47 protein-coding genes are annotated in these 57671 nt (G+C 64.2%); 24 read left to right on the forward strand and 23 right to left on the reverse strand.

The window, feature by feature from the left end:
• The coding region (locus tag BX592_RS20430) for an ATP-binding cassette domain-containing protein (RefSeq protein ID WP_134193873.1) at positions 1-306 on the reverse strand (306 nt) is incomplete at its 3' end.
• Positions 307-328: 22 nt separating this feature from the next.
• Complete coding sequence (locus tag BX592_RS20435; protein ID WP_134193875.1) at positions 329-2086, reverse strand: ABC transporter permease; 1758 nt, start codon at positions 2084-2086, stop codon at positions 329-331.
• Between the two features lie 645 nt (positions 2087-2731).
• Between BX592_RS20435 and BX592_RS20440 the strand changes: the two genes are divergently transcribed.
• Complete coding sequence (locus tag BX592_RS20440; protein ID WP_134193877.1) at positions 2732-4411, forward strand: sensor domain-containing diguanylate cyclase; 1680 nt, start codon at positions 2732-2734, stop codon at positions 4409-4411.
• A gap of 244 nt (positions 4412-4655) precedes the next feature.
• Positions 4656-4922, forward strand: a complete 267-nt coding sequence (locus BX592_RS20445) for a double-stranded DNA-specific endonuclease (RefSeq protein ID WP_134193879.1) — start codon at positions 4656-4658, stop codon at positions 4920-4922.
• A gap of 99 nt (positions 4923-5021) precedes the next feature.
• Here BX592_RS20445 and BX592_RS20450 read toward each other — a convergent pair whose 3' ends face one another.
• Together BX592_RS20450 and BX592_RS20455 are read right to left on the reverse strand one after the other, a co-directional pair.
• A complete protein-coding gene (locus tag BX592_RS20450; protein WP_134193881.1) occupies positions 5022-6344 on the reverse strand; it encodes an ATP-binding protein in 1323 nt (440 codons plus the stop codon).
• Positions 6328-7053: a response regulator gene (locus tag BX592_RS20455; protein ID WP_134193884.1), complete on the reverse strand. Its 726-nt coding sequence runs from the start codon at positions 7051-7053 to the stop codon at positions 6328-6330. The genes BX592_RS20450 and BX592_RS20455 overlap by 17 nt, the downstream gene beginning before the upstream one ends.
• Positions 7054-7280: 227 nt before the next feature.
• Here BX592_RS20455 and BX592_RS20460 point away from each other — a divergent pair, with 227 nt between their 5' ends.
• The 6 genes from BX592_RS20460 to BX592_RS20485 all read left to right on the forward strand — a co-directional run bounded on the left by BX592_RS20460 (position 7281) and on the right by BX592_RS20485 (position 12773).
• Positions 7281-7823 (forward strand): Spy/CpxP family protein refolding chaperone, encoded by a 543-nt coding sequence (locus BX592_RS20460; protein WP_134194131.1) that lies wholly within the window; start codon positions 7281-7283, stop codon positions 7821-7823.
• A 501-nt stretch (positions 7824-8324) separates the two neighbouring features.
• A complete protein-coding gene (locus BX592_RS20465; protein ID WP_134193886.1) occupies positions 8325-8546 on the forward strand; it encodes a hypothetical protein in 222 nt (73 codons plus the stop codon).
• Positions 8547-8790: 244 nt separating this feature from the next.
• Positions 8791-9480 (forward strand): ABC transporter permease, encoded by a 690-nt coding sequence (locus tag BX592_RS20470; protein ID WP_134193888.1) that lies wholly within the window; start codon positions 8791-8793, stop codon positions 9478-9480.
• The gene (locus BX592_RS20475; RefSeq protein ID WP_134193890.1) at positions 9477-10190 is read left to right on the forward strand and encodes an ABC transporter permease; all 714 of its coding nucleotides are present in this window, start codon (positions 9477-9479) and stop codon (positions 10188-10190) included. Before BX592_RS20470 ends, BX592_RS20475 begins: the two co-directional genes overlap by 4 nt.
• Before the next feature lie 71 nt (positions 10191-10261).
• A complete protein-coding gene (locus BX592_RS20480; RefSeq protein WP_134193892.1) occupies positions 10262-11041 on the forward strand; it encodes an ABC transporter ATP-binding protein in 780 nt (259 codons plus the stop codon).
• A gap of 583 nt (positions 11042-11624) precedes the next feature.
• Positions 11625-12773 carry a porin gene (locus BX592_RS20485; RefSeq protein WP_134193894.1) on the forward strand — a complete coding sequence of 383 codons (1149 nt, stop codon included), beginning with the start codon at positions 11625-11627 and terminating at the stop codon, positions 12771-12773.
• Positions 12774-12960: 187 nt separating this feature from the next.
• Here the strand turns inward: BX592_RS20485 and glnK are convergent, their stop codons facing one another.
• Positions 12961-13299 (reverse strand): P-II family nitrogen regulator, encoded by a 339-nt coding sequence (glnK, locus tag BX592_RS20490; RefSeq protein WP_061179489.1) that lies wholly within the window; start codon positions 13297-13299, stop codon positions 12961-12963.
• Between the two features lie 156 nt (positions 13300-13455).
• Positions 13456-15144, reverse strand: a complete 1689-nt coding sequence (locus tag BX592_RS20495) for an NAD+ synthase (protein ID WP_134193896.1) — start codon at positions 15142-15144, stop codon at positions 13456-13458.
• A 69-nt stretch (positions 15145-15213) separates the two neighbouring features.
• Here BX592_RS20495 and BX592_RS20500 point away from each other — a divergent pair, with 69 nt between their 5' ends.
• A complete protein-coding gene (locus tag BX592_RS20500) occupies positions 15214-16383 on the forward strand; it encodes a GNAT family N-acetyltransferase (RefSeq protein WP_134193898.1) in 1170 nt (389 codons plus the stop codon).
• Between the two features lie 9 nt (positions 16384-16392).
• Positions 16393-16713: a GIY-YIG nuclease family protein gene (locus BX592_RS20505; RefSeq protein ID WP_134193900.1), complete on the forward strand. Its 321-nt coding sequence runs from the start codon at positions 16393-16395 to the stop codon at positions 16711-16713.
• A 38-nt stretch (positions 16714-16751) separates the two neighbouring features.
• Here BX592_RS20505 and BX592_RS20510 read toward each other — a convergent pair whose 3' ends face one another.
• Positions 16752-18101 carry a type II toxin-antitoxin system HipA family toxin gene (locus BX592_RS20510; protein ID WP_134193902.1) on the reverse strand — a complete coding sequence of 450 codons (1350 nt, stop codon included), beginning with the start codon at positions 18099-18101 and terminating at the stop codon, positions 16752-16754.
• Position 18102: 1 nt separating this feature from the next.
• The gene (locus BX592_RS20515) at positions 18103-18366 is read right to left on the reverse strand and encodes a helix-turn-helix domain-containing protein (protein WP_134194133.1); all 264 of its coding nucleotides are present in this window, start codon (positions 18364-18366) and stop codon (positions 18103-18105) included.
• 219 nt (positions 18367-18585) lie between these two features.
• Here BX592_RS20515 and BX592_RS20520 point away from each other — a divergent pair, with 219 nt between their 5' ends.
• Positions 18586-19065: an RDD family protein gene (locus BX592_RS20520; protein WP_134193904.1), complete on the forward strand. Its 480-nt coding sequence runs from the start codon at positions 18586-18588 to the stop codon at positions 19063-19065.
• A gap of 73 nt (positions 19066-19138) precedes the next feature.
• On the opposite strand, the gene ppa is transcribed toward BX592_RS20520, so the two are convergent.
• The gene (gene ppa / locus BX592_RS20525; RefSeq protein ID WP_134193906.1) at positions 19139-19666 is read right to left on the reverse strand and encodes an inorganic diphosphatase; all 528 of its coding nucleotides are present in this window, start codon (positions 19664-19666) and stop codon (positions 19139-19141) included.
• Between the two features lie 474 nt (positions 19667-20140).
• Here ppa and BX592_RS20530 point away from each other — a divergent pair, with 474 nt between their 5' ends.
• The 3 genes from BX592_RS20530 to BX592_RS20540 all read left to right on the forward strand — a co-directional run bounded on the left by BX592_RS20530 (position 20141) and on the right by BX592_RS20540 (position 23998).
• Complete coding sequence (locus BX592_RS20530) at positions 20141-21580, forward strand: aldehyde dehydrogenase family protein (RefSeq protein ID WP_134193908.1); 1440 nt, start codon at positions 20141-20143, stop codon at positions 21578-21580.
• Positions 21581-21742: 162 nt separating this feature from the next.
• Complete coding sequence (locus tag BX592_RS20535) at positions 21743-22501, forward strand: SDR family oxidoreductase (protein ID WP_134193911.1); 759 nt, start codon at positions 21743-21745, stop codon at positions 22499-22501.
• Between the two features lie 177 nt (positions 22502-22678).
• Positions 22679-23998: an MFS transporter gene (locus BX592_RS20540; protein WP_134193913.1), complete on the forward strand. Its 1320-nt coding sequence runs from the start codon at positions 22679-22681 to the stop codon at positions 23996-23998.
• Between the two features lie 80 nt (positions 23999-24078).
• Here BX592_RS20540 and BX592_RS20545 read toward each other — a convergent pair whose 3' ends face one another.
• Genes BX592_RS20545 through hemC form a run of 3 tightly spaced genes read right to left on the reverse strand, consistent with a single transcriptional unit; the run spans position 24079 to position 28381 of the window.
• Positions 24079-25269, reverse strand: coding sequence for a heme biosynthesis protein HemY (locus BX592_RS20545; RefSeq protein ID WP_134193915.1), 1191 nt, complete (start codon positions 25267-25269; stop codon positions 24079-24081).
• Positions 25270-25271: 2 nt separating this feature from the next.
• A complete protein-coding gene (gene hemDX, locus BX592_RS20550; RefSeq protein WP_134193917.1) occupies positions 25272-27398 on the reverse strand; it encodes a fused uroporphyrinogen-III synthase HemD/membrane protein HemX in 2127 nt (708 codons plus the stop codon).
• Positions 27398-28381, reverse strand: a complete 984-nt coding sequence (hemC, locus tag BX592_RS20555) for a hydroxymethylbilane synthase (RefSeq protein ID WP_134193919.1) — start codon at positions 28379-28381, stop codon at positions 27398-27400. The genes hemDX and hemC overlap by 1 nt, the downstream gene beginning before the upstream one ends.
• 361 nt (positions 28382-28742) lie before the next feature.
• Here hemC and ppc point away from each other — a divergent pair, with 361 nt between their 5' ends.
• Positions 28743-32030: a phosphoenolpyruvate carboxylase gene (gene ppc, locus BX592_RS20560; protein ID WP_134193921.1), complete on the forward strand. Its 3288-nt coding sequence runs from the start codon at positions 28743-28745 to the stop codon at positions 32028-32030.
• Positions 32031-32133: 103 nt separating this feature from the next.
• On the opposite strand, the gene BX592_RS20565 is transcribed toward ppc, so the two are convergent.
• A complete protein-coding gene (locus BX592_RS20565; RefSeq protein ID WP_134193923.1) occupies positions 32134-32886 on the reverse strand; it encodes a class I SAM-dependent methyltransferase in 753 nt (250 codons plus the stop codon).
• A 175-nt stretch (positions 32887-33061) separates the two neighbouring features.
• Here BX592_RS20565 and BX592_RS20570 point away from each other — a divergent pair, with 175 nt between their 5' ends.
• Together BX592_RS20570 and argH are read left to right on the forward strand one after the other, a co-directional pair.
• Entirely contained in the window at positions 33062-33886 is an 825-nt protein-coding gene (locus tag BX592_RS20570; RefSeq protein WP_134194135.1) for a helix-turn-helix transcriptional regulator, read from the forward strand.
• Positions 33887-34072: 186 nt separating this feature from the next.
• Positions 34073-35479, forward strand: a complete 1407-nt coding sequence (gene argH / locus BX592_RS20575) for an argininosuccinate lyase (RefSeq protein WP_134193925.1) — start codon at positions 34073-34075, stop codon at positions 35477-35479.
• 102 nt (positions 35480-35581) lie between these two features.
• On the opposite strand, the gene BX592_RS20580 is transcribed toward argH, so the two are convergent.
• From BX592_RS20580 to apbC, 5 genes are all read right to left on the reverse strand, one after another.
• Positions 35582-36316 carry a lysozyme inhibitor LprI family protein gene (locus BX592_RS20580; protein WP_134193927.1) on the reverse strand — a complete coding sequence of 245 codons (735 nt, stop codon included), beginning with the start codon at positions 36314-36316 and terminating at the stop codon, positions 35582-35584.
• A gap of 46 nt (positions 36317-36362) precedes the next feature.
• Entirely contained in the window at positions 36363-38645 is a 2283-nt protein-coding gene (locus tag BX592_RS20585) for an arginine/lysine/ornithine decarboxylase (RefSeq protein WP_134193929.1), read from the reverse strand.
• Positions 38646-38746: 101 nt separating this feature from the next.
• Complete coding sequence (dcd, locus tag BX592_RS20590; protein WP_134193931.1) at positions 38747-39316, reverse strand: dCTP deaminase; 570 nt, start codon at positions 39314-39316, stop codon at positions 38747-38749.
• 245 nt (positions 39317-39561) lie between these two features.
• On the reverse strand, positions 39562-40107 hold the full coding sequence (locus BX592_RS20595; protein ID WP_134193933.1) for a superoxide dismutase family protein: 546 nt from the start codon (positions 40105-40107) through the stop codon (positions 39562-39564).
• A 206-nt stretch (positions 40108-40313) separates the two neighbouring features.
• Positions 40314-41402 carry an iron-sulfur cluster carrier protein ApbC gene (gene apbC, locus BX592_RS20600; protein WP_134193935.1) on the reverse strand — a complete coding sequence of 363 codons (1089 nt, stop codon included), beginning with the start codon at positions 41400-41402 and terminating at the stop codon, positions 40314-40316.
• Positions 41403-41705: 303 nt separating this feature from the next.
• Between apbC and BX592_RS20605 the strand changes: the two genes are divergently transcribed.
• Entirely contained in the window at positions 41706-42362 is a 657-nt protein-coding gene (locus BX592_RS20605; RefSeq protein ID WP_134193937.1) for a YiaD family glycine zipper/OmpA-like lipoprotein, read from the forward strand.
• A gap of 499 nt (positions 42363-42861) precedes the next feature.
• Here BX592_RS20605 and BX592_RS20610 read toward each other — a convergent pair whose 3' ends face one another.
• A complete protein-coding gene (locus BX592_RS20610; RefSeq protein ID WP_134193939.1) occupies positions 42862-43635 on the reverse strand; it encodes a hypothetical protein in 774 nt (257 codons plus the stop codon).
• 470 nt (positions 43636-44105) lie between these two features.
• On the opposite strand from BX592_RS20610, the gene metG reads away from it, so the two are divergent.
• On the forward strand, positions 44106-46280 hold the full coding sequence (gene metG / locus BX592_RS20615) for a methionine--tRNA ligase (protein ID WP_134193941.1): 2175 nt from the start codon (positions 44106-44108) through the stop codon (positions 46278-46280).
• Between the two features lie 66 nt (positions 46281-46346).
• Here metG and BX592_RS20620 read toward each other — a convergent pair whose 3' ends face one another.
• A complete protein-coding gene (locus BX592_RS20620) occupies positions 46347-50858 on the reverse strand; it encodes a translocation/assembly module TamB domain-containing protein (RefSeq protein ID WP_134193943.1) in 4512 nt (1503 codons plus the stop codon).
• 35 nt (positions 50859-50893) lie between these two features.
• Positions 50894-52753: an autotransporter assembly complex protein TamA gene (locus tag BX592_RS20625; protein WP_377681494.1), complete on the reverse strand. Its 1860-nt coding sequence runs from the start codon at positions 52751-52753 to the stop codon at positions 50894-50896.
• A gap of 280 nt (positions 52754-53033) precedes the next feature.
• On the opposite strand from BX592_RS20625, the gene BX592_RS20630 reads away from it, so the two are divergent.
• The 4 genes from BX592_RS20630 (at position 53034) to panD (ending at position 55655) form a co-directional block, all read left to right on the forward strand.
• A complete protein-coding gene (locus BX592_RS20630) occupies positions 53034-53219 on the forward strand; it encodes a DUF3460 family protein (protein ID WP_134193945.1) in 186 nt (61 codons plus the stop codon).
• A gap of 44 nt (positions 53220-53263) precedes the next feature.
• Positions 53264-54145, forward strand: a complete 882-nt coding sequence (locus BX592_RS20635; RefSeq protein WP_134193947.1) for a segregation and condensation protein A — start codon at positions 53264-53266, stop codon at positions 54143-54145.
• Positions 54146-54395: 250 nt separating this feature from the next.
• On the forward strand, positions 54396-55229 hold the full coding sequence (gene panC, locus BX592_RS20640) for a pantoate--beta-alanine ligase (protein WP_134193949.1): 834 nt from the start codon (positions 54396-54398) through the stop codon (positions 55227-55229).
• Between the two features lie 39 nt (positions 55230-55268).
• The gene (gene panD, locus BX592_RS20645) at positions 55269-55655 is read left to right on the forward strand and encodes an aspartate 1-decarboxylase (protein ID WP_134193951.1); all 387 of its coding nucleotides are present in this window, start codon (positions 55269-55271) and stop codon (positions 55653-55655) included.
• Positions 55656-55755: 100 nt separating this feature from the next.
• On the opposite strand, the gene BX592_RS20650 is transcribed toward panD, so the two are convergent.
• Entirely contained in the window at positions 55756-56388 is a 633-nt protein-coding gene (locus BX592_RS20650) for a ParA family protein (RefSeq protein WP_134193953.1), read from the reverse strand.
• 187 nt (positions 56389-56575) lie between these two features.
• On the opposite strand from BX592_RS20650, the gene BX592_RS20655 reads away from it, so the two are divergent.
• Positions 56576-56995 (forward strand): PaaI family thioesterase, encoded by a 420-nt coding sequence (locus BX592_RS20655; protein WP_134193955.1) that lies wholly within the window; start codon positions 56576-56578, stop codon positions 56993-56995.
• 187 nt (positions 56996-57182) lie between these two features.
• On the opposite strand, the gene BX592_RS20660 is transcribed toward BX592_RS20655, so the two are convergent.
• Complete coding sequence (locus BX592_RS20660; RefSeq protein WP_134193957.1) at positions 57183-57626, reverse strand: DoxX family protein; 444 nt, start codon at positions 57624-57626, stop codon at positions 57183-57185.
• Positions 57627-57671 lie beyond the last annotated feature (45 nt).

The following is a 57671-nucleotide window of genomic DNA, read 5'->3' on the forward strand; positions in this document are numbered from 1 at the left end:
CATCGCGACGCCTTCGGCCGGCCCTTCGAGCGGCTTGCCCATATACGTGACTTCGCCGTCAGTCGGCTCGATCAGCCCCGCGATGATGCGCAATAACGTCGACTTGCCCGAGCCCGAACGGCCCAGCAGCCCGACGATTTCGCCTTCGCGCAGCGACAGGTTCGCATCTTCCAGAACCAGCAGTTCGCCCTGCGTCTTGTTGAAACCGCGGCAGACATCCTTGACGCGCAGGATCTCGTCGCCGAGGCGCGGCGGCATCGGCGGCGTCTGGATCGGCGCGGAAGTGGCGGCTTTAGGGTTTTGCATCGCGTTTTGCCTTCAGTTGCAATCAATCGAGCCGCAGTCGCGATTCGGCATGCGCGTACAGCGGACGCCACAATAGCCGATTGAACAGGGTCACGAACAGGGACATCACCGCGATGCCCAGGATGATCTTCGGATAGTCGCCGGCTTCGGTGTTCTGCGCGATATACGCGCCCAGCCCATGCGCGGCGAGCCGGGTGTGCCCCCACTGCACGAACTCCGCGACGATGCTCGCGTTCCACGCGCCGCCCGACGCGGTAATCGCGCCCGTGATGTAGTACGGGAACACGCCCGGCAGCATCGCCTGACGCCACCATTGCCAGCCGCGAATGCGGAAGTTTTTGGCCGCTTCGCGATAGTCGTTCGGATAGGCGCTCGCGCCCGCAATCACGTTGAACAGGATATACCACTGCGTGCCGAGCACGATCAGCGGCGACAGCCAGATATCCGGGTTCAGGTTGAAGCGCACGATCACGATCACGAACACCGGAAACAGCAGGTTCGCCGGGAACGCGGCGAGGAACTGCGCGACCGGCTGGATCTTTTCCGCGAGCGCCGGGCGCAGCCCGATCAGCACGCCAAGCGGCACCCAGATCACCGACGCAATCGCAATCAGCACGATCACGCGCAGCAGCGTGATCAACCCCATCGCAAGCACATGCCCGATTTCATCGAGCGTCACGCCGGTGCGGACATAGGCAATCACGCGATAGAGCACATAGACGGTGACCACCAGCACGAGCAACGCCCAGATCGCGTCGCCGATGCGGCGCGTGGTGGCGCCAGGCGCGACCGGGAAACGCACCGGCCCGACCGACGACGACAGCCGGATCGGCACCCGCGCCGCGCGCGCGAAGAACCAGCCGAGCGGCACCAGCAACTGGTGAATCAGGCGCGTGCGGCGAATCAGGTCGAGCAGCCACGACTCGGGCGCATCGCCCGAGCTGGTGTTTTCCATGCGGAACTTGTCGGCCCATGCGACGAGCGGCCGGAACAAAAGCTGGTCGTAAAGCAGGATCACGATGGTCATCGTCAGGATGACCCAGCCGATCGCGCGCAGGTTCTGCATCGCGATGGCCTGCGCGAGATACGCGCCGACGCCGGGCAGCGTGATCGTATGGTTGCCGACCGTGATCGCCTCCGATGCGACGACGAAGAACCAGCCGCCGGACATCGACATCATCATGTTCCAGATCAGGCCGGGCATCGAGAACGGCACTTCGAGCTTCCAGAAGCGCTGCCAGGACGTCAAATGAAAGCCGCGCGACACTTCGTCCAGATCGCGCGGCACCGTGCGCAGCGACTGATAGAAGCTGAACGTCATGTTCCAGGCCTGGCTCGTGAAAATTGCGAAGATCGCCGCGAGCTCCGCGCCGAGCACGCGCGACGGCACGAGCGCCAGAAAGAACGTCACCGTAAACGAAATGTAGCCGAGCACCGGTACGGACTGCAGGATATCGAGAATCGGCACCAGCACCTGCCCGGCTCGCCGGCTCTTCGCGGCGAGCGTGCCGTACACCAGTGTGAACAGCAGCGATGCGGCCATCGCCGCGAGCATGCGCAGCGTCGTGCGCATCGCATACTCGGGGAGGTTCGCCGGATCGAGCGAGATCGCCTGGGTTTGCAGCGTCGAGATCGGCGCCAGCGTCTCGTGAAAACCGATCGCCGCCATCGCGATCGCGCAGATGATCAGCGGGAACGCGACGAAATCCCAGCGATTGGGTAGTACCCGCCACGCCGATGCGTTCGCAGTGCGATTCAGATTGAAGCTGAAGAGATCCATCAGGCCCCCTTGCGATTCGCGACGGCCTGGGTCGCGTCGGCGCTCGAGCGGCGATGCGTGGCGCGAAATGACGGGAAGCGGTCCGGAAAGCTGGAATCGAGCATGGCAAAACGCATGTGCGCGGTGATCGTTGGCGTTTGGTGACGCGTCGTGCCCGAGTGCAGACCGCGTCGGCCGCCGCGCTCGTCGCGCGTGCCTCGCCGATGACTGCAGGGTGCCTCGGGGACGCGCCGCCGCTGGCGCCGGCCACCGGAATCCGAAGGCTGGCGAGCTTTCCCTATTTTGGACCGCACGACAGTACACCAACCAGCATGACGGGCACAACCATCCGCACGTGAAACCCGCCGGTGCGGCGCGTGATCAGTCGCCAAATCGTCGCGCGCAAGCCACAGCGGCGCGCGATCCACCCTATTCAGAAACGCGCTGCCAGGCCGATAAGAATTCAGTCAAGGTCCGTGTATGCAAATTACAGGCTGGCACACAGCCGCGCGGCGGTTAAAATCTGAAAGCGCTCCGGCGGCATACTGCCCCGTGGACCTGGGACTGGCCGGGCCGCACGGCACATCACGAGGAAAGCGGCCCGGTGCCGGCGCGTTGCAACGAATGACCTTGCCGCATGTAACACATAGACGGATCTGAGGGTCGATGAAACGGACAACTTTGCGCCACGCGGTCGGGCCGGCCAGTTTCGTACTGGTCGCGCTCGTTTGCTGGTTCGTGTCCGGCCTCGTCGCTGACCGCATGGTTCAGCAGGAGCTGGACGGGGCGCTGCGCCAGCAACGCCAGATGTCGTCATCGATCGTCTACAACATGGCCGAGGTGATTGCGAGCGATCTCGCGATGTCGCGCGCCATTCCCGCGACCATGGCCGAACTGGGCGTGATACAGCAGGCGCTGTCGCATGCGGGCAATTTCGCCGCGCTCGGCCCCGACGCGGAACCGTCGCATCGCAACGAACTGCTGACGATGCCCGAACTTGCCGCCGTCAACAATTTCCTGCATGACGCGCAAGGCTTCTCCGGACTCGACATCATCTGGCTCGTCAATGCGAACGGGCTATGCGTCGCCGCGAGCAACGCACATAGTCCGCAATCGTTTATCGGTCTCGATATGCGTTCGCGCAGCTATCTGACCAACGCGCTACTTGGCGCATTCGGCGAGGCGTATGGCGTCGGTCGCATGAGCGGCGAGCCGGGCATTTTCATCTCGGCGCCGGTCTATGACGACGGGCTGCTGGTCGGCGCGATCGTCGCCAAGGTGGGTATCGCCCGCTTGCGCCACTGGGTCGCGCACGCCGGCACGTTCGTCACCGACGACAACGGCGTGATCATCATGGCGCATAACGCGGCGCTCGAAGGCGAGGCGATGCCGAATTCGCGCGTGACGCAGATGAGCGCGGCCGAACGCATGGCGACTTACCACCGCGAGGTATTTCCGGCGGTGCAGATCCAGCCCGTTACGCGCCGAGGGCTGCGCGACGCGCGATGGGTGCCCGACAATATCGCCGCCCAACTGTTCGAGATGCCGGGGCAAACGGTGCCGACGCTGTATCAGTCGCGCAGCGGACTGAACTCGGGGCTCTCCGCGCATCTGGTGGATCCGCTCGCCGCATGGAGCGAACTGCTGCGCAATCACCGGCGCGATCACATGCTGGTGTTTCTGACGCTCGCGGGCACGGTGTCGCTCGCATGGGTGATTACCGTGTCGTATCTGCGCGAGCGCCGCCATCATCGCGCGACACGCGATCTGGCCGAACAGCTGCAGGCGGCCAATACGCTGCTGTCCGCTGAAGCACGCCACGACGCGTTGACTGGCGCGCTATCGCGCCGCTACTTCCTCGATCTGCTGCGGCATGAGATCGATCGCGCCCACGCAACCGGCGAACCGTTGTGCATGGCGATCGCCGACCTCGATCACTTCAAGCAGATCAACGACCGCTTCGGCCACGCGGCAGGCGACCGCGCGCTCGAACATTTCGTCGACACCTGCCGCACCGAGCTGCGCGGCAGCGATGCGATCGGTCGTCTGGGCGGCGAAGAGTTCGGCATTCTGTTGCCGGGGACCGCGCTCGGCGCGGGGCTTGAAGTCGTCGAACGGCTGCGCGTCGGTCTGAAGGCGATGCCGTGCGCGAAACTGCCGGCTACCGCGGGCTTGAGCGTGAGCATCGGCATCACCGAGCTATCGCCGGACGACTTGCCCGAGCGTATCGTCAGCCGTGCCGATCTCGCACTTTATGCGGCAAAATCCGGCGGGCGCGATCGCAGCGCGGCGGTTCCACCGGACGATACCGCGCCGCCGGCGCGCACTCCGGCTACTGCGCTTTGAAGCCAGGCGCTTCGATGTACCGCCTGCAAGCCGGCGCTTCGATCCCGGCGCTTTGATGCACGCGCTTCGATTCCAACCCATCGAACCCTTCGCTCGCCCTGCCGCGGCAAACCTGACGCGGCAAGCGCGACGCATTCTCACCGCCCGATGTACGCTAACCGCTGTCGTCACTGGAACGAAGCGGTATCATCGACTGGAAACTTACATCCGAAGATAGTTACCGCCGTTCTACCGGGAGGTTCGCATGAAGGGAAATCTGGTGATCGTCTGCCGCGATCAGGATGCTGACGCGTTCGACCATCTGCTCGCCGAATACGGCTCGTTTCAGACGCGGTTGTCGTCGACCACGTGGTATCTGAAGCTCGACGCGTCGCCGGAGACCCTGCAGGAGGAAATCCTCGCGCGCCTCGGCAAATACACGACGCACTATATTTTCGAAGCGGAAACCGTAACGTGGAATACCGTCGATAGCGAGGCGGCCGCCGCACTCAACACGTTGTTCACCGAATAGCAGGCAGCCCGTTAGCGGCCAGTGGGCGTTCGTTCCATCGCTGATGCGGCACGCACCGCATGCCACTGCCACGCGAGTAGCGTGCGTGCCGCCACGCGCTCAACTCAACCACACGCTTTCCGACGCGGCCGTCGTGCGCGCTACCGACTCGAACGGAAAGGTCATCAACACACGCAAGCCGCGTCCATCGTGATTGCCGATTTCCCACGTGCCGCCCGCGCGGCGCACGAGCCGCTCGACGATCGCGAGGCCCAGCCCGCTATGGCCATTGCCACCACGCGCCGGATCGAGCCGGACGAACGGCCGCGCCGCATTGATCAGGTCCTGTGCGGCAATCCCTCTACCGTTGTCGCTAATCGATAGCGAATAGCCGGCGACCGTGCGCGCCGTCGCGACAATCACCGGCGGCGCGCCATACGCATGCGCGTTATCGAGCAGGTTCGACAGGATGCGATCCAGCGTCGCGGCCGGCAGCCTGAAGCCGGGGCCTGCGGTCAGATCGGTCTGCACGCCGCACGAGTCAGGGGAAACCGCCCGGTAGCTGCGCACGACACGCTCGCATTGCGCGTCGACTTCGACCGGTTCGCTGCGATCCGCACCGTCATGCGCGAACACGAGAAACTGGTCGACGATATGGGTCATCGAGTCGACATCGCGCACGACGCCATCGCGCATTTTCGGCTCTTCCATCATCTCGGCGCGCAGACGCAATCTCGCGAGCGGCGTCTTCAGATCATGCGCGACACCCGCGAGCATTACCGCGCGGTCGTTCTCCGTGCGCGCGACTTCCTGCACCATCTGGTTGAAACCGTGCGTGAGTTGCCGCAATTCGCGCGGCCCACGTTCGCGCACCGGCGGCACTGGCAAGCCGCGGCCGAAACGCGCGACCGCCTGCGCAAGCGAGCGCAGCGGTTGCTGCAGCTGCCAGGCGGCAAATAGCGCGGCCATCACGCCGGCGGAAAAAATGATGGTCAGCCACAGCACCATCCGGTCGAGCGACCTTGGCGGGCGCAGCGGCTGCACCGGCACGACGATCCAGTTGCGGTCAGTCGCGGCCTTCACCCATAGCGTGGGCGGCTTGCCCGGCATACCGACGCGCACCTGCGTCGAATCGGGCATCCGGTCGCGCACATCTTCGACAAAGCGGTCCAACGGCACCGGCAGATTGGCCGTCTCGCGCGGCACGTCCGGACTCGCCGGGTCGACGAGGCGTACGCGCGACGGCAGCGGCTGATCGGGAGAACGTGCGACGTGCTGACGCACCGCGTCGACGAGAAACGCGGCTTCTTCGACTGCATAACGGGTTTGCAGATTGCTGCGCTCGAGGCGGATCAGCGCATACCACGCGAAATGCGACAGCAGCAGCACTCCGACGACGAGCAATGCGAGCCGGCCGAACAGTGAATCAATGGGACGACGCATGTTGTTCGCCGTCCGGCACAAAAACGTAGCCTCGCCCGCGCACGGTCTGGATGAAACGGGGCACCGACGGGTCCGTCTCGAGGATACGGCGCAGGCGCCACACCTGTACGTCGATGCCGCGGTCGGTGCCGTCATATTCAGGCCCGTGCAGCAATTCGAGCAGGCGCTCACGCGTCAGCGTGCGCATCGGATGGTTCACGAAGATTTTCAACAGCGCGAACTCGCTGCCGGACAACGTCAGCGGCTTGCCTTCGAGACTCAGCGTGCGCGACTGGAAGTCCAGCGTAAAGCGCCCGAATGAAAACGGCTCGCGCTGCTCGGGCGCGGCGGCCGACGGCATCGTGCGCCGCCGGCGCAGCACCGCCTGCACGCGCGCGAGCAATTCACGCGGGTTGAAAGGCTTGCCGAGATAGTCGTCCGCGCCCAGTTCAAGACCGACGATACGGTCGACATCGTCCGCGCGGGCGGTCAGCATGATTACCGGAATATCGTCGCCCGATGCACGCAGCTTGCGCAGCGCGGTCAGCCCGTCCACACCCGGCATCATCAGGTCGAGCACGATCAGGTCCGGACGCTCGCGTTCGAGCCGGCGTTCGAGAGAGCCGGCATCGTGCAGCACCGACACCTCGATGCCCTGGCGCGCCAGATAGTCACGCAGCAGATCGCGCAGTTCGACGTCGTCGTCGACGACAAGGATTTGAGTAGCCATGGATCGAAGTTTAACGCGCAGCCGGGGCCTGTCCGTTGCAACTGGCCCCGAAAAGGGTTACCGGGTGTTACGGCGAAAGGCGCAAGTAATGTCGCGTAACAGCACGAACCATCCGCGTAACACGGCGCACATCGCTCGCCTCTACGCTGTGCATTACCGAATGCGGACCCGTACACGTCGTGACGGCCGCTCGTCGGATGTCACCTGGGAGCACTTTAATGTCCAACATGTCCAAAAAAACTTCTCGCCTTCTCGCTATTGCCGCTGCGTCGCTGTCGATCGGCGTCGGCGTCGCTTATGCCGCACAACCCTCGGGCCCGGGGGAAATGGGCCACGGCGGTGCTGGCGGCTGGCACAACCACTTCAAGCAGGAACTCAACAAGCTGCATGGTCAACTGAATCTGAACGCAGATCAGGAAAAACTGTGGCAAACCGCACTCGACACGATGAAGCAGAACCGTGAAGCGATGCGCGCGAACCGCAAGCAGATGCACGACCAGTTCAGGTCGATGGAGCAACAACCGATCCTCGACCTGAACGCGATGCATACCGCGCATCAGAAGATCGAGCAGCAGGATGCGCAACTGCGCGAGCAAACCTCCACCGCATGGCTGAATTTTTATAACAGCCTGAACGATCAGCAGAAGACCACGGTTAGCACCTCGCTCAAGCAGCACTTCGCGAAAATGGAACAGCGCCACGAGAAGATGCGCGAGCGTTGGCAGCATCGGCACGGCGACGCTGCCGCGTCGGCCGCGAAGCCGTCGTAACGCTATCTGACTGTCTGTCGGGCCGCCGCTGCTGCGGCGCCGGAACCCGCCACGGCATTGCCTTGCCGTGGCGTGCGCTCTTTTTGCATGCGGATCGCGACGATGCGCCGCTCCGCACGCGTTCACACGCGCAGCCCTGCTGCCGTCCCCGCTGCCTCTGCTGCCTCTGCTATTTACGCCGTGGTTCGCTGCGCCGTTTGCTCGTTCGTGCTGCGCCGCTTACCACCGCTCGCGGATCGCGTCTACCGCCTTATGCGCTTGACCGTCTGGCGCGTTGCGCCGCTTCGGGTAAAATACCGCCCTTTTGCGAGACCGGCCCCGGACAAGTCTTAATCGAAGTCTGGGCAAATCAGACGAAGCACGCCTTTTTTGACCGCCTAGAATAGCGTCGGCCGGACGCCGGGCCTTCGAGCCGTTGGCGTTCGCGCCTGAAGAACGCCGCAGCGGACGGCACCGGCAATCACCCAAGGCCGATCCTCGACGATCGGTGACAGGAGAAACATGAATAAGCTCGCACTGGGGCTGGCGCTCGCCGCCCTCGCCACGAGCGCGATGGCGAACGAACACAGCACGCTCGGCGAAAGCATCGCCGCCAGCCCGCAGAAGAACGACGCCACGCTGAAAACGATGGTCGACCATGCGCTGTCGACGCCCCGCAAGGAAGACCCGTCAGCGCAGCCTGCGAAGCACTATTTCGACGTCGATTGGCAGCCGGCCCGGTAAAGGACAAAAGCAAGCGCGTGTCGGCTAGCGCACATTCGCTCGGGGCACGCCCGGATGGGCCATTCGACGGGCTTGGTAATACAGTCGGAAAAGGCGCTGCCGGCCCGCAACGGCCAGGCAGTCATATTTCGCACAGCGGTGCGCGACGCGCGGCGCGGTGTGCACGGGGTGCGCTCCGGCAACCGTTCTGCCTAAGCGGACCGCGTCTTTTGCGGCACGCACGACGCGCCGTCAAGGACCCACTATGTTTCTGCAAGGTTACGGCCCGCTGATCCTGTCGGGCACGTTCCAGACGGTCAAGCTCGCGATCCTGTCGCTCGCGCTCGCATTCGTGCTCGGGCTGCTCGGCGCGGCGGCAAAACTGTCGAAGAACCGGCTTTCGCACGGAATCGGCACCGTCTATACGACGCTGATACGCGGCGTTCCCGACCTCGTGCTGATGCTGCTGCTCTTCTATAGCATCCAGATCTGGCTGAACAACCTGACCGACGCGCTCGGCTGGGATCAGATCGACATTGATCCGTTCGTCGCCGGCGTCGCCGTGCTCGGCTTTATCTACGGCGCGTATTTCACCGAGACCTTCCGCGGCGCGTTTCTCGCGGTGCCGCGCGGCCAGCTCGAAGCCGGCGCCGCATACGGGATGAACGGCTGGCAGGTGTTCTCGCGCATCATGTTTCCGCAAATGATGCGCTTCGCGTTACCCGGCATCGGCAACAACTGGCAGGTGATGGTGAAGGCGACCGCGCTCGTCTCGATCATTGGTCTCGCCGACGTCGTGAAGGCGTCGCAGGACGCCGGCAAGGGCACGCTGCGGTTCTTCTTTTTCACGCTGCTCGCGGGCGCGATCTATCTCGCGATCACCACCGTCTCGAACTTCGTGCTGCTGTACCTCGAAAAACGCTACTCGACCGGCGTGCGAAAGGCTGAACTATGATCGAGCTGATTCAGGAGTACTGGCGCAACTATCTCTATACCGACGGCTACCGCTTTACCGGTGTCGCAATCACGCTGTGGTTGCTGGTCGTATCGATCGGACTCGGTTTCTGCCTGTCGGTGCCGCTCGCGGTCGCGCGAGTCTCGAAGCGAAGATGGCTATCCACGCTGGTGTGGCTGTATACGTACGTGTTCCGCGGCACACCGTTGTATGTGCAACTGCTGCTCTGCTACACCGGGCTCTACAGCCTCGAAATCATCCGCTCGCACGAGCTGACCAACGCATTCTTCCGCGAGGGCATGAACTGCACGCTGCTCGCCTTCACGCTAAACACCTGCGCGTACACCACCGAAATCTTCGCCGGCGCGATCAAGGCGACGCCGTACGGTGAAATCGAGGCGGCGCGTGCATACGGGATGTCGCAATTCACGCTGTATCGGCGCGTGATTCTGCCGTCGGCGCTGCGCCGCGCGCTGCCGTACTACAGCAACGAAGTGATCCTGATGCTGCACGCAACCACCGTCGCATTCACCGCGACCGTGCCGGACATCCTGAAGATCGCGCGCGACGTGAACTCGGCGACCTACCGCTCGTTCGACGCCTTCGGCATTGCCGCACTGCTCTATCTGATCATTTCTTTCGGCCTCGTGTGGCTGTTCCGCCGCGCCGAGCGCCGCTGGCTCGCCTATTTACGTCCGCAGGGCAAATAAAGGCCCATCCCGGAGCCCGCATTAGAGCAAACACGGCCGGACACACAATGCTCCGGCCTTCAAGGATTCCGATGAACACCCTGTCTCCCATGCTTTTCGTCGACAACCTGCATAAGCAGTACGGCGATAACGAAGTCCTCAAAGGCGTCACGCTCAAGGCGAAACGCGGCGACGTGATCAGCGTGATCGGCTCGTCCGGTTCGGGCAAAAGCACGATGCTCCGCTGCATTAACTTTCTCGAACAGCCGAATGCGGGCCGCATCTTCGTCGACGGCGAAGAGGTCCGCACCGCGAAGGACAAAGCCGGCGCGCTGCGCGTGGCCGATCACAAGCAACTGCAGCGAATGCGCACGCGCCTGTCGATGGTGTTCCAGCATTTCAACCTTTGGACCCACATGACGGTGCTCGAGAACATCATCGAAGCGCCGCTGCATGTGCTCGGTCTGTCGCGCAAGGAAGCGGAGGAACGTGCGCGTACCTATCTGGAGAAGGTCGGGCTTGCGCCACGCGTCGAGAAGCAATACCCGTCGCACCTGTCAGGCGGGCAGCAGCAGCGCGTCGCGATCGCCCGCGCACTGACGATGCACCCGGATGTAATGCTGTTCGACGAACCCACGTCCGCGCTCGACCCGGAACTGGTCGGCGAAGTGCTGAAGGTGATGCAAACGCTCGCCGAGGAAGGCCGCACGATGATCGTCGTCACTCATGAAATGGCATTTGCGCGTAATGTGTCGAATCACGTGATGTTTTTGCATCAAGGACGCGTCGAGGAAGAAGGCCACCCTTCCGAGGTATTCGGGAATACGAAAAGCGAGCGACTCAGGCAATTCCTCGCGGGCAGCCTTAAATAATCCGAATTGCATGTAGTTTGTGTAGTATTACAAGGCGCTTACGCGCCTTTTTTATTGCCGCAAAGCCCCGCCGGAAAAGCCTCTAAAAGCTTCGTCATCCCAACATATGCACGCTTTCTTGCGTTGCGGCTGCTTACTCCCGACGATTTCCAACGTCAATAGTGGCAATCCTTGACCGACCCTGTCTTTAACCGCCAATCCCTTGCGGCATAAGGATTTACGTGCGTCTACACAAGCGATTCGCGGTCCTTCTGTCATACGTGTATTGCAATTTGGAGACATCTCTACCGCCGACGGCGATTTTGTTCGCCACCCTCGGGTATTTTTGCTAAATTAGTAACGAAAGTAGCAAAACAAAGTTCATTAAAAGTAGTTTCACTTCAAAACGCACAGGACATAACACAGAGGGAGATACCGGTCGGCGAGGATCGCGAAAGACGATTAGACAGCCGCAACGGCTGCGCGTCAGGAGACACCGATCATCCTGTATCTCTCTGCAAAAAAGTTTCCTGTCCGGCGCTGCTGGCGTCCGGATACCACTCGCAGTACTGGTTTCACTTTTTGACAGGGTATGGAGGAGAAGATGAAGAAAGCTTTGCTCGCCGCATCGCTGCTGACCATTGGCGTTGCTGCGCACGCACAGAGCAGCGTGACGCTGTACGGGCGTCTGGACGCTGGTCTCGAAGCCATGTGGGGTGTACCGCAGGGCCCTGCAACTGGCGCTGCAAACAACAGCACGCACCGCTTCCGCGCGGAGAGCGGCGACTGGGGTACCAGCCTGTGGGGTATGAAGGGCGCTGAGGACCTCGGTGGCGGCTACAAGGCCGTGTTCCAGTTGGAAGGCTCCTTCAACACGATGACGGGTCAAGGCCCGGGCGGCGGCGGTCTCTTCAATCGCTGGGCAACCGTGGGTGTTGCAACCGACCAGTACGGTACCCTGCTCCTCGGTCGCGAACTCTTCATCTCGAACGGCGTGTGGGACTTCGACCCGTTCGGTCAGTCGAACTGGTCGTCGGCATCGCTGGTGCGTGGCCGCAACTGGCCGCAATCGAGCAACAACATTTCGTACCAGTCGCCGAAGATCGCCGGCTTTGACTTCTACGGTCAATACGCGCTGTCGAACGCGACGAACTGGAACGGTAACGGCACGACGCCGCAAGGCCGCGAAGCCGGTGCGCAGGTCACCTACACGTCGTCGCTGTTCCAGGTGCGCGGTATCTATGACGAAATCCGCAACCCGGCCAACGGTATGCTCGGCGGCAACCTGACCGATCCGATCAACAACGGCAATGCGTCGGGCGGTGTGTTCGCGTTCTCGCGTGAATACACGGCTGCGGTGAACGTGTTCCTCGGCCAGTTCAAGATCCAGGGCGCTTACCAGGCAATCCGCACGTCGGGCATCACCGCGACGGCGCCGGGCCTGCCGACGACGCTCGATCACGAGTGGGGCGGTGTGACGTGGCAAGCCACGCCGGCTGCTGCACTGATTGCGGCCGTGTACCACGTGAACGCGAACAACGGCGGCGGCAACGCAACGATCTACACGATCGGTGGCTCGTACAACCTGTCGAAGCGCACGCTGCTCGACATCCAGGTCGCGACCACGCAAAACAGCAAGACGGCTAACTTCGGTCTGAACGCGAACAACCCGGGCACCGGCTTCCAGACGGACAACCCGCTGCCGGGTCACGCTCAGACGGGCGTGTACGCTGGTATCCAGCACTCGTTCTAATCGAAGGTTGCCAATACAACAGGTTTAGCTAGAGAACAGTTTTCACGCTGCTGCGAGAGGCGCGTATCGGTGCGATGTCCGAAAGGGTATCGCACCGTTTTTTCATGGTGCGCGCGATGTGCTGCGCGATAGGGCGCATGATGCGACGCCGAGCCCATGCACCGGGCCCACGCGCCGGGGTGTGTGCTTACACCGCTGCTTCGTTTTCTTCGCCGGTGCGAATGCGGATCACGCGCTCGACATCCGCGACAAAGATCTTCCCATCGCCAATCTTTCCGGTGCGCGCGGCGCCGATGATCGCATCGATCACCTGATCGGTCTGATCGTTCGCGACAACGACTTCGATCTTCACCTTCGGCAGAAAATCGACGACATACTCGGCACCGCGATACAGTTCCGTATGCCCTTTCTGACGTCCGAATCCTTTGACTTCGGTGACGGTCAGTCCCGTCAGACCGACCTCCGCGAGCGCCTCGCGCACTTCGTCGAGTTTGAACGGTTTGATGACAGCGGTGATGCGTTTCATAGCGAGCCTCGTGGTGGGTTCGAAAATGACAAAATCCGGTGTTGTTGTTTTTGATTCTACGCCGCGCCGGTCACATTACCAGCGCAGCGCCGCACAGTCGCCGTATTCAACGGGTTTGTGTCGCGACGCGTAGTCCGGAACGCGCACGCGCAATCTTCACTCGAGCGGTTCTGTATACCGGGACGTGATCGGATACCGCCAGTCGCGGCCAAACGCGCGATGCGTGACGCGAATGCCGATCGGCGCCTGACGGCGCTTGTATTCGTTGATCTTGATCAGCCGCGTCACACGCTTGACGTCTTCCGGTGCGAACCCGGCGGCAACGATTTCCGCCAGCGAGCGATCTTCTTCCATATACATCCGCATGATCGCATCGAGCGTGTCATACGGCGGCAGGCTGTCCTGATCGGTCTGGTTCTCGCGCAGTTCCGCGGAAGGCGCGCGCGTCAGGATACGCTCCGGAATGACGTCCTGCTTCGCGAACGACGTAGCCGCGTTGCGATAGTGGCACAACCGGTACACCAGGGTCTTCGCAATGTCCTTGATCACCGCGAAGCCGCCCGCCATATCGCCATAGAGCGTGCAATAGCCGACCGCCATTTCGCTCTTGTTGCCGGTCGTCAGCACGAGCGAACCGAACTTGTTCGATAGCGCCATCAGCAGCGTGCCGCGCACGCGCGCCTGAATGTTCTCCTCGGTCGCGTCTTCCGCGCGACCCGCGAACTCATCGGCAAGCGACGCGCGAAACGCGTCGAACATCGGCGCAATCGCGATCTCGTCGTAACGCACGCCGACGCGCCGCGCCATGTCGGCCGCATCGGTAGTGGAAATATCGGCGGTGTAGCGTGACGGCATCATGACTGCGCGCACGCGTTCGGCGCCGAGCGCATCACATGCGACGGCCAGCACGAGCGCCGAGTCGACGCCGCCCGACAAGCCGATGATCGCGCCCGGGAAGCCGTTCTTGTTGATGTAATCGCGCACGCCGAGCACGAGCGCCGCATAGACCTGCGCTTCAACCGATGTGTCAGGCGCGATCGCGGCCGCGACGGGCCGCGCGCCGTCGAATTCGACGATCGCATGACCTTCGTCGAACTGCGGCATCTTCGCGACGACCTCGCCCTGCGCGTCGAGCACGAACGAACCGCCGTCGAACACCAGTTCGTCCTGCCCGCCGACCATGTTCACGTAGACCATCGGCAGCCCGGTCTCGCGAATCCGCGCGCGCAAAATTTCGATGCGCATCGCTTCCTTGTTCATGTGATAAGGCGAGCCGTTCGGCACCAGCAATACCTGCGCACCGGCCGCCTTCGCGAGCTGCGCGGCGGATGCATGCCAGACGTCCTCGCAGATCACGATGCCATACGTTACGCCGTCCAGTTCGAACACGAACGGCTGCGGGTCGGACGCAAAGTACCGCTTCTCGTCGAACACCTCAGTGTTGGGCAGGTCCTGCTTCAGATAGGTGCCGACCACCGCGCCATTGACGATTAATGACGCCGCGTTGTAAGTGTCGAGCGGCGGCAAGCCGCGCTCGATCGGCGCGTTTGCATTACCATGGCCGTTCGCGACGTCACGGTGCGGATGGCCGACCACCACGTGCAGCCCTTCGAACGGCTTAAGCTGCACGGCAAGATCGGCAAGCGCCGCGGCGCTTGCCGCATAGAACGCGGGACGCAGCAGCAGGTCTTCCGGCGGATATCCGGACAACGCGAGTTCGGGCGCGACGAGCAGCTTCGCACCATTGCTGTGCGCGGCGCGCGCAGCGTCGACGAGCTTCGCGACGTTGCCGGCGAAATCGCCGACGGTGACATTCAGTTGGGCAAGAGCGATGCGGGTCTTCATGACTCGAATTAGACACTCGGCACGCCGCTTCGCGCGGCGCAACCGATCGGATCGGGAACGGTCAGCAGATTGAACCAGGAACGTTTTGATTATCTCACGGGCATTCTGACGTCGCCGCTTGAAGTGGACGCCGCCGAATGGAACGCGCTGCTCGCGCGCCAGGCTCAGCCGACGCCGTTCTTGCGGCACGAGTTCCTGAGCGCGCTGCATGCGTCGCGCTGCGCGGTGCCCGACACCGGCTGGGCGCCGCAATTCGTCACGCTGACCGACCCGAAGAGCGGCCGGCTCGCGGCCGCGGCGCCGGTGTACCTGAAGGGTCACTCGTACGGCGAATACGTGTTCGACTGGGCATGGGCCGATGCGTACAAACGCAATGGCCTCGCGTACTATCCGAAGCTCCTGTGCGCGGTGCCGTTCACGCCGGTGCAAGGCTCGCGTCTGCTGGCGGCGGACGATCGCGCGCTGCGCCATCTGGCGGCCACACTCGTCGCGTTTGCCGAGCAAGCCGATGTGTCGTCGCTGCATGTGCTGTTTCCGACCGATACCGAAGCGCAGGCACTGACCAGTCTGGGCATGATGCAGCGTGAAGGTGTGCAGTTTCACTGGCTCAACGACGGCTATCGCACGTTCGACGACTTCCTTTCGACGCTCGAACAGAAGAAGCGCAAGAACATCCGCGCGGAGCGCCGCAAGGTGCACGATGCGGGTGTGACGTTCCGGCGCCGCGTCGGCCAGGACATCTCCGACGCCGACTGGCGCTTCTTCAGCAAGTGCTATCGGCAGACCTACCGCGAACACTTTTCGAGCCCTTATCTGAATCTCGACTTCTTCCGGACCATCGGCGAATCAATGCCGGAAAACCTGATGATGGTGATCGCCGAGGCGGACGGTAAGCCGATCGCGAGCTCGCTCGTCGTGTTCCAGCGCGACCAGGTAACCGGCGGCACGCTCTACGGCCGGTACTGGGGCGCGCTCGAACACGTGCCGTGCCTGCACTTCGAGACCGCGTACTATCAGCCGCTCGAGTTCTGCATTGAGGAAAAGCTCGCGGTATTCGAAGGCGGCGCACAAGGCGAGCACAAGATGGCGCGCGGCTTTATGCCGACCGTCACGCGCTCGACCCATTGGCTCGCGCATCCGGCTTTTGCCGACGCGGTGTCGCAGTTTCTCGACAACGAGACCAATCACATCCACGCGTATGTCGATGAACTTCGCGAACACAATCCGTTCAGGAGCTAAAACAAAACCGTGACGCGCACGACGCCGTGGTTTCTCTATCTGATCGAATGTGACGACGGCAGTGTCTATACCGGCATCGCAATCGATGTCGCCGCGCGGTTCGCCAAGCACGTGAACGGCACGGGTGCGCGCTACACGCGTTCGCGCAAGCCGCTGCGTGTGCTCGCGTCATTCGAACTCAGCGACCGCGCGAGCGCGTTGCGCGCCGAGTATTGGGTGAAGCGGCTGACGCCTGCGGGCAAGCGCGCGCTCGCGGCCGGTGCGCGCACGCTCGATTCGGTGTTGCCGGCGCCCGCCGCGATACCACCAGACGATCCCCACGCCGTATGAAAAAACCGCGCAATACTACTCCGCGAGCACCGCGGCAGTCAGACCGGCGGCATGCCTTCGAGCGCTCGCGCGGCACTCAGTAGCCCGCCTAGCACCTTGTCGGCCACCTTCTGCGAAAAGCCTTCCGGTAGATCCGCCTGCACCGCCGCCACCACTTCTGGCGTACGCGCGACCAGTTCCTGAAGCAACGGCTCGACGTTTTCTCCATAGCCGACCTGTTTGGCCGTGCTGTTGAAGTGCCGGCGCTGAACGTTGTGCATCAGGTAGTGCCGGTTCTTGCCCAGCAGCGCCATCGCGAGTTTGAGGTCCTGCGCCGCCCACTGGTTCGGTCCGCGACCCATAACCGGATACGCGGACATCACGTCGTACATCGGCGTGAGCCTGAACCGTCCGCCTGTCCCCGGCTGCAAATGAATGCTGAAGTTCTTCGCGTGAGCGTCGGGCGCGCGCAGCATCCAGAACAGGATTTGTGAAGCCATCAGGGTGCGTAGATCCCGCTGCGGATCGAGCGACTGCTGCACAAGAGTGAACAGTTGCTTGAGGCCGGGCCCGCCCTCTTTCTCGTACTTGACGAGCGGCGATGTTCCGGTGGCCTGGCAGAAGTCTTCCTGGATGAGCCGGAACAGCTGGGTGCCATCGGATGACACGCGCCGGTCGAATCGCTCGACGACCAGTACCCGTTGTTTGCCGAACGTGGCGATATGCGCTTGCGCCGCGGAAACGCCGTACGCATTGAACAGGCGCAGGCACAGCCATTCGTTGTCCACGGAGGTCCTGAAGTCCGCCGGTCTGCCGCCGACCAGACCAAGTGGCAGCTTGAAGATGTGCGTGGTGGGCGTCGCACCCCGTGGCTTCATCCACTTGCCGTCCCACCACAGGAACGCATCTTTCTCCTGAACGCCGGCTAACGAAATCCGGAAGTCGTCATCAGGGTCGCTGACACCGGCGAAGCGGTCCGGAGTGACGACTTCAAGCAGATGGCGTTCGATGGCTTCGTCGTCCACAACGACGCCGTCGATGCCGTCGACAGTTGCAGGTGCCTCGCCCTCCGGCATCAGTTGCAGTGCGCCCACGCAATCGCGGCCGATCGCGGCCAGCAGATCGAAGGCATCGGTGGACCCGGTCCTGAAGCGGGCTGCAACGCGCTTGCGGATCGCGTCGCTGTCAGGCAGCAGACCTTCGAAGTAGTGAGCAACGTGGTCGCCTCTCAACGGTTCGTTGTTGAGATTGAAAGGCAGCGACAAAGATATGGGCCTTCCATGGGGAGAGGCAAGCCAGTCCGCATCGTAGTGCAGTTCCATCTCGCCGCGAGCCGTGACGGTCCAACGACCCACGTGTTCCCCGTTGGCCCAGAGAGTCAGGGTCTGGCTATGTGACCGGCGCCCCATTTCACCACTCCGTCCTGTTGACGGGTCCGACGCTTGCGCGCTCACCCAGCCGCAATTCCAGCCCGACGACCGCACACCAGCTTAACAACTGCCTGAAACTGAGTTCGTCGGGATGCTGTTCGAGGTAAGAGACACGGTTCTGGCTCAGGCCCAAGCGAGCCGCCACCTCGGTCTGCGTAAACTTGCGGCGCTTGCGAGCAGACTTCAGCAATTGACCGAGCTGCAACGCAGTCATGAGCGGTTGGAACGGCAGGCTGTCGGGCATAGAAAATATCCGAGATTCGGCTATTTTCATTTTATCTGAAATACAGATATTTCGCAAATATCCGTATTTCAGATATACCGGAAATATCCGAAATACGGATAAACGGCGCACCGTCGGCCTCGTTGCGCACCGGATCCTTCGGACCAATCGCCACAAAAGTACAGTACGCTACCCGCTGCTCGTAACAAATCCGCCCACACGCGACGAACACTATCCGGTATGCCCTACGCGAACTTCTCGCAGCGCGCCCGCGCGCTTTTCATCGATTCGATCTGGTGGACGGTCATCTTGCTGTTCATTCCGCTCGGCCCTTCGACCGGCGATCTGCTGAGCCGTCCTGACTCATTGGGCCTGACTGTCGCGTTCTGGTTGCTGGTTGGGCAGTGCGTCCCGATCTTGATCACGGGCGTGATGTGGGCGCTGTGGGGCACCTCGCCCGGCAAACGCGCGGTGCGCATACAAATCGTGGACGCCGACAGCGGCAAGCCCATCACACCGCGACAGGCTCTGCTACGGACTTTCGGCTATCTGCTCACCTTCGCGATGTGCGGTGCGGGCTTTCTGTGGATACCGTTCAACCGGCGGGCCCAGGCGCTGCATGATCGAATCGCCAACACGGTGGTCGTGAATGCTGCCACCGTCACCGACGTCCCGGCCAAGACGGTCAGGACAACCCCTGTCGCGCGATCGGAGCTGTAAATCGGAGGCGTAAAAAAAGCGCCTCACGTGAGGCGCCTCTTCAGGAATACCTTCGTTTGCCGATTACGCCGGCCTACTTCTTGTAGTTCGCAGCGCCGTCCGTGATTTCCTTGTGCGCGGCATCGATGCCGGCCCACCCTTCGATCTTCACCCACTTGCCCTTCTCGAGCGCCTTGTATTGTTCGAAGAAGTGCTTGATCTGGTCTTTCAGATAGCCCGGCACGTCGTCGACCGATTTCATATGCGCGGTCATCGGGCAGATCTTGTCGTGCGGCACCGCGATCAGCTTCGCGTCGACGCCGGATTCATCGGTCATCTGCAGCATGCCAAGCGCGCGGGCGCGCACCACCGAGCCCGCGAGCAGCGGGAACGGCGTGATCACCAGCACGTCGACCGGGTCGCCATCGCCGGACAGCGTCTGCGGAATGAAACCGTAATTCGCCGGATAGCGCATGCCGGTGCCAATAAAGCGGTCGACGACGAGCAAGCCCAGTTCCTTGTCGGCTTCGTACTTCACCGGATCGCTTTGCGCGGGAATTTCGATGATGACATTGAAGTCTTGCGGCAGATCTTTGCCGGGCGGGACGGTATTGAAACTCATGGCTGCTCTCTGGTGACGATGGAAATCGGGGACGCGGACATGATGCGCGGGTCGCGATCCTTGCATGACGATCCGCGACGGACCGCGGTAGTCTGCAACGGATTGCATCGATCCGCATTCGACGTGCTTGCCGATCTGATCAGGCAAGGGCCGGGCGCGCCGCAGGAAAGCGCCATTATAGCGAATCAGCCGATATCACCCGCGTGCGATCGGCGCGATAATCGGCGTATTGTCTGGCTATTTCGCTTTCGCTCATACCGTTGCGCCGCGATGCATCCTGCGTAGCCGTTCGCGCATCAACGTGTGTGGCTGTATATGCCGCAGTGAAGGCCCGCGGCCGGCGCGCGCCACCCGACCTTTCAATTGAGCGCGTAGTCAGCACCCGTGCAAGGCCAGTTGCTTCGATCGCCCGCGCGCATCCGATCCGGAATCCGTCGCAGGGCTGCCAATCATCCCTTTCGACAAGGAGCATGCATGGAAGAAGCGAAACACTTCATTGGCAACGAATGGACCGCGTCCGCGGGCGGCGACACGCTCGCCGTGATCGATCCATCGGATGGCCAACCATTCACGCGTCTTGCGCGCGGCAACGCAGCCGATATCGACACCGCCGTCAACGCCGCAAGGCGCGCATTCGACGGCGCGTGGGGCGCGCTGAGCGCCGCCGAGCGCGGCCGTCTGCTGTATCGGCTCGCGATGCTGGTCGGCGCGTGTCACGAGGAACTCGCGCAGACCGAAGCGCGCGATACCGGCAAACCGCTGCGCCAGGCGCGCGCCGACGCCGCAGCGCTGGCCCGCTACTTCGAGTTCTACGCGGGCGCGGCCGACAAGCTGCACGGCGAAACCCTGCCCTACCAGTCCGGCTACACGGTGTTCACGATTCGCGAGCCGCATGGCGTGACCGGTCATATCGTGCCGTGGAACTATCCGATGCAAATTTTCGGTCGCAGCGCCGGCGCCGCGCTCGCGACCGGCAACGCGTGCGTCGTGAAGCCTGCCGAGGACGCGTGCCTGTCGGTACTGCGCGTCGCGGAGCTGGCCGCGGAGGCCGGCTTGCCGGCCGGCGCACTGAACATCGTCACCGGGTATGGACATGAGGCGGGCGCGGCGCTCGCGCGTCATCCGGGCATCGATCACATTTCGTTCACCGGTTCGCCGGAAACCGGCAAGCTCGTCACGCAGATGGCCGCGGAAAACCACGTACCGGTCACGCTCGAGCTGGGCGGCAAGTCGCCGCAAATCGTGTTCGCCGATGCGGACCTCGAAGCGGCGCTGCCGGTGCTCGTGTCGGCCATCGTGCAGAATGCCGGCCAAACGTGTTCCGCCGGCAGCCGCGTACTGATCGAGCGAGGCGCGTATGAGCCGCTGCTCGACCGGCTGGCGACCGCGTTCAATGCACTACGCGTCGGGCCGTCGCAGGCGGACCTCGACTGCGGGCCATTGATCAGCGCGAAGCAGCAGCAGCGCGTGTGGGATTTTCTGTCCGATGCGCAGCACGACAACATCGCGATGGCCGCGCAAGGACACGTGATCGCCGAAGCACCGGAAAGCGGCTTCTATCAGGCGCCGACGCTGTTGCGCGATGTGCCGCCGCAACACCGTCTCGCGCGCGAGGAAGTGTTCGGTCCAGTGCTCGCCGCGTTGCCGTTCGCCGACGAGGACGAAGCGCTGGCGCTCGCGAATGGCACCGCATACGGACTCGTCGCCGGCATCTGGACGCGCGATGGCGCGCGGCAATTGCGCGTCGCGCGGCGCGTGCGGTCCGGTCAGGTGTTTATCAACAACTACGGTGCGGGTGGCGGCGTCGAGTTGCCGTTCGGCGGCGTCAAGCATTCGGGGCATGGGCGGGAGAAAGGCTTCGAGGCGCTGTATGGATTCACGGTACTGAAGACGGTGGCGATCCGGCACGGTTGATGGCGTGCCAGGCCAACCTGACGAGCGGGTCGAGCGCGACGCCGGTCGAGCGCGACGCCGATCGCAAGCACAGCAACACAAGAACTCAAACTCGCCGCACGCGCGCCAGTCAGGCGCCGAGACGCAACCTGGCGAACCGCGGCATCGGACATTGGAGACATCATGCGGCTGAAAAATAAAACCGCCGTCGTCACGGGTGCAGGCTCAGGCTTCGGCGAAGGCATTGCCAAAACCTACGCGCGCGAAGGCGCCAACGTCGTCGTCAACGACCTGAACGGCGCGGCGGCCGAGCGCGTCGCCAGCGAAATCGCGCTCGCCGGCGGCAAGGCAATCGCGCTCGCCGGCGACGTCACGCGCAGCGGCGACTGGAACCAGTTGCTGCAAGCGGCGCTCGAAGACTTCGGCAGCGTGCAGATCGTCGTCAATAACGCGGGCACCACGCATCGCAACAAGCCGGTACTCGACGTCACCGAAGCCGAGTTCGATCGCGTCTATGCGGTGAACGTCAAAAGCATCTACTGGAGCGCGCGGGCGTTCGTTCCATATTTCCGCAAGTGCGGTGGCGGCGTGTTTATCAATATCGCGTCGACCGCCGGCATCCGTCCGAGGCCTGGCCTCGTCTGGTACAACGGCAGCAAAGGCGCGGTGATCGTCGCGAGCAAGTCGCTCGCAGTCGAGCTCGGCCCGGACCACATTCGCGTGAACTGCGTGAACCCGGTGATCGGCGAGACCGGGCTGCTGTCCGCGTTCATGGGCGTCGAAGACACGCCGGCCAACCGTCAGCGCTTCCTCGCGACCATTCCGCTTGGGCGCTTTTCGACACCGCAGGATGTCGCGAACGCCTGTCTGTATCTCGCATCGGATGACGCGGAGTTCATCACCGGCGCGTGTCTGGAAGTGGACGGCGGGCGCTGCGTTTAGACCTGCGATGTAATCGCATACGGCGTCTGCGCGCGCAACACACCGGGCGCGCCGCGTGAGCAGGCGCGCGCGCCTGCTCAGTGTTTTCCCCACGCTTTCAAATAACTTCTATTGCGTGAAGCGGGACTAGAATCGCGATCGGCGGTACCTACCTTTCCAGAATAATGAGGAGACACGATGGCCAGTCCAGCGAATCCGCTTCATCCATCCGGCGCGGGCGCGCCGCCATCCAGTTTCGAAGAAGCGACCTACCGGAAAGTTGCGTGGCGTCTCACACCGCTGCTGATGCTCTGCTATGTGGTCGCGTATCTCGACCGCGTGAATGTCGGCTTCGCGAAACTGCAGATGCAGACTGACCTCAGCCTGAGCGACACCGTGTACGGCTTCGGCGCCGGCATCTTCTTTATCGGCTATTTCATCTTCGAGATTCCGAGCAACGTAATCCTCCATCGCGTCGGCGCACGTGTGTGGATCGCGCGGATCATGGTGTCGTGGGGCATCATCTCCGCGCTGACGATGTTCGTCACCACGCCGACAATGTTCTACGTGATGCGCTTTCTGCTCGGCGTCGCCGAAGCGGGCTTTTTCCCCGGCATCATTTTGTACCTGACGTATTGGTATCCCGCGCACCGGCGCGGCCGGATGACGACCTGGTTCATGACCGCAATCGCGCTATCGGGCGTGATTGGCGGTCCGATCTCCGGCTTTATCCTGAAAGCGTTCGACGGCGTGAACGGCTGGCACGGCTGGCAGTGGCTGTTCCTGCTCGAAGGCATACCGTCCATCATCGTCGGCATCGTGGTGTTTCTCGTGCTTGACGACCGGATCGGCAAAGCCGCATGGCTGACCGACGAAGAGCGCCAGTTGCTCCAGCGCAATATCGATGCCGAAGACGCGACCAAAGAAGACCCGCCGATCCGCCAGGTGCTCGCGAGCCCGCGCGTATGGCTGATGAGCCTGATCTACTTCTCGTTCGTGATCGGCCTGTACGGCGTGAGCTTCTGGCTGCCGACGATCATCAAGGCGACCGGCGTCGCCGACGCGTTCGCGATCGGCCTGTTGTCCGCGATTCCGTTCGCGGCCGCGGTGGTCGCGATGGTGCTGGTGTCGCGCAGCGCGGACCGCGCCCGCGAGCGACGCTGGCACGTCGCGATACCGGCCTTCGCGGGCGCACTCGGACTCGTGTTGTCGGTAGTGTGGGCGCATAGCACGCTGCTCGCGATGGCATCGCTGACGCTCGCGACGATGGGCATCCTGACCACGCTGCCGCTGTTCTGGAGTTTGCCGACCGCGTTTCTCGCCGGCACCGGCGCGGCGGCCGGCATCGCGATGATTAATTCGATCGGCAATCTCGCGGGGTTTCTTGGCCCGTATGCGGTCGGCTGGCTGAAGCAGGCGACCGCGGCCAACGATGCGGGGATGTATCTGCTCGCCGCGTTTATGGTACTCGGCGGACTGCTGGCAGTCAGCGTGCCGGCGCGGCTGGTGAACAGGTAGATAGAGCAAGCGATTCGCCGAAGCGGAGTGGCAACGCATCGCGCCCGCCGCCCCGCTTCGCCAAACCCGTTACGTCACGCTCAAACGATATTCATCGCGAGCGCGCTCTCGCGATAGTGCTCGCTGGCCTTCGCGGTGTCGCCCAGTTGCTCGTGCAGGCGCGCGAGCGCGCGATGCGAACGGATTTTCAATGTCTCGTTATCGGCAAGCTTCAGCGCCGCTTCGAGGAACGACTGCGCTTTGCCCCACAGCTGCTGATGCAAGCACAACCGGCCAAGCGCGAACATCAGATCAGCGTCGTCCGGCCGTTCCTTCTGCCATCCTTCGGCCTTCTGAATGAGCGGCAGCGCATCGCCGCCCGCCGTATCCGGATAGCGGCGCAGCAGCCGCGCGTCCCAGTTCTGCGCGAGCGCCTCTTCGACAATCTTCCGCGCATCCTGCGGCCGGTTCAGCGCGATCAGGAGTTCCGCGGCGAGATCGGCGAGACGCGGCGAATGCCGCTCGGCCGGCGACAGCGAATTCCACAGTTCGAGCAGTGCGTCCGCGTTGTGGCGCCGGTCGCGCAACAGGTTCTCGGCGGCTAGCTGCCGCAGCCGCACCGCGACCGCCGGATGAATCGCTTCGCGCTTCTCCAGCGATTTCACGAGCTTTAGCACTTCGCCCCAGTTCTTCAGTTGCTGCTGCGCGCGCAACGCGATCTGCTGCGCGTGAATGCGCCGTCCGCCCTGCGATTGCATCTCGAGCAGCGCGGCGAGCGCACCGTCCGCGTCGCGGCCGTCCGCGCGCATATCGGCGGTCGCCATCAGTCGTGCGTCCTGCCAGTCGGTTGCATCGATCTTCGCGAGCCATTCGTCGCGGCGCGCATATTCATGCATGCGGTGCGCGGCATTCGCCGCGATCAACCCGGCCGCGCCCTGGTTCGCGTCATGCGCGAGCGAGTCGCGCGCCGCCTTTTCCGCGCGCGAGAAGCGCCCCGCATACAGATTGCCGATTGCATCGCGCAGCGCCGCATGCGCTTTGGCGACGCGCGTGCGTGCGCGATACGCGGCGACACGCTGCGGCATGCGCCAGATATTGCGGACGAGGCGCGCGAGCGCATACAGCACGATAAATACGACAACCAGCGCGATGATGAACAGGTTCAGCGAAATATCGACGCGATACGGCGGATACACGAGCAGCACCTGCCCGGTATCGAAGCGCCCCGCCAGCGCGAACACCACCGCGATCACAAACAGGAACGCAAGCCACAGGAGTCCTCGAAGCGCCATCGTCAACTCCGGCTACGGTATTGATGAACCGCTTGCAGGCTGGTGTCGAGATTCGGCACCTGGACTGCGCCCGACGCGTCGTTGACCTCCTTCACGAGCGCCCGAACCGTCTGCGTATTCTTCGACGACGCGTCGAAGTAATGCGCGAGCGCCGCGTCGGCCGCCTGCAAATCCGAACGCAGCGTCGCCTCGTTGCGCGAGAGCAGCGCAAGACGGGCGGACAACAGCCGCAGCTTCAGGTTCTCGCGCAGGAAGTAGCCCTGGTCGGGCGCGACCATCATCGCATCCGCATTGTCGATGCGGCGCACACTGACGAGGCTCGCCAGTTGCTCACCGATGCCGGACACGAAGCCATGCCACCACACTTTCCAGCGCGGCTCGCCGGTTGCTGCCGCGACCTTGTCGGTGTTGGCGGGCGGCGTCGCATGCGGCGTGGCATGAGCGATCGGCGCCTCGCCGGCGAGCGGCAGCACGTCGACCATTTCGATCGCGTTATCTAGCTTGATCGCGAGGCCGGTCAGATCGGTCGACGGCGCAGCCTTCAGTTTTTCGATGTCCGCGCCGATCGCCTTGCGCACCGCGAGCGCCTGCGGGCTGTCCGACGCGGCAAGGCGCGCATCGGCGCTTTGCAGCGCAAACAGCGCGAGCTGCGTGTTGCCGGTCAGTTGCAACTGCTCGCTCGCGCTCGACAGCGTCTGGCCGACTTCGGCCATCGTCCAGTCGTCGCGGTTGCGCGCGAGATCCGCATATTGCTGTTGCAGCGCCTGTTGCGCGTTCTGCGCGTCGGCGAGCTTGCCTTCGAGCTGCGCCATCTGCGTATCGACGCCGCGCACGGTCGCGAGCGCCTGCTCGGTCTTGACCCGCAATTCGCCGGTTGTCGCGTCGTTGATCTGCTGGCGTTTGGTCAATTCCTGATCGAGCCGGATCAGCTTGCGATTCAGCGCGAGGCCGCCCGCCACCGCCGCACACAGCACGATGACGATGACCAACCACAGCAGCCCCGTTCCGCCGCGGCGACGCGGCTGCTGCGCCTCGAACGGCGTAAACGGCTGGTTCGGCGGCAGCGGTCGGGCACCGGCCGGCGTGGAAGGGTTCGTGGATGCGGTCGAATCAGTCATGCGTGCTTGAGCCGGGTTGGTCTGAACCGGTTGAACTTCGGAAGGCGTGACGGCGGACAGCAGCGCGCGGACGATACGTTCGTCGCCCGCGCCGGACACCGTAATGCTATCAAAACCCAATGCCCGCGCGGTTTCCGCGATGCGTGGGTGGGGCGCGACGAACGGCGCGTGCTTCAGTTGAGCCTGTTCGCTCACGGTCAGATGATCGCGGGCGAGCTCGCTCAGATTGCGCACACCTTCGGAGCTGGTGACGACCCACACGTGCGGCTCGCCGGCGAGCAGCGCGTGAATCCGCTCCCAGCTGCGCACCGACGGCTCCGGCACGATGCGCCGGTAGGCGGCAACTGCATCGACTTGCGCGCCGGCTTCGCGCAACCGGTCGGCGAGCCACTCGCGGCCGCCGTCGCCGCGCACGATCAACACACGCTTGCGATCGAATGCGTTCGCGCCGAGCGTCGTTTCGAGCGCCGCGTACAGCCCTTCGGAATCGAAGCGCGCGCCATCGTTGCCATTCTTATCGTCGTCCGCATGCGACGGCGGGCTGATCACCTGATACGCGGGCGAAGCGACGCCATGCCGCGCCAGCGCCGCAACGCTACCCGGACCGACGACGCCGATCGGCAGCGCATGCGGCCAGATCGCGTTGAAGCGGGCGAACGCGGCGTCGATTGCGTTCGGCGACACGAATACGACGAGCGCATAGTTCGCGAGCGCGGCGAACGCGGCGTCGAGCGGTGCCGCGTCCGTCGCCGGAGCGATGTCGATCAGCGGAAATTCGACGCTCGCCACGCCCGCTTCGGCGAGTTGCGCGGCCAATGCGCCGGACTGGCCCGCCGGCCGCGTGAGCACCGCGGTCAGACGGTCGTGCCGGTTCGCGCGCGTGCCATCAGCGTTGTTCTGTGCGCTGTGTTGCGTACCGCCGCTGGCCGCGCCGCCTGCGTCGCGAGGTGCGCCGCTCGCGCCGTCCGTCGACGACCCGCTGTGATGGTTATCTTGCGCCCCGGCCGTCATTACGCGCCGGCCGCGGAACCATCCGCGCTGCTCAAGGCTCGCACGATGTCGAGCGCGCCCTGGCTTTCGAGCTCGCTCGCCACTTCGCGGCCGAGGCCCATCGCGAGCTCGACGGTCGCCGCGGGCGATGAGCCCTGCGCGTGCAGCACGCGCTGACCGTCCGGTGTCGCGACGAGCGCACGCAGATGCAGTGCGCCGTCATGCCAGACCGCGTGCGCGGCAAGCGGCACCTGACAGCTGCCGCCCAATGCGCGCGACACCGCGCGCTCCGCTTCGACGGCCGCCGCCGTATGTTCGTGATGCAGCGGCGCGAGCCACGCGGCAAGCTCGGCGCGATCCGCGCGGATCTCGATGCCGAGCGCGCCCTGCCCAGCCGACGGCAAACTGTCGATCGGATCGAGCAGTGCACGGATGCGGTCGACGAGACCCAGCCGCTTCAGCCCCGCCGCCGCGAGAATAATCGCCGCGTAGTCGCCGCGATCGAGCTTCGCGAGGCGCGTATCGAGATTGCCGCGCAGCGGCTTCACGATCAGCTCCGGATAGCGCGAGCGCAAACAGGCTTCACGCCGCAGGCTCGACGTGCCGACCACGCTGCCCGGCGGCAACGCCGATAACGTGTCGTAGCTGTTCGATACGAACGCATCGCGCGCGTCCTCGCGTTCGAGGATCGTGCTCAACGCAAAACCGGGCGGCAATTCCATCGGCACATCTTTCAGCGAATGCACCGCGAGGTCCGCGCGGCCATCGGCCAGCGCCGTTTCGAGCTCCTTGACGAAGAGACCCTTGCCGCCGACTTTCGATAGCGTGCGATCGAGAATCTGATCGCCGCGTGTCGTCATGCCGAGGATTCTGACGTCACAGGATGGATATAATTTGTGCAACGCACATCGCACATGTTCGGCCTGCCACATTGCCAGCCTGCTTTCACGCGAGGCGATCACAAGCGTGCTGGGTGGTGTCGCTGAGGGCGTCTCGGAGTTCATCGCTTCAGGCAAAAATTGAATAACGGGATCGACAACAAACAATGTTAGCACGCGCTTCAAGGTCCGCCGCCCGGGCCACGCAGCCTGACCGGCTAGCGCAGATACCCAGGCAGACAGCGCACCCGGCTCGCGCCGGCGAGCGCATCGGCCACCATGATCCAGTTCAATTACGCAATACTCGTGCACGGTCGTTCGCGCGTCGCGACGCGGCCTGCGCGATGATGCGATGCAGTGCGCAGCCGCATCACGGCAAACAGCCGAGCCATCGCACACGAGCGGCTCTGCTCGCGCCCGAGGCCACGCAACACACGAAATCGCAATTCTTCTCTTTATCGACCCTGGCTTTCCGAGGAAACCCATCGTGACGTCTTCCGGATCGGCGCGCAACGCGCGCCGCAATACTGCATCGCCTGAACGCGGCATGGATGCCGCCGCCCGCGCAGAGGCGCCGTCCACCGCCGCTGGAGCACCGGCCGCTGGAGCACCGGCCGCCGGCTCGTTATCCGCCAAACGCGTGGCCGGCAACGGTGCAAGCGCAGCCTTAGCGCAACGGATCACTCAGGCCGCCCGCGTCGAGAAAGCGGACAAGGCCACCAAACCGGTCAAGTCCGCAAAGGCGGATAGACCGGGCAAAACCCCCGCCCGTAAAGCCGCTGGCGAACAGGAAACGGTCCACAAAGCGAAGCGCAGCAAGGTCGTCGCGAACGGCGACGCCGGCCCGGCAGCGGCGCTCGCCGACGCCAACCTCGCGAAGCCGCGGCAGGCCGCGCGCGCCAGCGTGCTCGGCGCCGATTCGGCGGCGGTCGCGAGAACCGCGTCGAAAGACGGTCGCACGCGCGAAGACAAGGACCAGCCGCTTTTCGAAGACATCCGTTATCTGGGCCGCCTGCTCGGCGATGTGCTGCGCGAGCAGGAAGGCGATGAAGTGTTCGAAGTCGTCGAGACGATCCGGCAGACGGCCGTGCGCTTTCGCCGTGAGGACGATAGCGCGGACGCGCAAGCGCTCGACAAGAAGCTGCGCGCGCTGAACCCCGCGCAAACGGTCGCCGTCGTGCGCGCGTTCAGCTATTTCTCACATCTCGCGAATATCGCGGAAGACCGCCATCACAACCGCCGACGCCGGATTCACGAGCTCGCCGGCTCGTCGTCGCAACCGGGCACCGTCGCGCATGCGCTCGAGCGGCTCGACAGCGCGGGCGCCGCGCCGACGCCGGTGCTGCAGCAGTTCTTCGACGACGCGCTGATCGTGCCCGTGCTCACCGCGCACCCAACCGAGGTGCAGCGCAAGAGCATTCTCGATGCGCAGCGCGACATCGCGCGGCTGCTCGCCGAACGCGATCAGCCGCTCACCGCGCGCGAACACGCGACCAACGACGCGCTGCTGCGCGCCCGCGTCACGTCGCTGTGGCAGACGCGGATGCTGCGCGACTCGCGGCTGACGGTCGCCGACGAAATCGAAAACGCGCTGTCGTACTACCGCTCGACGTTCCTGGCCGAAATCCCCGCGCTCTATTCGGATATCGAAGCGGCGCTCGCCGAGCACGGTCTTGCGTCGCGCCTGCCGGCGTTTTTCCAGATGGGCAGCTGGATCGGCGGCGACCGCGACGGCAATCCGAACGTGACCGCGGAAACGCTCGAGTTCGCGATCGCGCGCCAGGCGTCCGTGATCTTCGAGCACTATCTGAACGAAATTCACGAACTCGGCGCGGAACTGGCAGTGTCGTATCTGCTCGCCGGCAGCAGCGATACGCTGAAGGCGCTTGCCGACGCGTCGCCGGACCGCTCGCCGCATCGCGTCGACGAGCCGTACCGGCGCGCGCTGATCGGCGTGTACGCGCGCATGGCGGCCACCGCGCGCGAACGGCTGGGCGAAGGCGTCGTCGCGACGCGCCCGGCGAGCCGCGACGCGCGACCTTACGCGGACGCCGACGAATTCGTACGCGACCTCGACGTGCTGATCGAGTCGCTCGCGCAACACCACGGCGAGTCGCTCGCGACGCCGCGGCTGTCGCCGCTCGTGCGCGCGGCCGAGGTATTCGGCTTTCATCTCGCGTCGATCGACCTGCGCCAGAGCTCCGACGTGCATGAAGCGGTGATCGCCGAACTGCTGCAACGCGCGGGCGTCGCCGACGACTACGCGGCGCTGCCCGAAGCGGACAAGCTGCAGGTGCTGCTCGCGGAGCTCGCGCAGCCGCGGCTGTTGCGCTCGCCGTACATCGGGTATTCGGATCTCGTCAAAAGCGAGCTCGGCGTGCTTGAAGCCGCGCGTGTGACCCGCGAGAAATTCGGCGCGCGCGCGGTGCGCAACTACATCATTTCTCATACCGAGACGGTCAGCGACCTGATTGAAGTGATGCTGCTGCAGAAGGAAACCGGGCTGCTGCAGGGGCTGCTCGGCGCCGCGCACGATCCGGCGCGCGCGGGCCTGATGGTCATCCCGCTGTTCGAGACCATTCCCGATTTACGCAACGCGTCGCACATCATGCGCGACCTGATGGCGTTGCCGGGCATCGAGGCGATCATCGAGCATCAGGGCAATGAACAGGAAGTGATGCTCGGCTACTCGGACAGCAACAAGGACGGCGGCTTCCTCACGTCGAACTGGGAGCTGTATCGCGCGGAACTTGCGCTCGTGTCGCTGTTCAACGATCGCGGCGTGACGCTGCGGCTGTTCCACGGCCGCGGCGGCACGGTCGGCCGCGGTGGCGGCCCGACCTACCAGGCGATCCTGTCGCAGCCGCCGGGCACCGTCGACGGGCAAATCCGGCTGACCGAGCAAGGCGAAGTGATCGCCAGCAAGTTCGGCAATCCGGAGATCGGCCGGCGCAATCTGGAGACGGTGATCGCCGCGACGCTCGAAGCGTCGCTGGCGCCGCACGGTGACGCGCGCGCGCAGTTGCCGGGCCCGTTGCCCGCGCAACTGCCGGTATTCGAAGAAACGATGCAGAACCTGTCGGATGCGGCGATGCAGGCGTACCGCGCGCTGGTCTATGAAACACCCAGTTTTGTCGACTACTTCTTCGCGTCGACACCGATCACCGAGATCGCCGAACTCAATATCGGCAGCCGGCCCGCGTCGCGCAAGCTGCAGGATCCGAAGAACCGCAAGATCGAAGATCTGCGCGCGATTCCCTGGGGCTTTTCGTGGGGTCAATGCCGGCTGCTGCTGACCGGCTGGTATGGCTTCGGCAGCGCGGTCGGCGGCTGGCTCGACGCGTCGGCGAACGACACCGAGCGCGCGCGACGCTTGCAACTGCTGCGCCAGATGCACAAGACCTGGCCGTTCTTTTCGAATCTGCTGTCGAACATGGACATGGTGCTCGCGAAGACCGACCTGGCGGTCGCGTCGCGCTACGCGCAACTGGTCGAAGACAAGAAGGTGCGCAAGCACGTGTTCGAGCGGATCGTCGCGGAATGGGAGCGCACCTCGAACGTGCTGTCGGAGATCACCGGCAAGAAAGAACGGCTCGCGGACAACCCGCTGCTTGCGCGTTCGATCAAGAACCGCTTCCCGTATCTCGATCCGCTGAACCACCTGCAGGTCGAATTGCTGAAGCGGCATCGCTCCGGCGACAAGAACACGCGCTTGCGCCGCGGCATCCATTTGACGATCAACGGGATTGCGGCGGGATTGCGTAATACGGGCTAAGCACTCGTTTGCTGCCGCGCTTCGTCGCGGCGTTCGATGTGCCGCGAGGGCACGGGGTGGCTGGATCGCACCCCGTGCCCTTTCTTTTTCTGGCGATGCGCACTCAATGCGCTTCGATCATCAACACATCGAGTTCGAATGAGCCATCCGCCTGCACCGCGAAATATTGACGGACTTCGTCCGGCGCGTTTTCCCACAGCGAGCGGATCGCCGTCACCCGCGGCGCCGGCGTGCGCATCCGCGTGACCCATGCGTCGAATTCGATCGGCATTCGCCAGCGCTCGCTCAGATTCGCGGTAAAGCCCGCGTGCGCAAAGAACGCGAGCCATTCGTCGGCGCGGTAGTCGCGGATATGCGAACCGTCGCGCAACACTTCCACCGCCTGCAGATACGTATCGAGCAGCGGATGATCGGTGCCCGCGATGTCGATAAAGAGTGCGCGGCCACCCGGCTTCAGTACGCGGCGCGCTTCGGCGAGCGCCTGCCGCACATCGTGCCAATGGTGCGCGGAGAACCGGCTGATCACCCAGTCAAATGAGCCATCGTCAAACGGCAGGCTTTCCGCGGCGCCCTGCTGCGTCACGATATTGCCGAGGCCGCGATCGATCGCCGCGGTGGCGACCGTCGCGAGCATCGGGCGCGCGAGATCGTACGCGACCACCGTCGCCGCGTGCGGCGCGACCGCGAAGCTCGCGTGGCCCGCGCCGCAGCCCATATCGAGCACAACCGCCTGCGGTGTATTCGCGACCCGCTTTGCCAGCGTCTGCAGGTCCTTGCCGGTTGCATGCACGTGGCTCGTCAAATAGTTCGCGGCGGTCTGGCCGAATACGTCGGTCACCTGATCCTGATGTCTCATGGTTCACTCCCTGGCCCGTGCGAGGTCGTTGTCCGGTGGTCTGAACGGATGCGTTTGTGACGGGCGACATCGCGTGGCATTCGCATACGTGGCCCGAATCGTTAAAATAGAGCGCCGTCTGTACCAGTACAAGGCAAGCAACTATTCTGGTATCAACAACACCCGCCTACCGACCATGACCCTGCCGTCCGACGACGCCACGCCCGACGCTCCACCGCCACTCGATACGACACCCGCCCGCGCGCTCGGCGAATTTATCCGCGCGCACCGCGAACGGCTGTCGCCGCTCGCGGTCGGCTTGCCGCCCGGCCCGCGGCGGCGCACACCCGGGCTGCGCCGCGAGGAAGTCGCGCAGCTGTGCGGCGTGAGCCCGACCTGGTACACATGGATCGAGCAAGGCCGCCCGGTGTCCGCGTCGCCCGATGCGCTTGCGCGGATCGCGGTTGCACTGCAACTGTCGCGCGCCGAGCGCGCGTATCTGTTCGAACTCGCCGCGCAACGCGACCCGGCCGAGCCCGACACAGGCGGCGCCGACACGCCCGCGATGCTGCTGAAAACCGTGCAGCTCGTGCAATCGCCCGCCTACGTGCTCGACCGCCAATGGAACGCGATCGCGTGGAACGCGCCCGCGGCCGACCTGTTCGTCGGCTGGCTCGACGGCGACAACGACCGCAACCTGCTGCGCTACACGTTTCTGTCACCGGTCGGGCGCGCGCTGATCGTCGACTGGGAATCGCGCGCGCGGCGTCTGGCGGCCGAGTTTCGCGCGGATTCGATCCGGCATCTGAACGACGCGCCGACGCGTGCGCTGATCGATGTGCTGATCGGCGCAAGCGATGCATTCGCGCACTTCTGGGCGTCGCAAGACGTTGGCGAACGCGAAGGCGGACGGCGTGATTTCGAGCATCCGCGCGACGGGCGGATTGCTTACGACCAGATCACGTTCAAACCTGCGCATCGCGAGGACCTGAAGCTCATCGTGCTGGTGCGTGAGCGCTAAGCCGACGTGCGTCGCGGCAGGCGCTTGCGCACGCGCCGGGTGTTAAAATCGGCGTCTTCGCTTGCGAGCCCCGGCCCGCGGCCGCGGCACCGGCGTTGTCCGTGTCTTACCCGGTGCATCGCCGGTCCGGCCCCCGCCGTCCGCTTCCCGTTCACCCGCTTTGATCACCATTCGCGTCCTTACACCATGACGTCCCAACTGCACAAAAAAGGCGAAGCCTGGTCGGCTCGCTTCTCGGAACCGATGTCGGAGCTCGTCAAGCGCTATACGTCATCGGTTTTCTTCGACAAGCGTCTCGCACTCGTCGACATCCAGGGGTCGCTCGCGCACGCGTCGATGCTCGCCGCGCAGAAGATCATCTGCGCGGACGATCTCGCGGCGATCGAGCGTGGCATGGCGCAAATCACCGGTGAAATCGAGCGCGGCGAGTTCGAATGGCAACTCGATCTTGAAGACGTGCACCTGAACATCGAAGCGCGCCTGACCGCGCTGATCGGCGACGCGGGCAAGCGTCTGCATACGGGCCGTTCCCGCAACGACCAGGTCGCGACCGACATTCGCTTGTGGCTGCGCGGCGAAATCGACCGGATCGGCGGCTTGCTGAAAGATTTGCGCGGCGCGCTGATCGACCTGGCAGAGCAGCATGCGCAAACGATCATGCCGGGCTTCACGCATCTGCAGGTCGCACAGCCGGTCACGTTCGGGCATCACCTGCTCGCGTATGTCGAGATGTTTTCGCGCGACGCCGAACGCATGCGCGACTGCCGCACGCGCGTGAACCGCCTGCCGCTCGGCGCGGCGGCGCTCGCCGGCACCAGCTATCCGATCGACCGGCATGCAGTTGCAAAGACGCTCGGCTTCGACGGCATCTGCGCGAATTCGCTCGACGCGGTGTCCGATCGCGATTTCGCGATCGAATTCACCGCGGCGGCCGCACTGGTGATGACGCACGTGTCGCGCTTTTCCGAAGAGCTCGTGCTGTGGATGAGCCCGCGCATCGGCTTTATCGATCTGGCGGACCGCTTCTGCACCGGCTCATCGATCATGCCGCAGAAGAAGAACCCCGATGTGCCGGAACTCGCACGCGGCAAGACCGGCCGTGTGAACGGGCATCTGATCGCGCTGCTCACGCTGATGAAAGGCCAGCCGCTCGCGTACAACAAGGATAATCAGGAAGACAAGGAGCCACTGTTCGACACCGTCGATACGGTCGCCGACACGCTGCGGATCTTCGCGGAAATGGTCGCGGGCATCACGGTGAAGCCGCAGGCGATGCGCGCCGCGGCGCTGCAGGGCTTTTCGACCGCGACCGACCTTGCCGACTATCTGGTGAAGCGCGGCCTGCCGTTTCGCGATGCGCACGAAGCGGTCGCGCATGCGGTGCGTATCTGCGTCGATCGCAACTGCGATCTCGCGGACCTGTCACTCGACGAAATGCGCGCCGAGTTGCCGAACGTCGCGCATCTGATCGGCGACGATGTGTTCGGTTATCTGACGCTGGAAGGTTCGGTCGCGAGCCGCAATCATCCGGGCGGCACCGCGCCGGACCAGGTGCGTGCCGCCGCGCAGGCCGCACGCGCGGCGTTGAAGTAATGCCGCACGCGGCGCGCGCAACCATCGCGTAAAGGCGACAAGCGGCTGCAAGCGCGGCGTTCCACCACCGCGCTTGCGGCGCGACTCATGCGCGTGCCGCGGCTAGTAGTTCCCCGCCATCTCCGACAGTTTCTTCAGCGTCGCGACGCGCGCGCCGATCAGATCGACGCGCGCATCTTCATCGCCCAGCAGCGCGGTTGCGTCGAGATATGCTTGCCACGTTTGCTGCGCGCGCCACAACACCGGCCACGAACGCCGCGGCATCTTGTTCACGAGTTGCCGGTAGTAGTGGTTCACATCCCCGCTCGCGTGCACGCATTGCGGGTCGGCGAGGCAAGTGCGAAGTCGTGCCGGCGTTGCGGGTCCGCCCGGCGCCGCGGCGACATCGCGTAACGCAAGCGCGCGAGCACGCACCGGCTGCAGACGCAAATCCCCTTCCGACAGCTGATAACGCGTACCGCGTGTCGTCGCGGTCACCGCATCCAGCATCTGCATCTCCGCCGTGCGCCACGCCTTCCAGCGCTTCTCGCTCAGTTCCCAGCGCCGGCGCTGACCGGCCGGCACCTTCGCAAGCACCTTCTCGAACGACTGGTCGATCGAGGCTTCCCACGCGAGCCGCGCGGTGTCCATGCACTGCAGTTGCCCTGCCGTCGATGACATATCGGCGCGCGCAAGACACGTGCGCATTGCCGTATCGATCGGATCCGCGGCCGCGACTTCCGCGCGCGCGTCCGTCGACGCGCCCGCCAGTAACGCGACACCCGTCACCACTGCCGCGGCCATCGATGCCGCTGCGAGCGCGCGAAGGGCAGCCGCTGTTTTTAACGCCTTCACCATCCCATCACCATCCACTCACCATCCACTCACCATCCACTCACCAACGTCAGTCGCGCACGCAGTCGACGAAGTACTCGATACGGCCATTGATCACTTCGCCGACGAGCCCGTGGATATCCGTATGGAAGCCCGGGAAGCGCTCGTTGAATTCGCGCGCGAATTGCAGGTAGCGCACGATCGTCCGGTTGAAGCGCTCGCCAGGGATCAGCAACGGAATGCCCGGCGGATACGGGGTCAGCAGAATCGACGTGACGCGGCCTTCGAGTTCGTCGATCGGCACCCGGTCGACCTCGCGGTGCGCGAGCTTCGCGAACGCGTCGGACGGCTTCATCGCCGGCTCCATGTTCGACAGATACATCTCGGTGGTGAGCCGCGCGATATCGTTCGCGCGATACACGCTATGAATCTGCTCGCACAGGTCGCGCAAGCCGATTCGCTCATACGCCGGGTGCTGCGCGACGAATTCCGGCAGCACGCGCCATAGCGGCTGGTTGTTGTCGTAGTCGTCCTTGAACTGCTGCAGTTCGGTGACCATCGAGTTCCAGCGACCCTTCGTGATGCCGATCGTGAACATGATGAAGAACGAGTACAACCCGGTCTTCTCGACGATGATGCCGTGCTCCGCGAGATACTTTGTGACGATCGCGGCCGGAATGCCGGTTTCGCCGAATTCGCCGTCGACAGTCAACCCCGGCGTAATGATCGTCGCCTTGATCGGGTCGAGCATGTTGAAGCCCTCGGCCAGCGCGCCGAAGCCATGCCAATGGTCATTTGGCCGCAGCATCCAGTCTTCGCGCGAGCCGATGCCCTCTTCCGCGAGTTCGTCGGGACCCCACACCTTGAAGAACCAGTCGACGCCGAATTCGTCATCGACCTTGCGCATCGCGCGGCGGAAATCGAGCGCCTCCGCGATCGACTCCTCGACGAGCGCGGTGCCGCCCGGCGGCTCCATCATCGCGGCGGCGACGTCGCACGACGCGATGATCGCGTACTGCGGACTGGTCGACGTATGCATCAGATACGCCTCATTGAAGCGATGGCGATCGAACGTGCTGTTCTCCGAGTCCTGCACCAGAATTTGCGATGCCTGCGAGATGCCCGCGAGCAGCTTGTGCGTCGAGTGCGTCGCGAACACCAGCGCGCCGGTGCGCGGCCGGCCCGCGCCGATCGCGTGCATATCCTGGTAGAACTCGTGGAACTCCGCATGCGGCAGCCACGCTTCGTCGAAATGCAGTGTGTCGAGCAGATCGCCGAGCAGATCCTTGATCATTTCGACGTTGTAGACCACGCCGTCGTACGTGCTTTGCGTGATGGTCAGAATGCGCGGCTTCAGATTCGGGTTCTTCGCGAGCGCCTCGCGCGCGAACGGATTCGCCTCGATCTTCTTGCGGATGTTCTCCGGCTTGAACTCGTCGCGCGGAATCGGCCCGATGATGCCGAAGTGATTGCGCGTCGGCGTGAGGAACACCGGAATCGCGTGCGTCATTGTGATCGCGTGCAGGATCGACTTGTGACAGTTGCGATCGACCAGCACGATATCGCCCGGTGCGACCGTCGCGTGCCAGACGATCTTGTTCGACGTCGACGTGCCGTTGGTCACGAAGAACAGATGATCCGCGCTGAAAATGCGCGCCGCGTTGCGCTCCGACGCGGCGACCGGCCCGGTGTGGTCGAGCAGCTGGCCGAGCTCGTCGACAGCGTTGCAGACGTCCGCGCGCAGCATGTTCTCGCCGAAGAACTGGTGGAACATCTGACCCAGCGGGTTCTTCAGGAACGCGACGCCGCCCGAATGCCCGGGGCAGTGCCACGAATACGAACCTTCCTCCGCGTACTGCACGAGCTCCTTGAAGAACGGCGGCGCGAGCGAATCGAGATAGACCTTCGCCTCGCGGATGATGTGCCGCGCGACGAACTCCGGCGTGTCCTCGAACATATGGATGAAGCCGTGCAGCTCGCGCAGGATATCGTTCGGCAAATGCCGCGACGTGCGCGTCTCGCCGTACAGGAAGATCGGGATGTCCGCATTGCGCTTGCGCACCGCGGCGACGAACGCGCGCAGATCGACAATCGCGGGCGCGAGCTCCGGCGTGGCGCCGTCAGTCGTGTTTTCGACATACGGCAGCAGTTCGTCGTCGTCGATCGACAGGATAAAGCACGACGCGCGGCTCGACTGCTGCGCGAACGAGGTCAGATCGCCGTAGCTCGTCAGCCCGAGCACTTCCGCGCCTTCTTTCTCGATCGCTTCGGCGAGCGCCCGGATGCCGGAACCCGAAATGTTCTCGGAGCGGAAATCTTCGTCGATGATGACGACGGGAAAGCGAAACTTCATGGGGCGATTCTCCAAAAAGAACGACCGCTATCCGATGTTCTGTTCAGTGGATAGCGGTCCCCGTATTGCGGTGAGTCAAGCGCCTCGGTGGGCGGGCGGCGTCACGTTTTCGGCAACGTCACGCCGTGCTGACCCTGGTATTTGCCGCCGCGATCCGCGTACGACACGTCACAAATTTCGTCGCTTTCGAAGAACAGCACCTGCGCGACACCTTCGTTCGCATAGATTTTCGCAGGCAAAGGTGTCGTATTTGAGAATTCGAGCGTCACGTGCCCTTCCCATTCGGGCTCGAACGGCGTCACGTTGACGATGATCCCGCAGCGCGCATAAGTCGACTTGCCCAGGCACACGGTCAGCACGCTGCGCGGAATCCGGAAGTACTCGACGGTGCGCGCCAGCGCGAACGAGTTCGGCGGGATGATGCAGACATCGCCCTTGAAATCGACAAACGACTTCTCGTCGAAATTCTTCGGATCGACGATCGTCGAATTAATGTTCGTGAAAATCTTGAATTCGTCTGCGCAGCGAATATCGTAGCCGTAGCTCGACGTCCCGTAACTGACGATCTTGCGGCCGTCCTCGGTCGCGCGGACCTGCGACGGCTCGAACGGCTCGATCATCTGATGCTCGGCGGCCATGCGCCGGATCCACTTGTCGGACTTGATGCTCATAGGTAAACGCTGCTGACGTGACGGTGTGATCGGGTGAAATACGGTGCAACTCGAGGTGAGCGCCGCGCCCGGCGCGACAGCCTGTTGCGGCGGGCGCGGGCTGACGAAAGGCGCTCATTTTACGCGAAGGTCGCGGCGGCGCTCCAACATCGGCTCAAGCGCCGGGCAGTCGGCTTGGGAGAGCCGGCTCCCGATGAATGTTCCGCACCTTCGTCGCGAGCTCGAACAGCCGCCCCTATGCGCCGCTACTGCGCCTTGATCAGCCCGCACGCGATGGCCGAACCCGGACCATGCTGCGGATACGCGTAAGGATCGGTCGCGTCGCGATGCAGTAATACCGAGCGCTGCAGCACCGAGCGCACGCCGTCGAGCGATACGTCGGGCGCAACGATAAAGCCAGTCGCGACGCCGGTGCTGTCCGCATGGATATTGCCGAGGTCGCCCTCGACGCGCGCGCCGGTTTTCAGGCGATCGGCGGCGGGCGCGAATACCGCGCCGGCGCTCGAGCCATCCGCGGCGTTGCAGTCGCCGCGCTCGTGCACCTGCAATGCATGGTCGCTGCTCGGTGGCAGGCCGGTGAGGTTGTACGTGACCTGAACGCCGTCCGAGCGCTCGATGAACGTGACCGTGCCGCGTGCCTGGTGACCGAGCGTAGGCAGCATCTGCGCGACGGCGCGCTTTTCCTGCGGCTTCAGGAACGACGTGCAGCCGGCGATGGGCACGCCAATGGCAGCCGTGACGATAAGCGTTATGAAGGCTTGCATCGCACGGCCGTCGTTTCGTTTTCTCATGCGATCCTCTTGTCGAGCGCCGGCCGCCCCTGCGGCCGCGTTGCCAGACCTGATGAAGTCGACATGATACCGCGAGCGGCCCGCCGGAACGCCGTGGCAGGCCTCTACCACCGGCGGCCCGACAACGGATGCGCAAAGCCTGGACGAAGCGGCGCACGCGCGGCGCATCACAGGCCGCTGATGTGGCCGCGCGCGCATCTGGCCGCTCAGGTGTTCTGCACGACGATCGTCGGAAACTTCGACGACATATCGCGCGCGCGCTCGGCGATATGAATCGCGACCTTGCGCGCGATGGCCCGATAGATCTCCGCGATGCGGCCGTCGGGCTCCGCCACCACGGTCGGCTTGCCGGAATCGGTTTGCTCGCGGATCGCGATATCGAGAGGCAAGCTGCCCAGCACGTCGACGCCATACTCCTTCGCCATCCGCTCGCCGCCGCCGGAGCCGAAGATAGGCTCTTCATGACCGCAGTTCGAGCAGATATGGATCGCCATGTTCTCGACGATGCCGAGAATCGGAATGCCGACTTTCTCGAACATCTTGAGGCCCTTCTTCGCATCGAGCAGCGCGATGTCCTGCGGTGTCGTGACGATCACCGCGCCGGTCACCGGCACGCGTTGCGACAGCGTCAGCTGGATGTCGCCGGTGCCCGGCGGCATATCGACGATCAGGTAGTCGAGCTCGCGCCAGGTGGTCTGACGCAGCAATTGCTCGAGGGCCGACGTCGCCATTGGGCCGCGCCACACCATCGGGTTGTCCTGCTCGATCAGAAAGCCGATCGAATTCGCCTGCATGCCATAGCCGGTCATCGGATGCATCGACTGGCCGTCCGGCGACTCCGGACGGCCGGTGATGCCGAGCATCATCGGCAGCGACGGACCGTAAATATCCGCATCGAGAATGCCGACCGAAGCGCCTTCGCTTGCAAGCGCCAGCGCGAGATTGACCGCGGTCGTGCTCTTGCCGACGCCGCCTTTGCCCGATGCAACCGCAACGATGTTTTTCACGTTTGGCAGCAGCTTCACACCGCGCTGCACGGTATGCGCGGCGATGTCCTGCGACACCTGCACCTTCGCACCGGCAACGCCGGGCACCGCGGCAAGCGCACCCGCGACAAGCGCCCGGATCGCGTCGAACTGGCGTTTGGCCGGATAGCCGAGCACCACGTCGACGCTGACCGTCGCACCATCGACGTTGACGTTCCTGAAGTTTTTCGCGGCGGCGAACGGCCGGCCGGTGTTGGGATCCGTGATGGCCGCGAGGGCGGCATCTATCTGGGCCCGATCGATACTCATTGAGACTCCGTGGGAACGCAAGGCGCGAGGCGTAATCGAAATTTCGCCAGCGGCCGGAATTTGAAATAAATTGTTATCCAGGATTGCATAAAACCGGTCCCGCAGGCACGCTTGCCGCGCGACCAGCAATAGGGCCGAATCGCTGGTGCTTCAATCGTCATTGTAGTGGCTGGTGTCGGCCGATGCCGGAAGACCCTTTTTGAGTGTCGGTCCGGCTTCCGGTGGCGCGATAAGCACGCCACCGCGCTCGCATGCCAGCCGTCTCCCGTTGCCCGCTTTTTGACTCAAACATAGGACATGAAAATGAACGTGAAACTCATGACTCGCCTCTCGGTATTCGCCATCGCTGGCGCACTCGTCACCGGCTGCGCGACGCAGCAAGGTACCAACACCGCGGTCGGCACCGGCGTCGGCGCGGGCGCGGGCGCCGCGCTCGGCGCGATCTTCGGCGGCGGCAAGGGTGCGGCGATCGGCGCGGGCGTCGGCGCGGCGGTCGGCGGCATCACCGGCTATAACTGGCAAAAAATCCACAACAAGCTGTCCGGCGCGACCAAAGGCACCGGCACGCAGATCACCGAACAGCCGGATGGCTCGCTCAAGCTGAACATCCCGAGCTCGGTGACGTTTGACACGAACAGCTACGCGATCAAGCCGTCGTTCCAGCCGGTGCTTGCGCAGGTCGCGCAAACGCTGAACGAGAACCCGGAAGTGATCGCGCAAGTGGTGGGCCATACCGACAGCACGGGCCAGCCAGCGTATAACCAGACGCTATCGGTGAACCGCGCGGAAAGCGTCACCAGCTACCTGGCGTCGCAAGGCGTCGCGGCGCAGCGTCTGTCGGCAAGCGGCATGGGCGCGAACCAGCCGATCGCGGATAACAACACGGAAGCGGGCCGCGCGGCGAATCGACGCGTCGAAATTTATTTGCGCGCGATCGCGCAGCCTGGCCAGGTGCATTGAGCGGCGCGGCCGCGACAACTCGCGCAAACGCCGCACGCCGGCCTTGCGTGCGTGTCGCGCGGATCTCGCGCGGATCTCGACATAGGGACTGAAGGCTTCGTCCAAGGCGAACGAAAAAAATTTCGAACTCTTTGGCACACGCGTTGTCTTTATTTACGGTACGTGTGCGGTTTGTCCGCCGCGTCACCATTCTCCTCTTGTCGTTGTTGCTCCGGGGCCTATAGCCCCGGTTTTTTTTCGTCCGTTCGCCTGCCGACGGGCTTGCCGCGCCGCGCGTCGTTGCGCAAGCGCATCCAACTGTCGGGACAGCATCCCGGCGCCGAAATTCAACCGAAAGAGGGTCGGGGCCGCCCGCCCGACGGCCACTCGTCCGTAGTTGGCTGGCGAGGGTCGCCGCAGTCAGTCGCCAGCCAGTCGCCGATCACCCCAATCAGCCCGAATCGGCCGCCCAACCGAGCGACAAAACCAGCACGCCAGCCGCAAACCTGAGGTCGCGCGATTACTTCGCCAGCCGTCTGAGGCTCGCGCGCGCCCGCGCCTGGCTAAGCTGCTTGAGCACGCTGTTCTCGTGCGGGTCGCCATAGTGAAAGAGCGCGGTGCTGCGAATGCTGGTCGGCAAACACGCCTCGTTGGCGTGCAGCGAACGCATGCCCCAGAAGAAATAGATATTGCCCGGCTCGAGCGGAACCGGCTTCGCCCCCAGCCAGCGCTGCACAGTCGGTGAACGCCAGAGCCGGCAGGCGGTGCCGCTTTCGACCATCGCTTTCTCGAGAATATTCAGCACGATCGGCCCGCGCACGTTGCGCATGTTCGGGTACATCACGAGATTCCCGCGCGGTTCATTCGGCTGGTTCGGAATCAGGATCGGAACCAGCGCGGTGACCACGTACGAGTCGTAGTGGAACCGGTTCGCGTGACGCAGCCCATGCGTGCCGGCCAGCACGCGCAATACCGGCAGAATCCGCTCGCTAGGCGGCTCGCCTTGCATCGCGCGCCGATAGAGGCCATCGAGTACCATCCGGAAGCCGTGCGCACTGAAGATCGCGTTGAGCGGGCTGTGTCCGATCCATTCCTGTCCGCCGAGGCCAAAGTACTGACCGCCGCGTTTGTCGAGTTCGGTGGCGATGTACTCGCGCATTGGCGTCAGTACCGAGTCCGGCACCACGTTGTGCAGGACACCGAACCCCTGCTGATTAATTGCCGTGTACAGGTTGTCCACGTCCGTCATATCGACGGATGCCAGCATTTCGTGGTCAAGCGCCTCGTAGGCCATGTTTCTTCACTCCTTCATTGGAACAACGCGACGCACGCGCGGCACGCGGTACGCGCGGTGTCCGGCTGACTGCGGCTTCCGGGGGCTGATAGCGAAGCGCTGCGATTGACAACTGACGGATTCGTCTGACTGAGTAAGGACTGTAAGGTCGCGCGTCCCGGCCGCTCTGTGCGCTGGCCAACGAACTGGCCGGCACAGCCAGACGCCGCACGGAATAACGCGGTCTTGCGCACGTTACGCGCCGTGCTTGTCCGATCGCGACAGGCAAGCAGTCCTCCGTTCGGGGACACGCTGGTAAAATCGGCTGAATCCAAAGCCGGTTCTGTCTTCGACAGGACCTTGTTCATAGACGCGAGCCGCACGCTGGCCACCCGCCGCGGGTCACTCCAGCACAACGCTCCCGGGCTTAACTGGCGCGCGACACCCTCCGCACGACAGCCGCCCTCTCCCCGCAGGCCAGAAAAATCCGTATGTCAGCATCCGCTCCCGACTTCAATGCCACCGGCACGCCGCCGGGCCGCCGCCAGATTCTCGTCACGTCCGCGCTGCCGTATGCGAACGGCCAGATCCATATCGGCCACCTCGTCGAATACATCCAGACGGACATCTGGGTCCGCGCGCTGCGCATGCATGGGCACGAGGTCTACTACGTCGGCGCCGACGACACGCACGGCACGCCGATCATGCTGAAAGCGGAGCAGGAAGGGATCACGCCGAAACAGCTGATCGACCGCGTATGGCTCGAGCACACGCGCGATTTCAAAAACTTCGGCATTTCGTTCGACAACTACTACACGACCGATTCCGAAGAAAACCGTGTGCTGTCTGAAGCGATCTATCTCGCGCTGCGCGACGCGGGGCTGATCGACGCGCGCGAAATCGAGCAGGCGTACGACCCCGTCAAGGAAATGTTCCTGCCGGACCGCTTTATCAAGGGCGAATGCCCGAAGTGCGGCGCGAAGGACCAGTACGGCGACAGTTGCGAAGTGTGCGGGTCGACCTACGCGCCGACCGATCTGATCAATCCGTACTCGGTCGTGTCGGGCGCGACGCCGGTGCGCCGCAAGTCGACGCATTACTTCTTTCGCCTGTCCGATCCGCGCTGCGAAACGTTCCTGCGCGGCTGGGTCGGCGGCCTCGCGCAGCCGGAAGCGACCAACAAGATGCGCGAATGGCTCGGCGAGAACGGCGACGCGAAGCTGGCCGACTGGGATATCTCGCGCGACGCGCCGTACTTCGGCTTCGAAATTCCGGACGCGCCGGGCAAATACTTCTACGTGTGGCTCGACGCGCCGGTCGGCTATTACGCGAGCTTCAGGAACCTGTGCGCAGAGCGCGGCATCGACTTCGACGCATGGATCCGCAAGGGGTCGACCGCCGAGCAGTATCACTTTATCGGCAAGGACATCCTGTACTTCCACACGCTGTTCTGGCCCGCGATGCTCGAATTTTCCGGCCATCGCACGCCGACCAACGTGTTCGCGCACGGTTTTCTGACCGTCGACGGCGCGAAGATGTCGAAGTCGCGCGGCACGTTCATTACCGCGAACAGTTATATCGAAGCGGGCATGAACCCCGAGTGGCTGCGCTACTACTTCGCGGCGAAGCTGAACGGCACGATGGAAGACATCGACCTGAATCTCGACGACTTCCAGGCGCGCGTGAACAGCGATCTGGTCGGCAAGTATGTGAATATCGCGAGCCGCGCCGCGGGCTTTCTGATCAAACGCTTCGATGGCCGCGTGCAGGACAGCGCGATGCAACACCCGCTGCTCGGCACGCTGCGCGCGGCGATCCCGCAGATTGCCGCGCACTATGAAGCGCGCGATTACGGCCGCGCACTGCGCCACACGATGGAACTCGCCGACGCGGTGAACGGCTACGTCGATACCGCGAAGCCGTGGGATCAGGCGAAAGACCCAGCCAACGCGGTCGCGCTTCACGAGACCTGCAGCGTCAGCCTCGAGGCGTTCCGGCTGCTGTCGCTGGCGCTCAAGCCGGTGATGCCGAAGGTAGCGGAAGCGGCCGAAGCGTTCCTCGGCATCGAGCCGCTGGTTTGGGCCAATGCGCAGCATCCGCTCGCATCCGGTCGCCCGATCAATGCATACAAGCATCTGATGACACGCGTCGATCCGAAGCAGATCGAAGCGCTGCTCGAAGCGAACCGCTCATCGCTGCAGGCAACGGCTCCGGCCGAAGCCGGCGCGGCGTCGCAAGCGGCGCAGACCAAAGGCAAGGCGGCCGTTGCCGATGACAAGAACGGCAAGAACAGCGCGAATACCAATGGCAAACAAGAAGAATCGCCGATCATCTCGATCGACGACTTCGCAAAGATCGATCTGCGCATCGCGAAGATCGTCGACTGCAAGGCGGTCGAGGGCTCGGACAAGCTGCTGCAGCTCACGCTCGATGTCGGCGAAGAGAAGACGCGCAATGTGTTCTCCGGCATCAAGTCCGCGTATCAGCCGGAGCAGCTGGTCGGCAAGCTGACGGTGATGGTCGCGAATCTCGCGCCGCGCAAGATGAAGTTCGGGCTGTCCGAAGGGATGGTGCTGGCGGCATCGGCGGCCGATGAAAAGGCGGAGCCGGGCATTTACGTGCTCGAGCCGGACAGCGGCGCGAAACCGGGCATGCGCGTGAAGTAACGCGCGCTCCCGCGCAGCATAAGAACGAAAAAGCACGCCGTGGCGTGCTTTTTCTTTTATGTGCGATCAGCGCGATTCGCGCGAGGATGATGACGAAAACCACGGCCAGCGATCGAAACGCCGCGTATATTGCAGATCCATCCCCTGGAACGTGCCGCCGTACGCCGTTACCGACCAGAACCGCGTCAGGTTCAGCGTCGCCTTGACCGCATTGCTCGCGGACTGCAGCCCCTGCTCGTAGCCGATCACCAGCCGCTCGTTGATCGCTTTCGACACCATCACCACCTGCGGGTCGGTCAGACCCACCTCGCTGCGGCCGATCGAAAACTCATCGAAGCCGAACGTCTGCGCGATCCGCTTGCCGCTTGCGCTGCCAAGCAGCGCGAGCGCGGCCGTCATCGTGCTCTGCTGCCCAAGATTGTTGCCCTGATCGGTGCCGTGACCGAACAGCAGCCACGACAGCTTCTCGTTGTCCGGCACGGCCGGTTCGGACACGAGCCGCGCGACCGGCGCCTGGATCGTGCCGGTCACCTGCACGCCCGCCTCGACTTCCTGATTGCGACGCATCGCAAGGATATTGATGCCCGGATTCGACACCGGCCCGTTGAACGTGAAGAAACCGTTTTCGATCGCGAGCTTGCGGCCGAACGCGGTATAGCTCGATCCTTCGGTCACGCGCACGTTGCCGACCGCGCGCAGCGGCGTGTTCGGCGTGGACAGCGCGGTGATCGTGCCGCGCAGTCCGACGTCGGCGCCCTGGCCGCGGAAGCGGAAATCGTTGCCGAGGTCGATTTCGATATTCGCACGCGGCACGAACGGATTGACGGGCCGGTTCGCGCCTTCGGCGCCAGGTGGCGGCCTGCCCCCCAGCAAAGTGCCGTCCGGCTGCACGATCACGACGTCGTCGCCCAGAGTCGGCGCGGACTGCGCGGGCATGTCGAACAGCGCGTGCTCGACCTTGAACCTGCCGTTAATCTCAAGCCCGGCCGGCTGGCCGGCGTTCGCGACGCTGGCGCTGCCCGACAGTGTCAATTGCCGGTCTGGCGACGCGAACAGTTCGAGCCGATCCGCGACGATATTCGCGGTCAGATCCGGCTCCGCATTATCGAGGCGCACACGGCCGCTCGCGCGCAGCGTACCCGAACCGCCGTGGAACTCGACCTGCTGGAAGTCGACCAGATTCTCGGATAGCGCGATCCGCACGACGCCGTCTTTCAATTGCACGCCGAGGTCGACCGCGGTCACCGACAGTCCGTCGCCTTGCAGCGAACCCGATAGCTTCGGCTTCGCCACCGTGCCGGTCAGCGCGAGACGCAGCGCCATGTGTCCGTCGAGCACATAGCTCGGGCCGAGCAGGCCACCGGTCGTGCGCAGTGAGGGCAGGTCAGCGGCGATCGTGCCGGTGAGCGGCGCGTCTTCGTCGAGCGTCAGCATGCCGTCGCGCACGGCGAGTGCGGTATGCGCATCGGCATTGATTGAACCGACGCGGCTTGCCTGCGCGCGCACAGTCGCATTCACGCGGTTGCCGGCCGCGAAGTCGACGCGCGCCGCAATATCGGTGACGCCGAGCGACGCAAAGCCGCGCCCGACCGAGACCGTCACGTCGCCGCTGCGGCGCTTCAACTGAATGTGGCCACTCGATGTGTCGCCCAGCGCGAAGTCCCAGTCGCCGTCGAATACGAGGTCGGTTCTCGTCACCGGCGCGGCACCGGTGAACTCCTGCCGCAACTGCTGTAGACGCGTTACCGAGACGCCGGTCAGCGTGCCGGCCGAACGGACGCGCCCGTGGTCGTACGACAGCGACTTCAGATCGAGCAGCGCGCCTTCGAGCGTGATGCGCGTCGCGCCGAGCGTCAGGCGCTGCGGACCCGCGCTGACGGTGAGCGGGCTTTCCATATTCAGCGCGGGCGTGCCGCGGTTTTGCAAGCGCGTGACCCTGCCGTCCCAATGTGTGCCGTCGCGTGCGTCGGTCAGATGCCCGTTCGCGGCAAGCGTCAGATCGAGCGGCCGGTCACGCAGCGAACCGGCCGCGGCCGCCTCGAGCGTGTGGTTCGCGCGCGTGCCGTTCAGCCGCGCGGTCAATGTCTTCAGTTCGACGCCCGCGGTGCTCAGGTTGCGCGCGTCGGTGGTGAAGACCATTGCACCGTTCGCGCCGTCGCGCAGTTCCGCATGGCCTGCCGCATGACCGACACGGTTCGAGCCGAACACGACATCGTCGGCCTTGTAGTCGAGCGTCACGTTCGGATGCGCGAACGTGCCGGTCAGATCCCCTTCTGCACTCACGTTGCCCGCGACGCCGAAGCCGAGCCGGTCGAGTTGCGGCGCATCGATACGAAAACGCAGCCGGTCGCCGCGGCCGCCGAAGCTGCCTTGCAGATCCACCTGATTGCCGGCCACCGACAGATTCGCGCGGCTCGGCAACAGGCGCGAGCCAGCCAGCTGGATCGTGCCGCTGCCGGTCATCGGCAGGTTGTCATAGACGCTGTCGCCGAGCCTGAATTCCGCCTTCGTCGTGAAAGTCGGTGCGAGCAGGCCAGACGCGCTCAGCGTGCCGTTCACGCGCGCTTCGATCTTGCGCGCGGGCTGGGCGGGCGCAGCGGGCGAGCGTCGGGCGGCGGTCGCGGACGCGCGGGCAGGCGCGGCAGCCGGACGCCTGCCGCCGCTCGCCGACGCGCGCGCGGGCGTGGCCGGTGCGGGCGCGGGGGTCATCATCGACGTCAGCGTCAGCGGATCGAAGTCGGTCAGCGTTGCCTTCAGGTTGTACGTGGAACTCGCGTCATTCTTGACCGCGCCCGATAGATCGATGCGGCCCCTGCCGGACGTCAGCCGCACGTCGTTGAAGCTCGTGCGCGCCGGGTCGAGCGTGACCTTGCCCTGCACGCGCAGCGCCGCTTGCGGGTCGGCGAGATCGAGCGTGACGGTGCGAATATCGTCGTTCAGGCGAATCGCGATCGGGCCGGCGAATTGCGTGGGCCGGATGCTGGCCTGCAGCGCGTTCAGGTCGAGCCGCGCCACTCTCAGATCGAAGCGGCCGCGCTTGCCGGCGAGTTCGCCGTCGCCGGTCACGGTCGCGTTCCTGACGACGCGCACGTTCAGATTCGAAATATGCTGCGCTTGCGCGTCGAGGCGCACGTCCGCGTAGGCGTCGATCAGCGGCAACAGATGCTGGTCGATCGCGCCGGGTATCGCGTTGACGATCGATACCGAACCGGCCACCGCGAAGCCGCGCGGACGCGTCGCGGGGTTCACGGGAGCGCCCGGCGCACTGGCTGCGGTTGGCGCACTCGCCGCATTGCCGTGGTCCGCGAGGCTGATTGCACCGGTGGCGGTGGATGCTGCCGCTGGCTGCTGCGCGCCGGTCTCGCTTGACGGTTTGGATACGTCCGCCGCCTTTGACGCTCCGGCTGCACGCGAGCCATTCGCGGTTGCCGTGCTTTCCGGTTTCGCCGCGCCTCGAGCCTTTGCCGCATCGGCAGAATCCGACTTACCCGTACCCGCGCCGCCGCTGGCAGGCATCGCGCCCGCCGCGGCCGCGCTCGCACCTTGCGCCGCTTCAGCCGCACGCTCTTGCGCCGGCCGCAAGTCCGCGCGCACCGAGAGATCCGCCGCCGGCGCACCCGGCGCAAATGCCTGCGGGTTCACGTGATCGAAAGTCAGCATCGCGCGCTGCAGCGGTACATCGGCAAACGGCGTCGCCTCGACGAGCGCATGACCGTCGAGCTTCATCCCGCTCGCATCGAGTTCGGCGACCAGTGTCTCGAGCGTGCCGGACACATGCCCGCGCACCTGCACCGCTTCATCGTGGACCTTGCCCGAGTAACCGGCCTCGCCCGTCAACGGAAACGGCCGCACGCCGTCCAGCTTCGCCTGCGCGGTGACCACGCCGAACGGTGTATCGAGCCGGTCGACCGACGCTTCGTGATGCCGCCCGTCGCTGCGGCCATGGAACAGCAGCCGCCCATATTCGCTAGTCGAGCCAGCCTGATGCAGCACCAGTTTGTCGACCTGCAAGTCACGCACGTCGAGTTGCATCGGCAGTTGTAAATCCTGCGGCAGCACGAGCGGGCTCGACGGCTCGGTCGACGGCGCGAGCCGCGCGTCGATCGTGCCGACATGCAGATAACTGACGACGAACTTCCACGGTCGGCCGGATAGCGCCCATTTGCCCGACGCGCGGTCGACGCGGATCTCCGTGCCGCTGCCATCGAGACTGCGCCACTGCACATGAGCCAGACGCACGCCGGTCGCGAGCGTGCCGCCTTCGAACGTGCCGGCGAGCCGGCCGCCGAGCAATTTCACGGCTGCCTGCCACGCGTACCCGGTGCCCCGCTCGGTCGCGACCACACCGTACAGCGCGCCCGCCAGCAGCGCGACGATCAGTACGGGAATGAAGGTCGCCCATACCAACGCGCGCCACAAGCGCCCCCGGCGACGCTTCGGCGGCGGCGGTATATCGGCTCCGCCCGGCCCGCGACCGCCTCCATCCGCGCCACCGGCGCCTGCGCGATCGGCGGCACCGGACGGCAGATCGCCCGGGCGTTCCGATGATGACAGGCTGGCGAGTCGGTCCGTGCTCATGCTTCGCGTGAAGTTGCGGTTGGATACAAGGTTGATCAGAACGCAATGCCGAGCGTCAGATACGGACGCACGCTGCGATCGCGAATGCCATATGCGAGATCGACGTTCACCGGCCCGACCGGACTGCGCCAGCGCGCACCGAAGCCGACTCCGGGGAAGAACTCCTTCTCGTGCCAGTTATCGGTCGCGGTGCCGATATCGAAGAACACTGCCGCGCCCCAATCGTGACTGAACCAGTGCTGGTACTCGGTGGACCCGGTCACGAGGTACTTGGTCGGCAGCACCGAGCCGCCGACGTTGTTGCCAAGACTGTCGAAGCCATAACCGCGCACCGAGTTCGAGCCGCCGGCGCGGAACAGCAGCGACGCCGGCACTCCGCTCGACGGCCCGCTCGTAAACACTGCGCCGAGCTCCGCGCGGAACAGCACGAGATCGCGCTGCGCGACCGGCAGGTATTGGACGCCGCGCGCATAGCCGCGAATAAACGTCTGATCGGCCGCGCCTTTCACCGCGAAGCTGGCTTCCGCGCGAACCAGGTTGCCCGAGCGCGGGAACAGCGGGTCGTCGGTATTGCGGCGCGTCCACGCCCAGCCGGGCACCAGCGCGCGGGCCGTGGACGGCGGCGCGGTGTTCTGGTCCAACCGGTCCTGGTAGTACAGCAGCGAATACGAGTAATCGAGAAACTGCGACGTGCGTGTGCGCTGCACGCCGCCGCGCAGGCTGTAAATGCGCGTATCGGACACGTCGGTGGTGGTGTACGACGCGAGCGCGCTGTTGGTCCAGCCGCGTTTGCCCGGCTGCATCGACAGCTGGACCTGCCCGAACTGCTGGATCTGGTCGAGCCGGCCGGACACCGTGAACGGCCATGCGGCGCCGAACGTGTTCAGGTACGTGTACGAGCCCTGCACGTGCGCGCCCGTGTCGGTCGCGTAACCGACGCCGCCGCGCACGCTGTTGTATGGAAACTCGCTCACTTTCACGTGCATCGGCGTTTCGAGCGGCTTCGCGGGGTCGTTATCGACATCGATTGCGACGCTCGCGAAGTATGGCGTGTTCTGCAGCTGACGTTGCAGTTCGGTGACGCGCTGCACGTCGTACACATCGCCCGGCGAAATCGGATTCACGTTATGGATGATGCGTTCCGGGTAACGCCGCGTGCCGGAGATATCGAGGTTGCCGAGCGTGAAGGTCGGGCCGCTGTCGTAAGTGACCGTGAGCCTCGCATCGTGTGTTTGCGGATCGATGCGCGCCTCGGAGTGGTAAATCTTCGCGGCCAGATAGCGGCGCGACTGCAACGCTCTAAGCGATGCGTTTTTCGCGTCATCCCAGCCGGATTGCGTAAACGGGTCGCCCTCGTGCAGCGAAAATGCAAAGCGGGTCGCGTTTTCCTGCGACGGGTCTTCGGTCTCGACCGGGCCCTGGAACGACAGCTTGACCGACGAGATGATGGTCTGCGGACCCGGGTCCACATGGATGGTGACTTGACGCCGGTCGTCGACCGTGCGCGCGTCGGTGCGCACGATCGGCGTAAAGTAACCCTGGGTCGCCGCCAGATCGCGGACCTGTTGCGGTGTCACAGTGACGAGAAAATCGAATTGCTCGCTGCTGATATCGTCGCGCCGCGCGAAGCGGGCGATGTCGAGGTGGTCCTGAAGCAGCTTGCGCAGCGAACGCGGCGTTGCATCGATATTCACGTCGTATGCCGCGCGCTTCCTTGCCGCGTACGCCGGCGGGCTGCCCGCCACTGCCACAAACAGCACGGCGATGATCGTCAATACGAGCCAGGCGTGCGCAAGCCGCGCGGCGGATCGCCGCCCCGGGGCGCGCTGCGGCGTCGGGCCGGCATGACGCCGTCCGTGCCGCGATTGCGACGGTTCGATTGACCATCCGGCCAAATACGACCTCCGGCGATTGTTGACTGTTTCTTAGGGTAGGCCAGTCCGCGGCGGGACTGAAGCCTGTTATTTGACCACATCGGAGCGACGGTGCATCCCGAATTAAATCGCGGCGGCCCTCGCCGACCGGCCTTTGCCGCCCATCTGCTGGCCTTGCGCCGGCGTTCTTTCAGCGGCCTTTCTCCGCCGATTCGCTGACAGCGGCCGCGCATGCGCTAAAATTACGTCCGACCCGAACGGCCGCCCTCGCGGCGCCCTCTCCCTTCACGGACATCGAGCCATGTATCAGTCGGACATTACGCAGTTCCTGAATCAGCTGAAAGCGCAGAAGCCGCAACTCGAAGAAGAACAGCGCCGCGGCCGCTCGCTGCTGTGGGACAAGCAGCCTATCGATCTTGAAGAACGCGCGGACCAGCAATCGTCGCGCGTCAAGCAAACGTCGTACGTCTACTACCAGAACTTCTGAACGTGTCTTCTGCCGACGAGGCCCGCGCCGCGCAGGTTCCGGCCATGCATGGCCCCGTTCAGGGCCCCGCGCATGTGACGGAATCAGCGCCCGCGAACGCCGCGCTCACTGCGCCCGCGACAGATTCGACGCCCGACACCGTGGACGGCATCGCTTTCGCACGCCTGTACGGCGAACCGCTTTTCAAGCTTCCGCAGGATCTGTATATCCCGCCGGACGCGCTTGAAGTTTTTCTCGAGACCTTCGAAGGTCCGCTGGATCTGCTGTTGTATCTGATCCGCAAGCAGAACTTCAACGTGCTCGACATTCCGATGGCCGACGTGACCGCGCAGTACCTGGGCTACGTCGAGCAGCTGCGCAAAACGAACCTCGAACTTGCGTCCGAATATCTGCTGATGGCGGCGATGCTAATCGAGATCAAATCGCGGATGCTGCTACCGGTGAAAAAGGCCGACACCGGCGAAGAAGCGGAAGACCCGCGCGCGGAACTGGTCCGGCGCCTGCTCGAGTACGAGCAGATGAAACTCGCGGCGCAGCGGCTCGACCATCTGCCGCAACTGGGCCGCGACTTCCTGCGCGCCGAGGTATACATCGAGCAGAGCATCACGCCGCGCTTTCCGGACGTCAATACCGACGATCTGCGCGCCGCATGGGCCGATGTGATCAAGCGTGCGAAACTGGTGCAGCATCACCGCATTTCCCGCGAGGAACTGTCGGTACGCGAACATATGAGCGTGATCCTGCGCAGGCTGCAGAATGCGCGCTTCATGGAGTTTTCGGAATTGTTCGATGTGTCGCGCGGCGTGCCGGTGGTCGTCGTGAACTTTATCGCGATGCTCGAGCTGTCGCGCGAGTCGCTGATCGAAATCACGCAGGCCGAACCGTTCGCACCCATTTACGTGCGGCTTGCCTACCTGCCCGCCTGATCGTACGGCGCGGCCGTGCCTCCGGATGGTGCGCGGCGCGTCCAAATCCTCTACAATCCGCCGCTTTGGACCCCGCTTTACGGCCTCGCTTTGCAAGCTTGCATCGCAGACCGTCAGGCGCCGATTCCGGGCAACAACCGTACCACGCACCACGCATCGGGCCGGCGCTTATGTTTCGTCGGTTTTTCGTCGCTCATTTTTGTCGCGTACGCGTCGCCGCACCGCCCCGCGTGAGGACAACCATCCAACCATGAAAGTCATCAGCTCGATCCAGGAATTGCGCGACCAGTTGCGCGGCCAGAACCGCACCGCGTTCGTGCCGACCATGGGCAACCTGCACGAAGGCCATCTGTCGCTGATGCGCCTCGCGCGCCAGCACGGCGATCCGGTGGTCGCGAGCATCTTCGTCAACCGTCTGCAGTTCGGACCGAACGAAGACTTCGACAAATACCCGCGCACGCTCGAAGCCGATATCGAAAAGCTGCAAAAGGAAAACGTCTACGTGCTGTTCGCGCCGACCGAGCGCGACATGTACCCGCAGCCTCAGGAATACCGCGTGCATCCGCCGCATGATCTCGGCGATATTCTCGAAGGCGAGTTCCGGCCCGGCTTTTTTACCGGCGTCTGCACGGTCGTGATGAAGCTGATGTCGTGTGTGCAGCCGCGCGTCGCGGTGTTCGGCAAAAAGGATTACCAGCAGTTAATGATCGTGCGCGCGATGACCGAACAGTTCGCGCTGCCAACCGACATCATCGCCGCGGAAACCGTGCGCGACACCGACGGGCTCGCGCTCAGTTCGCGCAACCGCTATCTGCAAGCGGCCGAGCGCGCCGAGGCGCCGCGCCTTGCGGCGACACTCAATGGCATTCGCGATGCGGTACACGCGGGCCGGCGCGATTTCGCGGCGCTCGAGCGCGACGCGATGGCGGAGCTCGCCGCGCGCGGCTGGAAGCCGGACTACATCGCGATCCGCAAGCGCGCAAATCTGCTGCCGCCAACCGCAAACGACACAGATACGCCGCTCGTCGTGCTCGCCGCCGCGAAGATCGGCGCGACGCGCCTGATCGACAATCTGGAAATCTGAGGCGCGCCGGCTGCAACGGCCGCGCGCAAGGGAATTGCCATGCAACGCCATATGCTGAAATCGAAGATCCATCGCGCGGCGGTGACGCACTGCGAATTGCACTACGAAGGATCGTGCGCGATCGATGAGAACCTGCTCGAAGCGGCAAATATTGTCGAAAACGAGCGGATCGACATCTGGAACATCAATAACGGCGAGCGCTTTTCGACCTATGCGATCAAGGGCGAGCGCGGCAGCGGGATGATTTCGCTGAACGGTTCGGCCGCGCGGCGCGCGCAGCTCGGCGACCTGGTGATTATCGCGGCCTTCGCGATGATCGACGAAGCGGAGTTGCAGGCGGGCTGGAAGCCTGATCTGGTGTTCGTCGACGAGCAGAACCGGATCAAGGGCAACCGCGATCACGTGCCGACGCAAACCTGGACCTGACCGGCGGCACGCGTTGCCACGGTGACGGTGGGACGCTCAGCGCGTCGAGTGATCACGCGCGGCATGGCGGCGCGGCACCGCGCAGGCCTTCTCCGACACCTTACGCGCCGCTGCCGTTGGTCCACTTGAGGATCGGCTCCCACTGGTCCAGATCCTTCTCCACGCGGCTTTTCGCAACGTCCCACAGCGTGAGGCCGTGCGCGGCGAGCTGCACGTAGTTCTGCGTATCGCGCAGGAAGCCGAGCACCGGCAGGTTCAAGCCCTCGACAAAACGATGCAGCTGGTCCGCGGATCGGGTCCGCGCGTCGACCCGCATCCCGACCACGCCGATTTCGATCGCGCCTTTCCTGACAGCCTTTTCCTTCGCAAGGCGCTCGAGAAATTCCTGCGTCGCGAGAATATCGAAGATCGACGGCTGTAGAGGCACGATCACCTTATCGGCAAGTCCCAGCGCAACGTTCAGCCGGTTGCCGTGTAGCCCGGCCGGCGTGTCGATGACCGCGCGCTCGAGGCCTTTCGGTGGCTTGAGGGGCGTATCCGGGTCGACCTCCCATGTCTCGATCGCCGGCAGGCCGCTCGGACGCAGATCGAGCCACGCGTGCGCGGACTGCTGCCGGTCGAGGTCGGCGAGCGCGACCCACTCGCCCTCGGCCGCGAAATAGCCCGCCAGGTTGGTGGAGAGCGTGCTTTTGCCCACGCCACCCTTAGGATTCGCCACCACGATGACCGTCATGAATTCTCCCGGGAAGAACGCCTGCTAGTTGTCAAATTATCTCAAATGGCCCCGCCGATGGGACGCGATAGCCCTACTGGGCGCCTCCCCGGCCGCACAGGCGTTGATAATATCGGCAAATCCGGCCGTCTCAAAAGCCCCGGCAGGCGATTTGGACAGACCCTTTCCCTTTTTCGGGAGCCGTACGATGGGCAAACTGCGTACTGAGCGCGATCTCGAATGGCTGCGCGCGCTGCAACCCGGCACGCTGCCGGACCTGATCGGCTTCCGCGCGACCGCGCTCGACGAAGGCATGCTGAGCGGCGAATTGACGGTGCGGCCCGAGTTGCTCGCGCCGAACGGGTTTCTGCACGCGGCGACGGTCATCGGCCTGGCCGATACCGCGTGCGGCTATGCGTGCCTCGCTCACTTGCCGCCGACCGCGCAAAGCTTTACGACTATCGAACTGAAGAGCAATTTTCTCGGCACCGCGACCGACGGGACGATCCGCGCGGTCGCGCAAAGCGCGCATCTGGGCCGCACCACGCAGGTGTGGGATGCAACCGTTTACGCGCCGGGTGGCAAGGTCATCGCGCTATTCCGGTGTACGCAGATGGTGCTGTATTGACAACTCACCGCTGGTGGCGGCCGACGGCTGCACGAACGAAGCCGCGGCTCGCCCCACGGCAGGCGGAGCCCGCGCCTCCCCCCTGCAGCGCGTCTGCAAGTCCGCGACTTCACGAACCGCGGCTGCGGGCGCAGGCACCAAGCCGGGCCTTTCCGCGGGCGCCGGACGATCAGATCAGACCGCGACCTCAGGCGCCGGTACTCCTTGCCATCTGCGACACCGGTGCGCGGCCGACGGCGAATGCGCCGTTGCCCAGCAGCGACTGCACGACCAGCGCGACCGCCCAGAACGCCGGATACTCCCACCCGCCGTTCGGCGACGCGAATCCCCAGCCATTGTGGACATGCACCGACAGCGCGCCGAGCATGAACGGCAGCAGCACAAGCGCGACCCAGCGCACCTGAATTCCGAGCAGCAGCGCGACACCGCCGAACAGTTCGACGAATGTCGTCAGATACGCGAGCCAGCCAGGGAAGCCGACCGACACGAAGAATTGCGCGGCGCCCGGCAACGTGAACACGAAGATCTTCTGCAGGCTATGCGCGAGATACAGCACGCCTAGCGTGACGCGCAGCAGCAATGCGGCGAAGTCCGCGTTCGCGGTCTGAGCGGCGACGGATTGACGGTTCATGGCGGTTTCCCTCTTTGAAGTTGAAAGATGGACGACGCCCCGTGC

It is taken from the genome of Paraburkholderia rhizosphaerae, assembly GCF_004366595.1.
In the GTDB taxonomy this organism is placed as follows: Bacteria; Pseudomonadota; Gammaproteobacteria; order Burkholderiales; family Burkholderiaceae; genus Paraburkholderia; species Paraburkholderia rhizosphaerae.

Excerpts from the sequence above, each read along its gene's own strand:
- BX592_RS20435 (WP_134193875.1), bottom strand. The coding sequence starts at position 2,086 with ATGGATCTCTTCAGCTTCAATCTGAATCGCACTGCGAACGCATCGGCG.
- BX592_RS20440 (WP_134193877.1), top strand. The coding sequence starts at position 2,732 with ATGAAACGGACAACTTTGCGCCACGCGGTCGGGCCGGCCAGTTTCGTA.
- BX592_RS20445 (WP_134193879.1), top strand. The coding sequence starts at position 4,656 with ATGAAGGGAAATCTGGTGATCGTCTGCCGCGATCAGGATGCTGACGCG.
- BX592_RS20450 (WP_134193881.1), bottom strand. The coding sequence starts at position 6,344 with ATGCGTCGTCCCATTGATTCACTGTTCGGCCGGCTCGCATTGCTCGTC.
- BX592_RS20455 (WP_134193884.1), bottom strand. The coding sequence starts at position 7,053 with ATGGCTACTCAAATCCTTGTCGTCGACGACGACGTCGAACTGCGCGAT.
- BX592_RS20460 (WP_134194131.1), top strand. The coding sequence starts at position 7,281 with ATGTCCAAAAAAACTTCTCGCCTTCTCGCTATTGCCGCTGCGTCGCTG.
- BX592_RS20465 (WP_134193886.1), top strand. The coding sequence starts at position 8,325 with ATGAATAAGCTCGCACTGGGGCTGGCGCTCGCCGCCCTCGCCACGAGC.
- BX592_RS20470 (WP_134193888.1), top strand. The coding sequence starts at position 8,791 with ATGTTTCTGCAAGGTTACGGCCCGCTGATCCTGTCGGGCACGTTCCAG.
- BX592_RS20475 (WP_134193890.1), top strand. The coding sequence starts at position 9,477 with ATGATCGAGCTGATTCAGGAGTACTGGCGCAACTATCTCTATACCGAC.
- BX592_RS20480 (WP_134193892.1), top strand. The coding sequence starts at position 10,262 with ATGAACACCCTGTCTCCCATGCTTTTCGTCGACAACCTGCATAAGCAG.
- BX592_RS20485 (WP_134193894.1), top strand. The coding sequence starts at position 11,625 with ATGAAGAAAGCTTTGCTCGCCGCATCGCTGCTGACCATTGGCGTTGCT.
- glnK (WP_061179489.1), bottom strand. The coding sequence starts at position 13,299 with ATGAAACGCATCACCGCTGTCATCAAACCGTTCAAACTCGACGAAGTG.
- BX592_RS20495 (WP_134193896.1), bottom strand. The coding sequence starts at position 15,144 with ATGAAGACCCGCATCGCTCTTGCCCAACTGAATGTCACCGTCGGCGAT.
- BX592_RS20510 (WP_134193902.1), bottom strand. The coding sequence starts at position 18,101 with ATGGGGCGCCGGTCACATAGCCAGACCCTGACTCTCTGGGCCAACGGG.
- BX592_RS20515 (WP_134194133.1), bottom strand. The coding sequence starts at position 18,366 with ATGCCCGACAGCCTGCCGTTCCAACCGCTCATGACTGCGTTGCAGCTC.
- BX592_RS20520 (WP_134193904.1), top strand. The coding sequence starts at position 18,586 with ATGCCCTACGCGAACTTCTCGCAGCGCGCCCGCGCGCTTTTCATCGAT.
- ppa (WP_134193906.1), bottom strand. The coding sequence starts at position 19,666 with ATGAGTTTCAATACCGTCCCGCCCGGCAAAGATCTGCCGCAAGACTTC.
- BX592_RS20530 (WP_134193908.1), top strand. The coding sequence starts at position 20,141 with ATGGAAGAAGCGAAACACTTCATTGGCAACGAATGGACCGCGTCCGCG.
- BX592_RS20535 (WP_134193911.1), top strand. The coding sequence starts at position 21,743 with ATGCGGCTGAAAAATAAAACCGCCGTCGTCACGGGTGCAGGCTCAGGC.
- BX592_RS20540 (WP_134193913.1), top strand. The coding sequence starts at position 22,679 with ATGGCCAGTCCAGCGAATCCGCTTCATCCATCCGGCGCGGGCGCGCCG.
- BX592_RS20545 (WP_134193915.1), bottom strand. The coding sequence starts at position 25,269 with ATGGCGCTTCGAGGACTCCTGTGGCTTGCGTTCCTGTTTGTGATCGCG.
- hemDX (WP_134193917.1), bottom strand. The coding sequence starts at position 27,398 with ATGACGGCCGGGGCGCAAGATAACCATCACAGCGGGTCGTCGACGGAC.
- hemC (WP_134193919.1), bottom strand. The coding sequence starts at position 28,381 with ATGAACTCCGAGACGCCCTCAGCGACACCACCCAGCACGCTTGTGATC.
- BX592_RS20565 (WP_134193923.1), bottom strand. The coding sequence starts at position 32,886 with ATGAGACATCAGGATCAGGTGACCGACGTATTCGGCCAGACCGCCGCG.
- BX592_RS20570 (WP_134194135.1), top strand. The coding sequence starts at position 33,062 with ATGACCCTGCCGTCCGACGACGCCACGCCCGACGCTCCACCGCCACTC.
- argH (WP_134193925.1), top strand. The coding sequence starts at position 34,073 with ATGACGTCCCAACTGCACAAAAAAGGCGAAGCCTGGTCGGCTCGCTTC.
- BX592_RS20580 (WP_134193927.1), bottom strand. The coding sequence starts at position 36,316 with ATGGTGAAGGCGTTAAAAACAGCGGCTGCCCTTCGCGCGCTCGCAGCG.
- BX592_RS20585 (WP_134193929.1), bottom strand. The coding sequence starts at position 38,645 with ATGAAGTTTCGCTTTCCCGTCGTCATCATCGACGAAGATTTCCGCTCC.
- dcd (WP_134193931.1), bottom strand. The coding sequence starts at position 39,316 with ATGAGCATCAAGTCCGACAAGTGGATCCGGCGCATGGCCGCCGAGCAT.
- BX592_RS20595 (WP_134193933.1), bottom strand. The coding sequence starts at position 40,107 with ATGAGAAAACGAAACGACGGCCGTGCGATGCAAGCCTTCATAACGCTT.
- apbC (WP_134193935.1), bottom strand. The coding sequence starts at position 41,402 with ATGAGTATCGATCGGGCCCAGATAGATGCCGCCCTCGCGGCCATCACG.
- BX592_RS20605 (WP_134193937.1), top strand. The coding sequence starts at position 41,706 with ATGAACGTGAAACTCATGACTCGCCTCTCGGTATTCGCCATCGCTGGC.
- BX592_RS20610 (WP_134193939.1), bottom strand. The coding sequence starts at position 43,635 with ATGGCCTACGAGGCGCTTGACCACGAAATGCTGGCATCCGTCGATATG.
- metG (WP_134193941.1), top strand. The coding sequence starts at position 44,106 with ATGTCAGCATCCGCTCCCGACTTCAATGCCACCGGCACGCCGCCGGGC.
- BX592_RS20620 (WP_134193943.1), bottom strand. The coding sequence starts at position 50,858 with ATGAGCACGGACCGACTCGCCAGCCTGTCATCATCGGAACGCCCGGGC.
- BX592_RS20630 (WP_134193945.1), top strand. The coding sequence starts at position 53,034 with ATGTATCAGTCGGACATTACGCAGTTCCTGAATCAGCTGAAAGCGCAG.
- BX592_RS20635 (WP_134193947.1), top strand. The coding sequence starts at position 53,264 with ATGCATGGCCCCGTTCAGGGCCCCGCGCATGTGACGGAATCAGCGCCC.
- panC (WP_134193949.1), top strand. The coding sequence starts at position 54,396 with ATGAAAGTCATCAGCTCGATCCAGGAATTGCGCGACCAGTTGCGCGGC.
- panD (WP_134193951.1), top strand. The coding sequence starts at position 55,269 with ATGCAACGCCATATGCTGAAATCGAAGATCCATCGCGCGGCGGTGACG.
- BX592_RS20650 (WP_134193953.1), bottom strand. The coding sequence starts at position 56,388 with ATGACGGTCATCGTGGTGGCGAATCCTAAGGGTGGCGTGGGCAAAAGC.
- BX592_RS20655 (WP_134193955.1), top strand. The coding sequence starts at position 56,576 with ATGGGCAAACTGCGTACTGAGCGCGATCTCGAATGGCTGCGCGCGCTG.
- BX592_RS20660 (WP_134193957.1), bottom strand. The coding sequence starts at position 57,626 with ATGAACCGTCAATCCGTCGCCGCTCAGACCGCGAACGCGGACTTCGCC.